This window comes from Spirosoma endbachense (genome assembly GCF_010233585.1).
GTDB lineage: Bacteria > Bacteroidota > Bacteroidia > Cytophagales > Spirosomataceae > Spirosoma > Spirosoma endbachense.
This window is the reverse complement of record NZ_CP045997.1, coordinates 8,578,682-8,636,352: the sequence shown is the minus strand read 5'-3', so window position 1 is coordinate 8,636,352 and position 57,671 is coordinate 8,578,682. Positions and strand designations below refer to the sequence as shown.

At 48.6% G+C, this 57,671-nt stretch carries 37 protein-coding genes (1 of these 37 cut by a window edge); 15 read left to right on the top strand and 22 right to left on the bottom strand.

Going from position 1 to position 57,671, the window contains the following annotated elements; all coding sequences use genetic code 11:
• From GJR95_RS34985 to GJR95_RS34965, 5 genes are all read left to right on the top strand, one after another.
• Positions 1-498 carry the 3' portion of an alginate lyase family protein gene (locus GJR95_RS34985; protein ID WP_162390271.1) on the top strand. Its footprint begins 660 nt before the window's first position, so 498 of the gene's 1,158 nt are visible here — the last part of the coding sequence; its start codon lies beyond the left edge, outside the window; its stop codon occupies positions 496-498.
• Between the two features lie 45 nt (positions 499-543).
• Positions 544-3,018, top strand: coding sequence for a glycoside hydrolase family 2 TIM barrel-domain containing protein (locus GJR95_RS34980; protein WP_162390270.1), 2,475 nt, complete (start codon positions 544-546; stop codon positions 3,016-3,018).
• Between the two features lie 70 nt (positions 3,019-3,088).
• Positions 3,089-4,261 carry an alginate lyase family protein gene (locus GJR95_RS34975; protein WP_162390269.1) on the top strand — a complete coding sequence of 391 codons (1,173 nt, stop codon included), beginning with the start codon at positions 3,089-3,091 and terminating at the stop codon, positions 4,259-4,261.
• Between the two features lie 42 nt (positions 4,262-4,303).
• Positions 4,304-5,485, top strand: a complete 1,182-nt coding sequence (locus tag GJR95_RS34970) for an alginate lyase family protein (RefSeq protein WP_162390268.1) — start codon at positions 4,304-4,306, stop codon at positions 5,483-5,485.
• Positions 5,486-5,565: 80 nt separating this feature from the next.
• Positions 5,566-6,771 carry a glycoside hydrolase family 88 protein gene (locus tag GJR95_RS34965; protein WP_162390267.1) on the top strand — a complete coding sequence of 402 codons (1,206 nt, stop codon included), beginning with the start codon at positions 5,566-5,568 and terminating at the stop codon, positions 6,769-6,771.
• A 22-nt stretch (positions 6,772-6,793) separates the two neighbouring features.
• On the opposite strand, the gene GJR95_RS34960 is transcribed toward GJR95_RS34965, so the two are convergent.
• From GJR95_RS34960 to GJR95_RS34895, 14 genes are all read right to left on the bottom strand, one after another.
• Positions 6,794-10,978, bottom strand: a complete 4,185-nt coding sequence (locus tag GJR95_RS34960) for a hybrid sensor histidine kinase/response regulator transcription factor (RefSeq protein ID WP_162390266.1) — start codon at positions 10,976-10,978, stop codon at positions 6,794-6,796.
• 143 nt (positions 10,979-11,121) lie between these two features.
• A complete protein-coding gene (locus tag GJR95_RS34955; protein WP_162390265.1) occupies positions 11,122-12,426 on the bottom strand; it encodes an MFS transporter in 1,305 nt (434 codons plus the stop codon).
• A gap of 52 nt (positions 12,427-12,478) precedes the next feature.
• Positions 12,479-13,141, bottom strand: a complete 663-nt coding sequence (locus GJR95_RS34950) for a bifunctional 4-hydroxy-2-oxoglutarate aldolase/2-dehydro-3-deoxy-phosphogluconate aldolase (RefSeq protein ID WP_162390264.1) — start codon at positions 13,139-13,141, stop codon at positions 12,479-12,481.
• Complete coding sequence (locus tag GJR95_RS34945; RefSeq protein ID WP_162390263.1) at positions 13,138-14,145, bottom strand: 2-dehydro-3-deoxygalactonokinase; 1,008 nt, start codon at positions 14,143-14,145, stop codon at positions 13,138-13,140. Before GJR95_RS34945 ends, GJR95_RS34950 begins: the two co-directional genes overlap by 4 nt.
• Before the next feature lie 23 nt (positions 14,146-14,168).
• Positions 14,169-16,397, bottom strand: coding sequence for an outer membrane protein assembly factor BamB family protein (locus GJR95_RS34940; protein ID WP_162390262.1), 2,229 nt, complete (start codon positions 16,395-16,397; stop codon positions 14,169-14,171).
• 84 nt (positions 16,398-16,481) lie between these two features.
• Positions 16,482-17,456 (bottom strand): hypothetical protein, encoded by a 975-nt coding sequence (locus tag GJR95_RS34935; RefSeq protein ID WP_162390261.1) that lies wholly within the window; start codon positions 17,454-17,456, stop codon positions 16,482-16,484.
• Positions 17,457-17,584: 128 nt separating this feature from the next.
• Positions 17,585-19,057, bottom strand: coding sequence for a RagB/SusD family nutrient uptake outer membrane protein (locus GJR95_RS34930; RefSeq protein ID WP_162390260.1), 1,473 nt, complete (start codon positions 19,055-19,057; stop codon positions 17,585-17,587).
• A gap of 15 nt (positions 19,058-19,072) precedes the next feature.
• On the bottom strand, positions 19,073-22,063 hold the full coding sequence (locus GJR95_RS34925; protein WP_162390259.1) for a SusC/RagA family TonB-linked outer membrane protein: 2,991 nt from the start codon (positions 22,061-22,063) through the stop codon (positions 19,073-19,075).
• 94 nt (positions 22,064-22,157) lie between these two features.
• Positions 22,158-23,405, bottom strand: coding sequence for a galactonate dehydratase (gene dgoD, locus GJR95_RS34920; RefSeq protein ID WP_162390258.1), 1,248 nt, complete (start codon positions 23,403-23,405; stop codon positions 22,158-22,160).
• A gap of 130 nt (positions 23,406-23,535) precedes the next feature.
• Positions 23,536-24,891: an enolase C-terminal domain-like protein gene (locus tag GJR95_RS34915; protein ID WP_162390257.1), complete on the bottom strand. Its 1,356-nt coding sequence runs from the start codon at positions 24,889-24,891 to the stop codon at positions 23,536-23,538.
• Between the two features lie 161 nt (positions 24,892-25,052).
• Entirely contained in the window at positions 25,053-26,588 is a 1,536-nt protein-coding gene (locus tag GJR95_RS34910; RefSeq protein WP_162390256.1) for a SusD/RagB family nutrient-binding outer membrane lipoprotein, read from the bottom strand.
• A gap of 96 nt (positions 26,589-26,684) precedes the next feature.
• Positions 26,685-29,831, bottom strand: coding sequence for a SusC/RagA family TonB-linked outer membrane protein (locus tag GJR95_RS34905; RefSeq protein ID WP_162390255.1), 3,147 nt, complete (start codon positions 29,829-29,831; stop codon positions 26,685-26,687).
• A gap of 181 nt (positions 29,832-30,012) precedes the next feature.
• Positions 30,013-31,254, bottom strand: a complete 1,242-nt coding sequence (locus GJR95_RS34900) for a mandelate racemase/muconate lactonizing enzyme family protein (protein ID WP_162390254.1) — start codon at positions 31,252-31,254, stop codon at positions 30,013-30,015.
• 56 nt (positions 31,255-31,310) lie between these two features.
• Positions 31,311-32,351 carry a LacI family DNA-binding transcriptional regulator gene (locus GJR95_RS34895; RefSeq protein WP_162390253.1) on the bottom strand — a complete coding sequence of 347 codons (1,041 nt, stop codon included), beginning with the start codon at positions 32,349-32,351 and terminating at the stop codon, positions 31,311-31,313.
• Positions 32,352-32,645: 294 nt separating this feature from the next.
• Here GJR95_RS34895 and GJR95_RS34890 point away from each other — a divergent pair, with 294 nt between their 5' ends.
• Complete coding sequence (locus GJR95_RS34890) at positions 32,646-33,521, top strand: SDR family oxidoreductase (RefSeq protein WP_162390252.1); 876 nt, start codon at positions 32,646-32,648, stop codon at positions 33,519-33,521.
• 138 nt (positions 33,522-33,659) lie between these two features.
• On the opposite strand, the gene GJR95_RS34885 is transcribed toward GJR95_RS34890, so the two are convergent.
• Positions 33,660-35,360 (bottom strand): DUF6909 family protein, encoded by a 1,701-nt coding sequence (locus tag GJR95_RS34885; RefSeq protein WP_162390251.1) that lies wholly within the window; start codon positions 35,358-35,360, stop codon positions 33,660-33,662.
• Between the two features lie 710 nt (positions 35,361-36,070).
• Between GJR95_RS34885 and mtgA the strand changes: the two genes are divergently transcribed.
• Positions 36,071-36,904: a monofunctional biosynthetic peptidoglycan transglycosylase gene (gene mtgA, locus GJR95_RS34880; protein WP_174260249.1), complete on the top strand. Its 834-nt coding sequence runs from the start codon at positions 36,071-36,073 to the stop codon at positions 36,902-36,904.
• 92 nt (positions 36,905-36,996) lie between these two features.
• Here mtgA and GJR95_RS34875 read toward each other — a convergent pair whose 3' ends face one another.
• Both GJR95_RS34875 and GJR95_RS34870 read right to left on the bottom strand, forming a co-directional pair.
• Positions 36,997-37,932, bottom strand: coding sequence for a carbohydrate kinase family protein (locus GJR95_RS34875; protein ID WP_162390250.1), 936 nt, complete (start codon positions 37,930-37,932; stop codon positions 36,997-36,999).
• A gap of 95 nt (positions 37,933-38,027) precedes the next feature.
• Positions 38,028-39,404, bottom strand: a complete 1,377-nt coding sequence (locus GJR95_RS34870; protein ID WP_162390249.1) for an MFS transporter — start codon at positions 39,402-39,404, stop codon at positions 38,028-38,030.
• A gap of 119 nt (positions 39,405-39,523) precedes the next feature.
• Here GJR95_RS34870 and GJR95_RS34865 point away from each other — a divergent pair, with 119 nt between their 5' ends.
• Complete coding sequence (locus GJR95_RS34865) at positions 39,524-40,960, top strand: BamA/TamA family outer membrane protein (RefSeq protein WP_162390248.1); 1,437 nt, start codon at positions 39,524-39,526, stop codon at positions 40,958-40,960.
• 265 nt (positions 40,961-41,225) lie between these two features.
• A complete protein-coding gene (locus GJR95_RS34860; RefSeq protein ID WP_162390247.1) occupies positions 41,226-43,175 on the top strand; it encodes an SPFH domain-containing protein in 1,950 nt (649 codons plus the stop codon).
• Between the two features lie 71 nt (positions 43,176-43,246).
• On the opposite strand, the gene GJR95_RS34855 is transcribed toward GJR95_RS34860, so the two are convergent.
• Positions 43,247-44,566 (bottom strand): MFS transporter, encoded by a 1,320-nt coding sequence (locus GJR95_RS34855; RefSeq protein WP_162390246.1) that lies wholly within the window; start codon positions 44,564-44,566, stop codon positions 43,247-43,249.
• Positions 44,567-45,095: 529 nt separating this feature from the next.
• Between GJR95_RS34855 and GJR95_RS34850 the strand changes: the two genes are divergently transcribed.
• Both GJR95_RS34850 and GJR95_RS34845 read left to right on the top strand, forming a co-directional pair.
• A complete protein-coding gene (locus GJR95_RS34850) occupies positions 45,096-46,850 on the top strand; it encodes an ABC transporter ATP-binding protein (RefSeq protein ID WP_162390245.1) in 1,755 nt (584 codons plus the stop codon).
• Entirely contained in the window at positions 46,834-48,597 is a 1,764-nt protein-coding gene (locus GJR95_RS34845; RefSeq protein ID WP_162390244.1) for an ABC transporter ATP-binding protein, read from the top strand. Before GJR95_RS34850 ends, GJR95_RS34845 begins: the two co-directional genes overlap by 17 nt.
• 26 nt (positions 48,598-48,623) lie before the next feature.
• Here the strand turns inward: GJR95_RS34845 and GJR95_RS34840 are convergent, their stop codons facing one another.
• Complete coding sequence (locus tag GJR95_RS34840) at positions 48,624-49,556, bottom strand: sterol desaturase family protein (RefSeq protein ID WP_162390243.1); 933 nt, start codon at positions 49,554-49,556, stop codon at positions 48,624-48,626.
• Positions 49,557-49,772: 216 nt separating this feature from the next.
• Here GJR95_RS34840 and GJR95_RS34835 point away from each other — a divergent pair, with 216 nt between their 5' ends.
• Positions 49,773-50,357 (top strand): hypothetical protein, encoded by a 585-nt coding sequence (locus tag GJR95_RS34835; RefSeq protein ID WP_162390242.1) that lies wholly within the window; start codon positions 49,773-49,775, stop codon positions 50,355-50,357.
• A 20-nt stretch (positions 50,358-50,377) separates the two neighbouring features.
• Here the strand turns inward: GJR95_RS34835 and GJR95_RS34830 are convergent, their stop codons facing one another.
• The 3 genes from GJR95_RS34830 to GJR95_RS34820 form a co-directional block, all read right to left on the bottom strand.
• Complete coding sequence (locus tag GJR95_RS34830) at positions 50,378-51,526, bottom strand: hypothetical protein (protein WP_162390241.1); 1,149 nt, start codon at positions 51,524-51,526, stop codon at positions 50,378-50,380.
• A gap of 251 nt (positions 51,527-51,777) precedes the next feature.
• Complete coding sequence (locus GJR95_RS34825) at positions 51,778-52,848, bottom strand: branched-chain amino acid aminotransferase (protein ID WP_162390240.1); 1,071 nt, start codon at positions 52,846-52,848, stop codon at positions 51,778-51,780.
• A gap of 116 nt (positions 52,849-52,964) precedes the next feature.
• A complete protein-coding gene (locus tag GJR95_RS34820) occupies positions 52,965-53,516 on the bottom strand; it encodes a cob(I)yrinic acid a,c-diamide adenosyltransferase (RefSeq protein WP_162390239.1) in 552 nt (183 codons plus the stop codon).
• Between the two features lie 227 nt (positions 53,517-53,743).
• Between GJR95_RS34820 and GJR95_RS34815 the strand changes: the two genes are divergently transcribed.
• From GJR95_RS34815 to tyrS, 3 genes are all read left to right on the top strand, one after another.
• Positions 53,744-54,253, top strand: a complete 510-nt coding sequence (locus tag GJR95_RS34815; RefSeq protein ID WP_162390238.1) for a hypothetical protein — start codon at positions 53,744-53,746, stop codon at positions 54,251-54,253.
• Positions 54,246-55,475, top strand: a complete 1,230-nt coding sequence (locus tag GJR95_RS34810) for an S-adenosylmethionine:tRNA ribosyltransferase-isomerase (protein WP_162390237.1) — start codon at positions 54,246-54,248, stop codon at positions 55,473-55,475. The genes GJR95_RS34815 and GJR95_RS34810 overlap by 8 nt, the downstream gene beginning before the upstream one ends.
• Positions 55,476-55,591: 116 nt before the next feature.
• Positions 55,592-56,893 carry a tyrosine--tRNA ligase gene (tyrS, locus tag GJR95_RS34805; protein ID WP_162390236.1) on the top strand — a complete coding sequence of 434 codons (1,302 nt, stop codon included), beginning with the start codon at positions 55,592-55,594 and terminating at the stop codon, positions 56,891-56,893.
• The last annotated feature ends 778 nt before the right edge of the window (positions 56,894-57,671 follow it).

Genomic DNA, 57,671 nt, shown 5'->3' with positions numbered 1-57,671 from the left:
AATGAAGTCAATTACGACAATAACTGGGAAGTGTCAGCAGGTTACGCGAAAATGGCCGTTGGTGTTTTTCTGAATAGCAGCACTGTCTACAATGGCGGTTATGATTATCTGATGCAGAACATTCCGGTGATTATCAGTTCGTCTGGTGAAGTAAAAGAACATTGTTCGCGCGATTGCTGGCACCCGCAATATAGCCTGACGGGCTTCGCCTATGCTGCCGAAATTGCCCGGATTCAGGGCGATAATACCGTGTTTCCAGCCTATTCCAGTCGGATCGCCAAAGGCTTTGAGTACATGGAAGACGCGTTTGTGGGTGCTATTGGCTGCCGGAGTTGCGCGGGACAGGCCGTTTTTCCGGGTGCAGAAGTTGCGTCGAACTACTACAATACATCCGCCAAAATTACCAGTCTGCGAAACCGTCAGGACCCCTACGGAGCCACTGGTGACAAAACATTTCTGGGCTTTACAACATACACGCACCGAGCTATCGGGCGATAGTCTACTCCTTGCTTTTACTTGCCAATTTTTACCGTTTGCTGACTCATGCTTCGACTAGTCATTGCCTTTTTTATTGTTCCATTTTTAGCCAGCCCCGCGCTGTTCGCCCAGAAAACTACCCGACTGCTGGCGAACTGGCAGTATCTGCAAAGTGATTTGGGTGGAAGTTGGGAAGCCGTTCGGCCAGTCGGAGAGGGTAGCCCGGAAAGCGTTCCGGTCTGGCAGGATATAACCCTGCCACACTGCTTTAACGCCCGCGATGCCGTTGATCCAGCGGGTAATTATTATCGGGGGCCGGGCTGGTATCGTACCCAGTTGACTATCCAGAATCCGTATCGTCAGGGACGAACACTACTGCACTTCGAAGGAGCGGGTCAGAAAACTGACGTATACGTATATACGACGAAGGTTGGCTCTCACGTTGGGGGCTATGATGAGTGGACGATAGATATTACCGAGGCTGTAGAAGACTTCAAAAAGTCGGATGTTTTCGCGAAACAGTTTAAAGGCAACGTACCAATCGTTATTCGGTGCGACAATTCGCGTGATCTGGAAATGATTCCTTCCGGTATGTCTGATTTCAACGTTTACGGAGGTTTGTATCGCTACGTGAATCTGACTTATGCGCCAACGGTTTCGCTCGATAAAATCTTTGCCACCGCCGATGTTGATCCGGCAGGGCAGGCCGGGAAATTAACCGTCGGTGGTCGATTTCGTAAACCCGCTGAACAATCGGCGGCTGCCGTTTCTATTCGCCTGCTTGATCCGCAGGGCAAAACGGTTGATCAGACGATAAAATCTCTGAACGATCTGACAGGTGATGTCTCCTTATGGCAGACTACTCTTCGGAAGCCGCAGTTGTGGTCGCCAGATTCTCCCGATCGATACACCGTCGCCATAAAGCTGATGACCGCGACTGACACGACAACCTATACCGAAAAAGTAGGTTTTCGGAGTTTTGAATTTGTAGAAAAAGGGCCGTTTAAGTTCAATAGCAAGCGATTACTGCTCAAAGGAACGCACCGCCATGAAGACCATGCGGGCGTTGGTGCAGCCATGACGGAAGATATGATTCGCACGGAGATGATCATGATGAAAGAAATGGGCGTCAATTTCATTCGGCTTGGGCATTACCAGCAGTCGAGGATTGTACTGGATTTGTGCGACAGTCTGGGTATTCTTGTCTGGGAAGAAATTCCCTGGTGCCGGGGTGGTCTGGGCGGGGATCTTTACAAAGAACAGGCCCGCCGGATGTTGACCAGCATGATCGAACAGCATTTCAACCATCCGGCAGTTATTATCTGGGGGTTGGGTAATGAAAACGACTGGCCCGGTGATTTCCCGGAGTTCGACAAAGAAAAGATCCGGTTGTTCATGCGCGAATTAAATGACCTGTCGCACCGGCTTGACCCCCGGCGCAGAACGGCCATCCGCCGGTGCGATTTCTGCAAAGATATTGTCGATGTGTATTCGCCGTCGATCTGGGCGGGTTGGTATCGGGGACGCTATACCGAATATAAATCCGTCAGTGAACAGGAGTTTGGCAAAGTAAACCACTTTCTGCATGTAGAGTGGGGGGGCGACAGCCATGCCCGTCGTCATGCCGAGGAGCCTGATCAGGCCGTGGCAACTGTCACAACCGGAAAAGGCGTCGATGAACGAACCGGGGATGCGTCCCTCCACGGTGGTTCGACCCGTATGTCGAAAGACGGCGACTGGAGCGAATCCTATATCGTAAACCTAATCGACTGGCATTTGAAAGAGCAGGAAACAATGCCGTGGCTCACGGGAACGGCTTATTGGCCTTTTAAAGATTTTTCGACGCCCCTTCGCCCCGAAAACCCGGTTCCTTTCGTCAACCAGAAAGGTGTAGTCGAGCGTGATTTTACGCCCAAAGAATCATACTACGTTTTTCAGTCGTATTGGACCGACAAACCGATGGTACACATTTATGGGCATTCCTGGCCGGTTCGGTGGGGAACTGCGGGAGCGCAGAAACTTGTGAAAGTGTATTCCAACTGTGCTGAAGCGGAGTTGTTTGTCAATGGCAAAAGCCAGGGCGTTCGTAAGCGGAATAGCCAGGATTTTCCGGCCGCCGGATTGCGATGGCAGGTACCGTTCAATGCCGGTAGCAATCAGATCCGGGTGGTTGCCCGGCAGGGAAACAAGACGGTTGAGGACGAAGTAACGATGCAGTACCAAACCGAAAAATGGGACAAACCTGCCCAACTCATTCTGGAAAAAATTGGGGAAGAGAATGGCGTCTCTACGCTTCAGGCCCGACTGGTCGACGATCGGGGTATTGCCTGCCTCGATGCTGCCAATTACATCAGTTTCAGCCTGGCTGGCGATGGTCGTTTGCTGAATAATCTGGGCACATCGACCGGATCGCGTACGGTTCAGGCTTATAATGGCAGGGCAATCATTCGGGTCGAATCAGGAGCTGGGAAAGCCGTTGTGGGTGTGCAGTCGCCCGGTTTGCCAACGGCATTATTGACCATTCTGCCCCTGAAGCAATGAGTTCTGGTGTGACGCGACAAATGGCACCGATCTTCACACAAATCATAAAGGCAATTCAGTTTTTATACGTATGCAAAGACAAGTAGTGTTCATTGTAGCGATAGTAGGCCAATTTTTAGCCGGGATTTCCTACGGACAGTCGGCTGAGCGGGCCACCGTTATCGCTACGTTAAGGCCACACATTCTGTCTGAAGCCCGCTGGGCTATGCAACAGAAGCCGATTACCGTTACGGCACAGACATCACCCCGAAGTACAGGAAACAAACACGATTTCTTTTCAGAAGGTGATTACTGGTGGCCAGATTCGGCTAACCTGCAGGGACCATACATTCAGCGGGATGGAATGACCAACCCCGACAATTTTGTCGCACATCGACAGGCGATGATCCGTTTCAGCCGGATTGTCGGTGCCTTAGCTTCGGCTTATGTATTGACCCAGGATGAGACGTACGTTCGGCAGGCATTCCGGCATCTCCATGCGTGGTTCGTGGATTCGGATACCCGAATGAATCCATCGCTGTTGTATGCCCAGGCAATCAAAGGACGCGCAACGGGACGGGGTATCGGTATAATCGATACCATTCACTTGATGGAGGTTGCTCAGGGACTGCGTGTTATGGATAGAGCGAAAAGCGCCGATAAGCAGGCCGTAGCGGCCATTCGACGCTGGTTTGCGGATTACCTCAACTGGCTGACGACGCATTCATATGGTACCGATGAGATGAATGCCAAAAACAATCATGGCACCTGCTGGGTGATGCAGGTTGCCGCTTTTTCCAGGCTTACCAACAACGACTCGCTGATGAATGCCTGTCGGAACCGCTACAAAACAGTGTTGCTGCCCGATCAGATGGCTACCGATGGCAGTTTCCCCCAGGAACTTCGCCGAACCAAACCCTACGGTTATTCGCTGTTCAATCTGGATGCAATGGCGACCATTTGCCAGATTTTATCCACGCCTGCCAACAACCTGTGGTCCTATCAAACGGCGGATGGTCGGAGTATTCGGCAGGGTATTGCGTATCTGTACCCGTTTGTTGCGAACAAATCGAGCTGGCCTTTGAAACCTGACGTGATGTACTGGAACGACTGGCCTGTTGCCCAGCCTTTTCTGGTATTTGGAGCCCTACAATTTAACCAGAAGGAGTGGCTCGAAACCTGGAAAAAACGGGACCACGACCCACAGGTGGAGGAGGTGCTGCGCAATTTGCCAATCCGAAATCCGGTCATCTGGCTGGACTGATTTCCGACGAGGATCAAACACTTTTTTAAGCTAATTACTGCAATGCCAACCAAACTATTGACAGTAGTCATACTATTTTTCGCCCTGGGACGACCAGCCGTATACGGTCAGTCTATGCCAGAAAGCCAGGGAGTTGCGGTTGTGAAAAGCACATTAAAGTCGCACATTCTGTCCGAAGCCAGTTGGGCTATGCAGCAGCAGCCAATTACAATAACGGCGCAAACATCACCCCGTAGCGCGGGCGGGAAGCACGATTTTTTCTCGGAGAGTGATTATTTCTGGCCAAATCCGGAAAACCTAACGGGGCCTTATAAGGAGATCGACGGCAAGACGAATCCCGAAAACTTTCTGGCCCATCGAAAGGCCATGATTCGGTTCAGTCGAATTATGGGTGCATTGGGCTCAGCCTATAAATTAACAGGTGATGGTAAGTACGTAAAGCAGGCATTGGCTCATTGTAAGGCATGGTTTTCGGATACGGCTACCCGCATGAATCCACACTTACAATATGCTCAGGCTGTGCGAAATGGTGTAACTGGCCGATCCTGGGGAATTATCGATACGATTCATTTTATGGAAGTGGTGCAGGCACTGGTGGTCATGGAAAAATCAAAGGCTGCGGATCGGCAAACGCTGGCTGCTACCCGCCACTGGTTTACGCAGTATATCAACTGGCTCACAACGCACGAAAATGGCAGAAAGGAGATGGAAGCGACCAACAATCATGCAACGTGCTGGGTAATGCAGGTAGCTGCTTTCGCCCGTTTTACCGGCGATACGGCCATGCTCAACCTTTGCCGGGAACGCTATAAAACGATATTACTTGGCCAAATGGCAGATGATGGGAGTTTCCCTCGGGAAATGAAACGCACCAAGCCCTACGGCTATGCCATTTTTAACCTCGATGCGATGACAATGATCTGCCAGATCGCATCTGACAGGAAGGATGATCTGTGGAGTTATCAAACTGCCGACGGGAAAGGCATCAAAAAAGGGATTTCTTTTTTATACCCATACCTGGCTGATAAGTCGAGCTGGCCTTTGAAACCCGATGTGATGTACTGGAACGACTGGCCTGTAGCCCAGCCTTTTCTGGTGTTTGGAGCCCTAGAATTTAACCAGAAGGAGTGGCTCGAAACCTGGAAAAAACTGGACCACGACCCACAGGTGGAAGAGGTGCTGCGCAATTTGCCAGTTCGAAATCCGGTCATCTGGCTGGACTGATTGATGGTACTTTTTCGCGCCAATTGAATGGCAATACTTGACGATGTCTACTGACAAATTTGACCTGCATAAACAAACAAATGCAAACAACTAAACTGCTTACTGCATCGTTGGCGACCGCTGTACTTCTGACAGCCTTTGTTCCCGATACGCTTATCAAAACGGCATTCAAACAGGCGGAACAACAGGCGCAACGGATGCTTACCGACGTTGCCCTTGCCGCCACCAAACCGACAGGCAACAAACCCGCATTAGTGTCGCCACGTACGCTCGATAAGACGGGCGACTTACAACTGGTGCCTGCCCGCGACTGGACCAGCGGCTTTTTCCCCGGCGAACTTTGGTATCTCTTTGAATACACCGGCAAGAACGAGTGGAAAAAACAGGCGCAACTGTTGACCGCCAAGCTGGAAAGTGAAAAGATGAATGCCGGAACGCACGATATGGGCTTCAAGCTCTATTGCAGCTTCGGGAACGGCTATCGGCTGACGCGTGATCCGGTCTATCGTGACGTGCTTATTCAGGGAGCCCGGACCTTAACGAAACGATTTAAACCAACTGCGGGAATCATTCGGTCGTGGGATCACCATAAGGAGGTTTGGCAATGTCCGGTTATTATCGACAACATGATGAACCTGGAATTGCTGTTTGCCGCTACCCGGCTGACGGGTGATTCGACTTTCTACAAAATTGCCGTTACACACGCCCGCACGACGATGAAAAACCATTATCGGCCCGATTACAGTTCGTACCATGTGGTTGATTATGATACACTGACGGGAAACGTGCTGAAGAAAAATACACATCAGGGATTCAGTGACGAATCGGCTTGGGCGCGCGGACAAGCGTGGGGTTTGTATGGCTATACCTTATGCTATCGCGAAACGAAAGATCCCCAGTTTTTGACGCAGGCTGAAGCAATAGCCAATTATATGCTCAACCACCCACACATGCCTGCTGATCTGGTGCCGTATTATGACTTCGATGCACCAGGCATCCCAAATGAACCCCGCGATGTTTCGGCAGCTGCGGTCATGGCGTCGGCTCTGTATGAACTAAGCACTTACAAGTCGGATTCGCCATACCGCGCCAAAGCCGACCGTATACTTGCTAGTCTGGCTAAACAATATGCATCGCCAGTTGGGAAAAACCACGGATTTCTCCTGCTGCACAGTACTGGGGCAAAAACCACTGAAATCGATACGCCCCTTATTTATGCTGACTATTATTATATGGAAGCCCTGCTCCGGGCGAAAAAGCTGAATGAGAAGAAACCATTGTTTTAAATGATAGTATTTGCTTTCTCGTTCAGGACATAAGTTCTGCTGCATGTTCGTCGGGCTGATTGCTGTATTCAGTTGGAGTCAGGCCAAACTGGGCCCGGAAGGCGCGGCTGAAATACTTCGGATCACTGAAGCCGACAGCAAATGCAACTTCTGAGACACTTGCCTTTTTCTGCTTGAGCAATAGTTCGGCTTTTTTTAAACGAGTGGTTCGCAGTAGATCGATGACGGATAAACCTGTCAGCATTTTCACCTTGCGGAACAAGACCGGGCGACTCATGCCTATTTCGTTGACCAGACTGGTTACGTTAAAGTCGGCTTCGCCAAGGTGCGTATCCAGTACCGTCATGAGGTGATTGAGGAATTTAGCGTCGGGGTGGTCAAGTTCCTGAGCCTGTGGCTGAAGCGTAACGATTCGGTGGTATTTCGTTTTCAATTGATCCCGTAGCAGGAGCAGATTACGAACGCGTGTCTGAAGCAGCAGCGGGTGAAAAGGTTTGGTCAGATAATCGTCGGCACCGGTCTGTAGCCCTGTCAGCTGATAGTCCATTGTATCTTTGGCCGTGAGCATAATGACCGGAATGTGGTTGGTTCGCAAATCCGATTTGACACGGTGCGTGAGGGCAAACCCATCCATAACCGGCATCGCCACATCCGTTATGATCAGATCGGGCAATAGATGAGCTGCTTTCTCCCAGGCAACTGAGCCATTAGCGGCTTCGATCACCTGATGGGTGGCTGCAAACAAATCCCGAATGTATTCCCGAATATCGTCCTGATCTTCGACAACCAGAATAAGCGGTTTCCCTGAATTTGACAGTTCTTCTTCACTGATCGACATGTCAGCCGAATTGGTCAATTCGATTGGTTCCAGCCGAAGTGATGTAAAATCCTGTTTAGGAGAACGATCGTCCGAAATCAGTTCCGCCGATTCGGGAACGTTCAAGGGCAAAGTGATCGTAAACCGGGTGAAGCCAGCATGATGAGGCTCCGTTTCCCGACTTTCGACGGAGATTTGTCCATTGTGCTGATCGATAATGCTTTTACTGAGTGCTAAACCCAGTCCAAATCCAGAATCGCGCGTTTTAAATTGACCCGCCTGATAAAACCGGTTGAAAATATGGTCCAGGTCGCTGGCAGGAATACCGCTGCCTGTATCCTCGACAATAATAACCGCATTATCGGTGGCTACATTTGTCGTGAAATCACGTTGTAGACGGACAAAAATGGAGCCACCTGCCGGAGTAAACTTAAATGCATTCAGCAAGAGGTTATAAACCACTTTCTCGATTTCTCCGGCGTCGATCCAGGCTGGCAGCGCGTCTACTTCCGACTCGTTAATCAGCGTTACCTGACACGACCGGGCATGTTCCAGAAACGAGTCGGTTACAGTATGTAAAAACGTCACCAGGTCTGTTTCGCGTAATTCAAGTTGAATATTGCCGGTTTCGTGCTTCCTGAAATCCAACAGCTGGTTAAGCAATCGCAGTAGCCGGTCCGTACTGCCCCGCATAATGGATAGCTGTTTGCGGATAAACGGATCCTCTACATAGTGATTGGTTAAGACTTCGATTGGGCCAATTACCAGTGTGAGCGGGGTTCTGATCTCATGGGCAATCTCGGTAAAGAAATTCAATTTTGTCTGGTGAAGCTCCTGTTGCCTGGTTTTTTCGAGATGCTCTACCCGTAGGTCATGAGCGAGTTGCAGCCGATTGCGATTGAACCGCGACCAAAGCCGCAGCAAGCCAAGAAAAACCAGCGCATAGAACACGTAAGCCCAGTATGTTTTCCAGAAAGGAGGCAATACGGTGATGGTCAACGCAAGCGGTTTCAGATTCCAGACATCGTCGTTGTTCGTGCCTTTCACCTGGAGCACATAATCGCCCGGATCGAGATTTGTATACATCGCACGGGGTTCATCGACGTATGTCCAGGTATCATCGAACCCCAGCAACTTATAGGCATACCGATTTTTCGCGGAGTTGATGTAATTAAAAGCCGCAAAATCGACCGAAAAAACATTCTGCCGATGAGTGAATATAAGCCCTTTTGAGTAATCGATACCCTGATCGTCGTTGGGCGAAAGTCTCGTTACAGGATGATTAAACAGACGTAACTGCGTGAAAGCCAGTTGCGGGGGTATGTTGTTCTGGCGAATACTGTCTGGGTGAAACCGAACAATGCCGTTGTAGCCGCCAAAGTATAAATATCCATGCGAATCCTGATAGGTGGCATTGGGCGTAAATTCCTTGCAAACCAGACCGTCGTGCCGGTTGTAGGAAATAAACGTCTGTCGGCCCGGTTCAAGCTGTGCCAGACCCTTGTCGGTGCTAATCCACAAACGGCCCCGGTTGTCTTCCTGAATGCCAAAAATCGTGTTGCTGGGTAAGCCCTGTGCCGTTGTAAAATGGCGGAATGAGTGCTGATCGGGGAGCAACAGATTGACCCCGCCGTCGCGTGTGCCAATCCAGAGCCGATGCTGTCGGTCTTCCAGAAGGCAGTTAATGTGATTGCTGCTGATCGACGCTGAGTCCGTTGCATTGCGGAAAAAGTGGGCGAACGTATCCTTATCGGCCAACTTTTGGTTTAAGCCGCTCGTTGTACCGACCCATAATTGCCCTTGTGTATCGAAAAGTAAACAAGTGGCATTGTTGGTGCTTAAGGTCGCTTCGTTGTCAGGGTCATGACTTACCCGTTCGAATGAATTCGTCTTTGGTATAAACCGACAAAGGCCCCCCAGATTCGTTACAATCCAGAGTGTTCCCTGCCGGTCGCGTTTGAGATCGTAAATGCGATCATTAGGCAGCGAATGAGGATTGTTTGGCTCGTGCAGATAACGGGTAATGGTTTGTCGACGCAAATCCAGATAATTCAGCCCCTTGATGGTTCCGACCCAAAGTCCATTGGTTCCATCAGCCAGCAGGCATTTTACTTTATCGTTGGAAAGCGACTGGCTGTTTTTAGAGTCATGAGCAAAATGCCGGGCAATGGTATTGTCTGGATTGAGCAGAAATAAGCCCCGGTCTTCAGTGCCCAGCCAGAGCTGGTGTGATGCGCTGGCCGGTAGCATCGGTCCCGCAATTTTAAAGGGAACCCCGCCCCGATGGTCGAGCGGCCGGAAGGAGCCAAATTGCCGGGCCAGTGGGCTATACATGTCCACTCCTCCGTAGAACGTACCTACCCAGACCGATCCATCCCGGTCGCTAAAGATAGATCGTACCGAGTTATCACTCAGTGAGCCGGGGTCGGTTGGCTGATTAACCAACGCTCTGAATCGGCTGCCATCCTGCGCAACAATATACAGCCCCGACATGGTGCCAATCCAGAAATTACCTTTGCTATCGGGTTGAATTGTTCGGATTATCTGCGTACTCAAATCAAGGTGAGGCACGGCATTCCATGAAACAACCTTACCCTGCCCTTTGTCGAACAGGGCAATCCCGTTTCGTTCGGTACCGAGCCAGAGGTGCCCTGCCTGATCTTCGGCAATGGTATTGATGCCGTTAGACGAATTGTGGTAGACCGAATCCGTCGGCTCCAGAAAATAATTGGTCAGTTGAAACTTGCCCGATTTCGTTGGTCGAAGCCGCGCCAGGCCGCCTGAGGTACCAATCCAGAGGTTCCGGTCGTGGTCTTCATAGATTGCCCTGATATAGTCATTGCTTAGCTTGGCTTGGCTTTGAAGCAGATCGGTTAATCGCTCATATCGATGAGGTTTCGTCGTTTTCAGTCGATATAAGCCGTGCAGTGTACCAACCCAAATTGCTTGCCGACTATCCTGAAACAGGCTGATGATGGTAGAATCCGGGGCATTTCCCGACGATGATTTGTCGAATGAAAATCGTCGGAAATCGCCCTGTTGCGGCTGGTGGAGGGCTAACCCTTTGGTTGTGCCAACCCATAACCGTCCCTGCCTGTCCATCAGCAGGCTATTGATGGTGTTCGACGCGAGGCTATTTTTGTTACCACTCTGGTTCTGATAAACAACCATATGGCGGGAATCATAGCGGTTCAGACCATCGCGGGTACCGAACCACATGAATCCTTTCGTATCCTGCGTGATGGCATAAACACTGCTCTGCGACAGACCCTCCTCAACGCTTATATGGCTAAACGTTTGCCCATCGGGCTGACAAATAGCATTTGGCAGGAGCCTGAAACAGTAGAATATGACCAGCCATAGACGGTAACAATGTTTGCGATGAATCATTTTAGCCCCATGATCAACCCGCTAATGGATTGGTCAGATACGGGACTTGAAAATACTACATTATTGGTTTTTTACTCGAAAATACTCGATTTATTCCAGATTGTTCTGCAAAATGAAGTATAAATAATTGCTTTTGTACAACATTATAGCAAACGCTCGATCTCAATTTTGGGCGCTTTTCTGGTGAGAAGATGGATGATTGTCCAGGCAATCAGGTAGGTAAATGCGCAAATAGTGAACAGGAGGTTATAACCTCCGGCCAGATTTCCGGCCGCTTTATACTCGTCGAGCAAACTACCGACCAGAATTGGGAATAGTATGCCGCCAATAGCGCCCGCCGTCCCGGCAATGCCGACCACTGAGCTGACAGCCTGTTTGGGGAAGAGGTCTGAGGCAAGGGTAAATACGTTTGTAGCCCACGCCTGATGCACCGCCACGGCCACGCTTAACAAGCCGACCGCTACCCAAACATCGGTAACAAATTGGGCCAGCATAATTGAAACTTCAATGACGGCAAACGCAAACAGCACCGTTTTTCGGGCTTTTACAGTTGCCCAGCCTCGTTTTATCAGGCTGGAGGACAAATACCCGCCACCAATACTACCAAGCGTGGTGGCCGTATAAATCAGCATGAGTTCAAGGCTTGGTTTCTTCAAATCCAGGTTAAATGTAGACGAAAAATAGGAGGGGAGCCAGAAGAGGAAAAACCAGTAAATCGGGTCGATCAGCCCTTTGCCCGTAATCATGGCCCAGGTTTGGGGAAAGGTGAACAACTTGAACCATTTGATCGAACTCTTGTCGGCGGCCTCATCCGTAACGGCTTCCTGCCCACTGGCAATGTATTGATATTCTTCCGTGGTTAACCGCGACTGTTTTGTCGGTATGTCGTAGAAAATAAGCCAGAAAATAAGCCAGACGAATCCCAGCGCTCCCGTAATCCAGAAGACCTCATGCCAGCCGTAGTTGTTTAATATCCACGGAACTACCAAAACGGCAACGACAACGCCAATGCTGGTACCCGCATTGAATAACCCCGTTGCGAGTCCACGTTCTTTTTGGGGAAACCACTCGGCTACCGTTTTAACGGCCGCCGGATAGTTTCCCGCTTCGCCAATGCCCAGACCAATCCGGGCCAGGCTAAAACCGAAAACACTCCGGGCAATGGCGTGAAGCATACCCGCCACACTCCAGATGATGATGGTAATGGAGTAACCTACTTTGGTGCCGATTTTATCGATAATCCAGCCAAACAGTAACAGACCAACGGCATATGCAGCCGTAAACGCCATGACAATATGGGCAAAATCAGTTTCGCTCCAGCTAAATTCTTTCTCTAAAATTGGCTTTAACAAACCAATAATTTGCCGGTCAAGGTAATTGATTGTTGTGGCCGTGAATAACAGAATAACAATGATCCATCGGTAATTTTTCAGTTTACGGGTTGACATAAAAGTGAGGTTTACTCTGGCTGATTTAGGTAAGGTCAACAGTGGAACAGGATCATTTTCTGATGGAAGAGGCATTTACTTTTTTCGTAAATTGCTGGAAATGATTTTTTAAACCGGTCCAGTTTTTTTGCCTGATAAAAGTTTTATCGAAAAGATGGCCGCCGACTCCCAGACCATCGGCTCCTGCCTGAAAATACGCTGCCATATTCTCTAGATTAATGCCGCCGGTTGGCACTAATTTTAATTGATTTAGGGGGGCTTTCACGTCTTTAATATAATCTGGACCCAACGAGGTTGCCGGATAGACTTTAACCATAGAAGCCCCTAACGACCAGGCCGTATAAATTTCGGATGGTGTGAATGCACCGGGAAAAATGGGAACCCCATGCTTTACACACGCTTTAATGACTTTCTTGTTGATGATGGGAGTTACAATAAATTGCGCCCCTGCGTCCAGCGCTTTGTCCAGATCGTCTTTCGTGCATACGGTTCCTGCTCCAATATTGAAGCCATCGCTATACGTTTCTAAAGCGTACCGGATCATATCCTCTGCACCGGGCGTATTCATGGTGATCTCTATGGTAGTGAGCCCTGCCTCCCGATAAATTGGTAGTATCTGGCTAATTTCCTCAAAGGATAAACCCCGAATGATGCCAATTAACGGCGCTTTTGCGAATAAATCCCAGGAGAAAGTGCTTTGACTTGAACTGTTCATTTGTTTAAGGGTAATAGCTGGTTCTGAACTATTTTTACTTGTCCGGCAATGGTGGCCTTGTCGATCAGATCGGCAGAAATCGTAATGGTCCGTTCGGATAGATGAAGTTCTTCAATAGCAAGTTTATACAACTCATACAGATTTGTGCCACTGCATAGGATCAATTGCCAGTTTTTCTGATCAATCAGCGCTTTTAGTTCAGCCCCAATCAGCAATCCACTTAAATAAAGGGTATTTTGTTTTTTTGTTAATTGCTCAAATAGCTGATTCGTTCGTACCCGAAATAAGCTATTTAACGTCGATGAAGAATTGGATGCTTTAATACCTGCTTTGAAACCCTCCAATTCAATTTCAGAGAACGTAATTAGCTCTATTGCTTCTACTGAGTCTTTTAAAATACTATACTGCGACATGAGATTGAATACTTCTCCTGTCATAAAGGTTTGAAAATCAATTACCTGCTGATTCTGGATGTAGATATGTTTGGAGTGTGTACCGGGAAAGATAAGAATAGCATCGTTGACGGTATGGTGTAACGTGTCCAGTAAAGCCAGAAGGCCAATGAGCTGCGTTTCTTCGCCCCGCATCACATCATGGGTAGTTCGAACACCGGAAATCAGCACAATGTCGTGCGGAAAATCGGGTTGCGCATCGATGCGCCTGATACTGGCCAGACTACCATCGACGGGAAAGGGCAACGTGGCATATGGCACCTCATCCATACCAATGGATGAAGACGCCATTCCTGAAATTACAACCGAAATCGTGTTCAGATTCAGGGCCACTTTTCTAGCCAGAATATCAATCTGTCGTTTAAGTTGCTGTCGAAAAAAATGCTCTCGTGATACGCGATTCGTTTCTATATGGGTCTTCCAGGCAGTAAATGTACTGGCAACACCTTCCTGCGAAGTAATCTCGCCAATAACTTGAAGTTCAGGTACATTTATTAGCCGTAGCCGGAAAGAAGACGTTCCCCAGTCACAACCTAATAGATAGTTTCTCATAAATTCTAGGTTTTTGGTATTATTTACGGCAACGCAAATGCGACATACGACCCGCCTGGTTTTAACCCATATCGAGTGCCACCCGCGGCAATAGCGATGTACTGTTTTCCATTGACCATGTACGTGATTGGCGTAGCAAAACCGCCCGCTGGTAACTTATATTCCCACACGATTTTACCGGTCTTTTTGTCGAAAGCGCGCAACTTTTCGTCGTATGTCGCAGCAATGAACACCAGGCCACCCGCCGTTACAATGGGGCCACCGTGATTTTCCGTACCCGTGGGCGGAACACCTTTCTTGCTTAATTCAGGGAATTCGCCCAGCGGAACCTGCCAGAGGTACTCTCCCGTATTCAGATCGATGGCGTTGAGCGTTCCCCAGGGTGGTTTGATGGCGGGGTAATTATCCTGATCCCGGAACTGTGTGTTGCCGTTATTCAAATAAGGCGGAATATAGGGGAAATCAGCTCCTTCGGGAACAGGTGTCGTTACAACTGAACTATGCTGATCATTGGTGGCCACACTTGCTGAAGCCGGTTTCGCATCCAGTTTTAGCAAATAATTGACCAGCGCATCGCGATCATCTTTGGCCAGGTGACCGAATGAGGGCATGCGCCCGCGACCAGTCGATAAAATGCTGATGATCTGCTCTTTAGACAACCGCTTACCCACATCGGTGAGATCTGGATAAGCCTGAGCCGTTTTACTCGCATCGGTGGTTTTGCCGCTTGTTGCATGACAAACCGCACAGTTGGCCGCAAATAATGTGCCTCCCCGCGTAAGAGCAGCTCCGTTTGCCTGTGCACGGAGGTCACGCATTTTCAGCCACCAGAGCATTGTGTTGGCATTCTGATACAAAATGCCATCCGGATCGGCAGCATTGCCTCCCCATTCGGCTCCTCCACCAAAGCCAAAAAACAACGATCCTTCTTCGCTAGGCGGCATATATTTGCTTCCATGCCGACTGTTTTTAAATCGATCCAGCACAAAGGCGTGCGCTTCGGGCGTGCGGACCGTGATCTCATCCTCGGTTAATTCCTGCCGCACAAACGGAGCCGGTTTTGTCGGGATGGGTTGCGTAGGCCAAGGCTGTTCTCCCGGCAGTGCGGGTGAGGTTGGAACGGGTACTTCATTGACTGGGAAAAGGGGTTTTCCGGTATCCCGATCGAACACAAAAACGTACCCGTCTTTAGTGGCCTGCGCTACGGCGTCGATTAGTTTACCGTTATGCTTAACCGTGATGAGGTTGGGCGGGCAGGGGAGGTCCCGATCCCACAAATCATGATGTACGGTCTGATAATGCCAGATGCGTTTTCCTGTTTGGGCATTGATGGCAATGACGCAGTTGGCAAACAGGTTTTGACCCGGCCGTGCTCCTCCGTAAAAATCGACCGATGGCGAACCAGTCCCCGCATACACAACACCTCGTTTTTCGTCGATGACCATACCGGCCCAGCAGTTAGCGCCACCTAGCTTTTTGTATGAATCTTTCCCCCATGTTTCGTAGCCATATTCGCCGGGTAAGGGAATTGTTCGGAACACCCAGGCCAGTTTGCCCGTACGTACATTGAACGCACGAATGTAGCCCGGAGGAGCGTCGCCCCCTTCCGAAACAGCCGATCCTGTTATGAGTAAGTCTTTGTAAATGACGCCAGGTGTTGTGGATCGGATGGAAAAATTTGCCACATCATAGCCCAGCGTTTCCTTATCGCCAAGCCCTTCGTGCAGATCGACAGCGCCGTTCTGGCCGAAGCTGTCAATCAACTTGCCGGTTGTTGCGTTAACGGCATACAGAAAGGCACCAACGGAATATAAAATCCGTTTATCCGATCCGTCGGCCCAATACACAACACCACGAACCGGATGGAACCGGGGCTTCTTGTCGGGGTCAGCAAAGGGATTAAATTGCCAGAGCTGCTTACCCGTTGCGGCATCAACTGCAAACAGTTTTAGCCGTGGAGACGTACCATACAATACGCCATCCACCACAATCGGCTGACACTGGATATCCATGCCTCGCTGACTGGCATTGGTGTTATCGCCGGTTTCGTACGACCAGGCCAGTCGCAGATTTTTTACATTTTCTTTATTGATCTGGGTTAACGGGGAATATCGGTTGCCTGCATTATTCCCGCCGTAGGTTGGCCAGTCGTCACTTGAAGGCTGTAGGCTCTCTGCCTGTTTTTCCCAGCACAAGGGTAACGTACCTCCCAGAATCAGCATTCCGAAGAAGGACTTAAGCACTAAATTCATTGGTTGGTTGAGTCGGTTAAAGAGTAGTTATTTTTAGTCTACTGCAGGCAGTTTACAGTGGGCAGTCTGCAGTAGACTAAAAACCTATTTCGTTTTTTCGTAGAATTCGTACGCAATTTTCCACTTTATTTCCTGACCGGGAGCCGCTTCGAGCCGGATATATGGCTCTGGGCAGGAAGTGGTGGCGCAGGCCCAATAGACTAGTTTTTCCATTGGCTGATCGCTGGTAATGTGCACACCTGCTCCTGTTTTCAAGTTCTCGATCCGAATATCATACGCACTGGAAGTAGAAGCAAAGCCTTGCAAACCAGCACTGTAGACTTGTTCCTTTTTCTCCAGATCGCGGGCATAATTCAGTTGTTTACCCTGGGCCAGAATAACGCTCCCGAATCCCTTTCCCTCCGCTTTTACATCAAATGGAAACTGAACCTGGATTTCGGGACCTGTAGGTTGCTTATCCATCACAAAAAAGTTGTGGTCATATACGCTCGTCTTTATCGGGTTTTTACCCGTGTTTCTGAGACTATGCTCCAGCACCAGTTCCGGCTTTCCCTGAACGAGCCTGACCGTTTTTCGGTAGACATAACCGTAGCCTGTCGGATCCGTCAGTTCATGTGTAAACTCAACCCGATCTTTCTGCTTATTGACCTTCCAGTTCCCATAATCGGCTATGTCATAATACCTGGCAAAGGCATAGGGTTTCTCGTCGGCTTTTCGGAGCAGTCCCACGCCTATTTTTACAAACGTTTCGCCGGGTTTGGCTTCGGCGTAATTCAGGGGAGTAAATTCCTCAACGGGCCCGTTTATGGCATCATGCAGTTTGGGGTCGTAGGTTTCAAACCACTGATCAACGAAACTATGGCCTTTGTAGGTGAGCGTTTTGAAGGCCCCTGACCAATCGAATCGAGTGCCCTGATAATAGCCCTGTTGTTTATCGGGTAGGTACAGAGTCGTTTGAATGACGCCATTCGACAGCTCAGCCTGTGGCCATTCTGCCAGTGGTAGAGTGCTACCACACAAACTGAAAAATACAAGCGAAGCGATAGCTACCTTTTTCAACGTCGTACGCGTTTTGAAGACCTATAAGGTTTTTTAGAATCTTATAGGTCTAGTTTACAGACTATTAAAGGTTCGGATTTGAAGACCTATAAGGTTTTTAAAACCTTATAGGTCTAATTTACAGACTATTAAAGGTTCGGATTGATCGATGTATCTGTATAAGGCAGCGTGAACCAGTAATTTGCCTTGGTGATTGGCTTGATCGGTTGCAAATCGTCGGGGCTTTTGGCAGCATTGGCTTCCTCCACTTTTTCTAGCCGGATCAGGTCAAACCAACGGGTACGCTCGCAGGCAAATTCCCAGGCACGTTCCTGTACTACCGCATCGGCAAATTGAGCGGCAGTAAGCCCATCGCCGGGGGAGAGTGCTTTGGCTCCTGCTGGTAAACCCCGCAGACGAACCTGATTCAGTACATCATAGGCCGCCTGGTCAGGTCCACCCGTACCACGCGCTTTGGCTTCAGCATAGATGGTCAACACATGAGGGTAGCGCATCATGACGGATGGCAGCGAGATACTTGAGGTAACGACATTGCCTTTGATATACCACTTTTTGTAGTACGGATGTTTCGTCAGGCTTTGCTCCCAGGGAATTGTGGTGGCACCCAAACCGAACGCGGTACGGAACGTGGCATCTTTGCGTGGACCTGCCGGGAAGTTCTTGAAGAAATTAAGCTCGGCAAACATATCGTCCCAGCCACCTTCTTCTCCTGGCATTGTGGTGTTGCCATATGTAGCATTGGCGGTACCGCTGCCACCCGTAAATCCATTGATCTGAAACACTGATTCCGGAATAATGGCCACCGCCGGATCATTGTCGAAAACAGCCGCGAACGTCGGCATCAACTGAAACCCGTATTTAGTCCGATTGTCGATCACCTCTTTGGCTTTAGCCGCAGCCAGATCGTATTTATCAGCTTGTTTGAGTGGCCAGCCCGCCATGGTCAGATACACATCGGCCAGAAACGCCTTGGCAGCTCCAGCATTGGGCCGACCTGGATCGCGACGAGTATCGGGCAGCATGGCTTCGGCTTTCTTCAAATCCTCAACGATTAAGGCGTACACCTCGGCTGGCGTCGATTTTTTGATGGTGAGCAGATCAGCCGAATATTCACCCGCCAGAACCAGCGGAATGTTGCCATAAAAGCGGGTTAACCAGTAGTAGGAAAACCCACGAATGAAAAAGGCTTCGCCCGCAATAATGTCAATTGTTGCTTTAGTGCCGACCGTTTTTGCGTAGTTATTGATTACGTTGTTGGACCCCTGAATGGCTTTGTAACAGCCAGTGTATACGGCCCCGGAGCGCTGGTTTGTGGTTGATACGTTAAACTGGTCGAATTCACGCCAGTCAGCTTTGTTACTGGCTGGGTGCGTCGTTACGTCGTCGCTGCCAATGGTAGCCGCATTGGCCGATGGGTGAAGGAACCCGTATGTCCATTGATTCCCCAGGCCCCGATAGGCTCCGGTCAGCGCCGATTCCAGTCCGTCCTGGGTCGAAAGAACGTTCCCGCCGTATAATAGCCCCGTTGTATCTTCTTCGAGGTAACCCTTACAGCCTGCCGTGAGCATGGCCGCCATTCCTATTATTAATAATTTTTTCATGATTCATCAAAGAGTTTAGAAGCCCAGGTTGATTCCGAGTGTATACTGTTTGGCGTTTGGATAAGAACCATAGTCAATACCGATGGCGGTATCGGTGCTCGAACCAACACGCGCCGATTCTGGATCTGGACCTTTGTATTTCGTGATCGTAAACAGGTTTGTGGCGCTGGCAAATACCCGGATGTTTGCTTTGTTTTTAAGGAAACCCGTTGGTAAGTTGTACGACAGACTTACGTTTTTCAGGCGAACAAAGCTACCATCTTCCAGGAAGCGGCTCGACTGCGTGAAGGGCTGATACGTTTTCGTAAACGCTGGTACGTTCGACGTTTCATTGCCTGGCCGGTAGTAATCCCGGATTTCCGACAGAATGAATTGCCGTGCATCGCCCGAACCCGACAGGGCAGCCGCCCGGGTGTAGTTAAGCTTATCGACACCAAATACGCCGTTGAAGAATACGTTCAACGTCAGTCCTTTGTACGTAAACGTGTTGTTCCAGCCCCCCGTTGCTTTCGGGAAAGCCCGGCCTATGATCTGAAAGTCATCCGTTGTGATTGCGTTGTCGCCGTTGAGATCCTGGTAATGCGGATCACCCGGTACGCGCCCCTGCTTGGCGGCTGCATCGGCTTCGTTTGGTTTCCAGGTTCCCAGATAATTCAAGCCCCAATAGGAACCCAGCGGCTCACCCGGTATCAGCATAAACTCATTGGTCGTCGACATACCCGCGCCGACGCCCGTACCCTGACCTAGTCGGGGCAGACCACCTAAACTGATCACCTGATTTTTTAAAGTAGAAAAATTCAGATTCGTCTCCCAACGGAAGCTACCAGCTGCCAGTGGCGTGCCACCGATAGAAAATTCAAATCCCTGGTTTTCAACTTCACCTACGTTCCGGGCTTGCGTACCGCCACCGGCATAGCTTGGAATCGCTACGTTCAGGAGCAGATCGGTTGTGTTCTTCTTGAAGTAATCGGCTTCAACACGTAGTCGACCATTCAGGAATTCCATTTCCAGACCTACGTCGACCTGCTTGGTTGTTTCCCATTTGAGATCCGGGTTACCGGGATTGCCCAGCAGCACTCCGGCCGTAGCCGCTGAATTGTTAAATGCTGAAACGGCTGTACCATACGTTGAAATAGTAGCGTAGGGGTTAATGGCCTGGCTACCCGTCATACCCCAGCTTCCCCGTAGTTTCAGGTTATTGAATACATTAAGTTTTTTGATAAACTCCTCTTCCGATAACCGCCATCCCAAGGCTACAGATGGGAAAACACTGTACTTGTTATTAGGGCCAAACTTGGACGATCCATCCCGACGGACGGCCGCTGATACCAGGTATTTGTCTTTGTAACCGTAGTTTACACGTCCCAACAATGACATCAGCGTCCATTTCTGATAACTTGAAGCCACGGTAGCGGCTGTATTGCCGCCGATGTTATCATAGCCCAATTGCGGAAACCGAAGCCCTGAAGCACTGGCGGTAAAGTCTCTGTTTGTGAATTGCTGGGTCTCCAGAACGGCAACGGCATTAATCGAGTGATTGCCTATTTTGACATCGTAATTCAAATTATTCGTGTTTTGCAGCGTCACTTGCTCGGCCGAATACCGGCTTGCCGTCGGTACGTTGTTGGAGAGTCGCTTACCGTTTAAATTCAGGTTTTGCGCATTCAGGTAATTGACGGCATACTGCAAATCGATCGTCAGCCCTTTGATGGGAAGTTTATAGTTTAACCCACCATTGATGTTGATACCGCTCCGGTTCGCATCGACCGATTGATCGTACAGGTAATCCAGCGGGTTACGATAAACAGAACCAATTGGGTCCGTAAACGTCGGCTGACCATCGGCACCGTAGGCGGGTGTTGTCGGAGCCCAGGCCAGTGCCTGAACGATGGCACCACCGTCGAGCGTGTTGTGATTTTGCGACCGCGTACCCCACAAATTCAAGCGAAACGAAAGCTTATCGTTGATCTGCGTATTTATGTTGGTCCGCAGGTTATACCGCTTAAACCCACTGTTATTGACGATACCATTTTGATTCAAATAGTTTCCCGATACCAGAAAGGTCGTTTTGTCGCTACCACCCGACAGTGTAATCTGGTGTTGCTGGCCACCACCGTTCCGGAATACCAGGCTCTGCCAGTCAGTACCGCCATTTTGTTTAAACTGTGCGATCTGATCGCTTGTGAATGGCAGATTGGAACCCGTAGCCGTGGCACGGGCATTAACGATTTCGGCAAATTCGCCAGCGGGTAATACGTCGTATTTTTTGATGACCTCCGACGTACTGAACTGACCTTCGTAGTTGACTTTAAGTCCTTTAGATCCTTTTTTGGTCGTAATGATCACGACGCCATTCGCCCCGCGACTACCGTAAATGGACGTCGAAGCGGCATCTTTCAAAATCTGGATGGTCTCAATGTCACTGGGGTTGACGAAGTTAAAATCGGCACCAACGAACCCATCCACGACATACAGCGGGTTGTTATTCCCCAGTACCGAGTTGGCTCCTCTGATTCTGATTCGGGCATCGCCACCCGGTGCCCCATTGGTCTGGCTGACCTGCACACCCGCAGCCCGCCCCTGCAATACCTGATCCAGACGATTAACGGGTTGCTGGGCAAATTCTTTGGTTGAAATGGCCGTCAGAGCGCCCGTTACATCGGTTTTGCGCTGTGTACCATAGCCAACGACAACCACTTCGTTGAGCGTTTTCAAATCTTCGGCCAACTGGACATTAATGGCAGTGCGACCGTTTACCGGAATAGTTTGACTCACATAGCCAATGTTTGAAAAGACCAGGGAGGCATTCCCCGCTGCATTCAGCGAAAAGTTGCCCGAGGCATCGGTGGCGGTACCAAGTGATGTACCACTAACCTGCACGTTTACACCCGGTAGCCCCTGATTGTCGGGGCCGGTGACTTTGCCAGTCACTCTGGTATTCTGGGCAAAAGCATAGCTCTGGCTCAGAAGCAGCAGAAAAACGAAAACTTTTAGAGTTCTTTCCATGGTAAGGAATTCATTGAATACTGGGAAATAAAGGTTTAACTGTGTTTAAAAAAAGAATAGGTTTTATGGTAAGAGGCTTGTAATCAAGGTAATATTACCAGTCCACGACTGATCCGTCGAGGGCATTGTATGATTCGGGATTTTTCCAGTCGTGGCCGATTTTGTCTTTCATTAGGGCTTCATCCAGTTCGACGCCCAGACCTGGTCCTTTCGGAATGAGAACCGTACCGTCGCTTTGTAATTTGAAGGGATTCTTGAGATAGCCTTCGCCCAGGGAGACCTGCTCCTGCACCAGGAAATTGGGGACGCAGGCCGCCAGGTTCAACCCCACTGCGAGAGAGATTGGCCCCATCGGATTATGCGGAGCAATGGGAACATAGTAGGCTTCAGCCATGCCCGCTATCAGGCGCCCTTCCGTAATGCCACCGGCATGGCAGAGGTCAGGTTGTACGATGCTGGCGGCTCCTTTTTCCAGAATTTCGCGGAATCCCCATTTCGTGAAAATCCGTTCGCCAGTGGCAATTGGCAAATGTGTTCCTCTGGCAATGTCAACCATTGTATCCACGTTTTGGGCCTGGCACGGTTCCTCAATGAACATGGGTTGGAAGGGCTCCAGCTGCTTGATCAGCACCTTAGCCGTTTGTGGCGAAATATTGCCGTGGAAGTCGATAGCAATATCCATTTCAGGGCCACCCGCTTCCCGTAGCGACGCAAAATTGTCGACGGCGTATTTAATGAATTGTGGATTTTCGACAATATTGGCCGGGTTCTTATGGGCAACGCCCGTTTTGATAACCGTGAACCCTTCGGCCTTCCGCTTCTTCATGTCTTCAGCATTACTGGCCCGGCCATACACCCGAACCCGGTCGCGGGTAGGACCACCGAGCAGTTCATAAACCGGCACGTTCAACAGTTTGCCTTTAATGTCCCAGAGCGCATGATCGATACCACTCAGGGCACTCGTTAAAATCGGCCCTCCACGGTAAAATGCATGACGATAAATGGCTTGCCAATGATGAACAACCTGACGAGGGTCTTTACCAATCAGATAAGGCTCTACTTCTTTAATGGCGGTTTGGATGGTTAGCGCCCGGCCTTCGAGAAGCGGTTCACCTAAACCATATACACCAACATCGGTATGAATTTTCAGGAAAATCCACCGTGGCTTGACCAGAAAGGTTTCGAGTTTCGTAATCTTCACTTTGCTGTAATCGGCAAAGTGTCCGGGACTGGCGGCATACGACGTTTGAGGGAGTACTATCGAGCCCATGCCTGCTACACCCAGTACCGATTGTATGGCCGAACGACGGGTTATGCCTGATTTCTTGGTTGATGATTTCATCTTTTTAAGTAAAGGCGTAGGTTATTTAATCGTTTAAGCAAGTTCTCAAAACTGAAGGGTTAGTAGAGGTACTATTTCCAGGATTCGATTTGGGCTGTGATTTCAGCCCAAATCGAATCCTGGAAATAAGTTACGGTCTGATAATGGTGCCATCCATCTTGCGCACCTGCCAGTTCGACTTGGTGCTGATGGGATACTTGGCGGCCTCCTTCTCGTTGATATCAACCCCCAAACCCGGTACCTCGTTGACCGACATATACCCCTTGTTCATCGTCGGACAGCCACTGAACACCGACTGCGTCTTCTCCGAAAACTGCACCGCTTCCTGAATCCCAAAATTCCACACCGCCAGATCGATGTGCGCATGGGCCGCATGGCCCACCGGCGAAACATCACCCGGTCCATGCCAGGCCGTGCGGATGTTGAACCATTCCCCCAACCGGGCTACCTTCATGGCGGGGGTGATGCCCCCGATCTGGGAGACGTGAATCCGGATGAAATCGAACCACTGATTCACCATCGGCTCCTTGAACTCGTTGATGTTGTTGAACAATTCACCCATCGCAATGGGCACCGAGGTGGCCTGCCGCAACTGGGCAAACCACTTCATGTTCTCGGGCGAGAAGGGATCTTCGATGAAGAAAGGCCGGTACTCCTCCACCCGCTTGATCATGTTGATGGCATCGATGGGCTGCACCCGCTCGTGGATGTCATGCAACAGTTCGATCTCATCGCCACACTCCTTACGAACCACCTCAAACATCTTGGGCACCGACTTCAGATAGAGCCGCTCATTCATGTAGTTGTCGGTCTCTCCTCCGAAGTTGGCTACTTTGAAGTCGGGTTTATCGGCCGTAGCGCCCACAGCACCATAGCCACCCTGCTGGATGCGGATGTATTTGAAGCCATCGGCCATGAATTTTTTGACGCTGTCGGCGGCTGCTTCGGGGGTATTGCCCCCGGCATGGGTGTAGCAGGGGATAGCGAATCGGACTTTACCGCCCAGGAGCTGGTAGACGGGCATGCCAGCTCGTTTTCCTTTGATGTCCCACAGGGCCTGATCGAGTCCGGAGAGGGCATTGTTGAGGACGGGTCCGTTTCGCCAGTAGGAGCTGACATAGGCGGCCTGCCACATATCCTCGATGTTATCGACGTCTTTACCGACGCAGAATTCGTTGAGGTAGGTGTTGATGGCGACGATGACGGTGGCCGCCCGCTGGGTGAAGGTAGCGCAGCCGAGTCCATAGAGTCCGGGTTCAGAGGTTTCGACCTTAACGACGATGAGGTTGGAGCCTTGTGGGGCGGTGGCGATGGCTTTGACGGATTTGATTTTAACGGGTGCTGCCCCTAGGGCGTATCGGGGGGTAGTTTGTTGTTCTCTGGCCTGGGCGGTAGAGAGTCCGCCGAACAGGCTGAGGAGTCCGGCGGAGGAGCCCATACCCAGCATTTTCAGCGTATCCCGGCGACTTTGATCAAGTTGATTCATAAAGAGAAAAGTAAGAGTTAAAGAATGTATTCTTGCCGTAGAATTCCGCCCGGAGATACGCCGACGACAAAGGTTCTCTACAGAATTAGTTATCGGTGGGTGTCTACGATGTGTAAGCGCACCCCCAGGCAGCCTTCTGCGGCAAGAAAATAAAGAGCTGTTTATTTTTTATCCCACCAAACGCGTGTATCGAGTGTGTTGGGTCCCTGCCGTGTAATCGCTTCGTTCAGGCTGCCCGAGTTGACGACAATCTCACTGTCTGGATAAGGCATACGTCGAATGAAATCACCTTTCACTTCAGAACCGGGATAGGGGTTTTTCTTCAACGCGGGAAATCCACTGCGCCGGAAATTGGCAAAGGCTTCGTTGCCATCTAAGAAACTGGCCACCCAGTATTGAGTATTGATCAGGTCAAGGGCTTTGGCAGTATCCAGCGGGTGAGCATCTAAATACGCTTTTATCGTTGCTTCCGGTATAGTTGATCCATAGGATGCCATTTGCTCAAGATTGGCTCTAACGCCCTTCGCAAAATAGTCGGCAGCGGTTCCCGACACCCATCCCCGTACAGCCGCTTCTGCCAGCAACAGTTGAACCTGTGCGTAGGTGATGTGGAATTCGGGAGCATCTAACTTCAGTACTGTAGTGAGGTTAACCTGCGAGAAATCCCAGAGACTAGCCACGCCATTCTGGGCCAGTACCGTTGTAATCGATACATCGTTATAGCCCATTGGCATACCGATCTGTTGCTTCGGATCGGAGGTAGCGCGTGCGTCGACTTGTTCCTGACCCCCTTTGGCACCTACATAGCGTACGGCAAAAATGGGCAGGCGGGGGTCGTTGTTCTCTTTCAGGTAATTCACAAAGGGAGCTGCGAGGTAGAAATTGGTTTTTTCGCGGGCGGCCAAGTGGTTGGCAATGTAGTTGTTATAGATCGCTGTATGCCGAAGGGTCGAATTGTCGGCGTTGGATTGCAACACACCACCTGCCACGGCTTTCTTTACGTAACTTTCTGCCGTTGCCGGATCGACTTTCGTCAGGCGCATGCCTGCCCGTAGCATAAAGGAATAGCCTAGTTTTTTCCACTTGGCTACGTCGCCACCGTACAGAATATCGGTAACTACCGGAGTTTGTGTGGTGGTCAGAGCCGCCGAAGCCTCATCGAGTTCCTTCAGGATGTCTTTATAAATATCCTGCTGAGCGTCGTATTTAGGCGTGATAATCTCTGTTGTGTAACCCTGTCCTGCCTGAAAGTACGGGATATCCCCATAGGTATCGGTCAGAATCATGAACACGTAGGCTTTCCAGATGCGAGCCGCGTTGTAGGTATTCGACTGGAGCGGTTCACCCTTGGTTTGCTCCAGTACAGCTACTAATTGCTTAAGCACATTGCGGTAAAAATTGGTCCATACAAGGGGTGTATTACTACCGTTTATCTGATCGTAATTGGCACCTGACAGCGAGCTGCCATAGGGCGTAATGATCTGCTGAACAATGCCGAAGTTGTAGGTCAGCATACCCAGCGTACCAAACCCATCGAGGTAGTTGGTATTAATAATGGCCTTATTGAGAACCATAGACGGGGCCAGGAATGTAGGGTCTACCTTATTGGTATTTACCTCATCAAAGCCATTATCGCAGCCTGTAAGCAGGCTCAACGAGAAGACCAGTGCGAGTGTATATTTCAGATATGGTTTCATGATTTGTATCGTTTTTTGTTTTTGTCATTCCGATATCGGAGAACTATTGAGGGTTGTACTGCTTTAAGATTCCTCCCTGAACGGACTGATAAAAAATTAAAATCTGACATTTAAGTTAAAACCAATGCTGCGGGTAGGTGGCAGACCCGGCCAGAAGTCCAGTCCTACGGCATTGTCTGACGAAACCAGTGCTTCTTCGGGGTCCATGTTTTCGGTCCATTTCTTGATAACCAGGACATTGTTTGCCACCGCATTGAGCTTCAGTCCTTTGATGAAAAGGCGCTGGGGAAGCAGTTTGCTGAAATCATAGCCCAGCGAAATCTGCCGCAGTTTCCAGAATCCGGCATTGAACACAAAATCTTCATTGATACCCAGTGGGTTAATGGATTCGTAGAAGGGCTGTACGGCTGCTCTGGTCTGATTAATTTCCCCGTTCGGATTGACCCCATTGCCAATTACATAACCCACATCCCGGCCTGGCAGCGTCCTTTTCGACAAACCATGACGCATGTAGTTAATGTTACGACCGGCAATCATTTTATGACCCAGCTTGAAGTCGATCAGGGCCGATAGTGACAGCCCACGAAAGGTGAACGTATTGGTTATACCGCCAAAGTAGGTTGGGAGGGCATTCCCTACGTTTACCAGGGTGTTATTACGAAGTGGCATACCGCTATTTTGGTCAAACACCTGCCGTCCCTGCGCATCCCGCAGGTAAGTGAAAGTGTAGAGTTGACCGATAGGTTTGCCAACTACCTGATTCAGCGTTCGGCCACCACCGCTGCTTACCGTAATGACGGTATCATTGGGCGACAGACCTAAGCGCAGAACTTTCGAGGTATTGTAGGAAACGTTGGCGCTCACGTCCCACCGAAAAGCAGGTGTGTTTACGGGCGAAAACGTCAGCAACATCTCAAGGCCCTGATTCATACTGCGGCCTACGTTGATCAGCTTGCTGGTATACGAGGAGGCATCTGAAATCTGAGCGGCCAGAATCTGGTCGTCTGTCGTTTTGTGGTAATACGTAAAATCAAAGCCTACCTTGTTGTCAAACAGCTTCAACTCCAGGCCAACCTCGGCTTCCTGAATGCGAAGCGGGCGCAGGTTTTTGTTCGGAACGACCGTTGCATTGATGCCACCCACCGGCACGAGTTGTCCTGCTGGGTTGGGGAATGAATTGTTATCGACAGCGTAGTAGAGCGCATTGGAATAAGGATCAACGTTATCGGAACCCACCTGTGCGTAGGCTGCCCGTAACTTTCCAAACGACAGCCAGGCGGGTAATTTTTCAAACGCCTGCGAGAACACGAAACTACCCGTTACGGATGGGTACAGAATGCTGCGGTTAGAGGGGGCCAGCGTCGAAAACCAGTCGTTGCGGGCTGTTACGTTCAGGAACAGATAATCCCGGTAGGAGAAGGTTGCGGCTCCAAACAGGGAATTGATTTTTTTCTCGGAAAGGGCATAGATCGGATTTTTGATCCGGCCATTAGCAACCGTATACAGACCCGGATTTACGAAATCCTGCACCGTTACGCTGTTGTAGTCATTACGGGCATAACGAGCGTTGCCTCCTAAGGTTATATCTACGCCAAACTTTCCAAACGTTTTATTGCCACCTAGAATGAAATCTAGATTTCGTTCAGTGTTCTGGCGTACATCCTGTGTGTATGAGCCATTTACGAAGCCAACCGGGGCTTTGGCAATAGGAGCGTATCCATTGGGGATATTATAGTCCTGATTGCGAATGAAAAAATCCTGGGCAATCCTTGCCTGTAGATACAGCCAGTCGGTAAACTGGTATTTCAGGGCCACATTGCCGAACAGTCGATCGCGTCGGATGTTCTCAAAGTGGCGACTCATGGAATAGTACGGGTTGTTCCGAACCAGAAAGCGCGAAAACACAAACTCGTCGCCGTTGGCCTCGGTCTGATTATCCCGCAGGGCCTGGAAAGGCATGGAGTTGGCCAGTGTGAAAACCACCGTCGATACCGAAAAGTCCTGCGTGTTCAGTTGGGGCGGATTGATGTTATTCTCCTTTGAGTAATTGATGTTTCCAGAAGCGGTCAGTTTGCTCGTGATATTCTGGGTGAAGCCCAGATTGATCACTTTGCGGTTAAAGGTATTGTTCTCCATAATCCCCCGGTTGTCGGTGTTACCAAACGACAGGCTGAAACCACCGTTTTGACCGTTATTTGCCACGGTAACGGTGTTGGTGAAGTTGGTGCCTACACGGTAGAACTGCTTCACCCGATTGTATACCGGCTCGTAGGGATAGGTTTTGTTGTCGAACAGAACCTGGGTCATACCCGGTTGAAACTTCTCACCAAAACTCCACACGCCCGATGTCGGTCTGGTGGTGGTTGGCCGTTTACCCCCTTCGCCCTGACCGTATTCGTACTGAAAATCAGTGAAATCCAATGGTGTATCAGTGGTGAAGTTGGTGTTGTACGTTACGCCAAATCCTTTACCAGCCCCCCGGCTTTTGGTCGTAATCATGACAACGCCGTCTTTGGCGCGTGATCCATACAGAGCTGCGGCTGTGGCTCCTTTCAGCACGGTCATGGTTTCAATATCGTCGGGATTAATGCTGGAAAGGCCATCGCCCCCATCGGAACTGTTGTTGGGGAGGCCAGTCGTGGTACGGGGGCCAAAATCACCCCCAAGGGAAGAGTTGGAATTGTCGATTGGTACGCCGTTCACGACGATAAGTGGGTTGTTCTGTCCGCTAAAGGACGACTGACCACGAATCCGGATTTTGGCCGTTCCGGCGGGCCCCGTTCCCATGGTAGTGATGTTTACACCCGCCATTTTCCCCTGTAGACCGCTCACGAAATTGGGTGTTCGGTTGACAGAAATCTGTTCGGCATTGACGGTGGCTGTTGCATAACCCAGCGTTTTGGCCTCTCTCTTGATACCTAATGCGGTAACGACTACTTCGTCGATGGCTTTTGAATCTTCCGCCAGTTGCACATTGACAATTGATCGGTTATTGATCGGAATGGTCTGCGTTACGTAGCTGATGTACGAAAAAACCAGCGAGCCAGTAGCTGGGGCATTGATTGAATAACTTCCTGTTGCATCTGTTGCCGTACCTACAGCCGTACCTTCAACCAGGACGTTAACACCTGGTAGCCCCTGACTGTCGGGGCCTGTCACCTTACCGGTTATTCTGTTTGCCTGAGCCAGGGCAATGCCACTGCTCAGAAGCAGAAAAAAAAGAAATACTAGAGCTTTGTTCATGTGTAGTAGAGATTGAGGTTAATGGAAAAGGGTAAAAATCATCCACTTATATCAATGATAAATATTGATATAGTTCAAAATTTTGAAGGCTCTAAAAACAGCTACCTGGCCCAACTAAAGCGTTGGGTTTCAGTAGCTATAAACTTTTCTTTTTCAGGTTGTCGTTAAGCGTACCAGGCGGTTACCAATTGTGGATGGCTCCGTCGGGGCTTTTTAGCACAGGATGAGGGAACTGAGTTTTGGCAGTAACCTCCATAACAAACGTTGCTTTCTTGGGGTCGAACTTGACACCCAGTCCTGGTTCTGGATTCAGGTATAATTTGCCGTTTTTGAAGTTGACGAAATCCTCGTTGAAGTAGGCAGGACGTTCTGGTTCTCCACCACCCAGTTCCATCAGACAGCGGGTTGGGCTGCTGGAACCAAGTACGTGCACCAGCGTGGCCGTTGAGAGCGGGCCCGTAAAGTGCGGAATCATACCAACGTAGTGCGTTTCGCACATAGACGCCAGTTTCTTGAATTCAGATATACCACCCGTATTGGGAATCGTGAAACGTGTATAATCGATTAAGCGTTGCTCAATGAAGGTATTACTGTCCCAGCGATCGCCGAATTGCTCACCAACAGCAATGGGTACTGTGGTCATCTGCCGGACGGTTTTGTAGACGTCCGGATTTTCGGAGCGTACAATGTCTTCTACGAAATAAGGCTCCAGATTCTCCAGGGCTTTGCAGATTTTTATGCCTTCGGTGGTGTCAAACCGGGTGTGCAGATCAATGGCCCATTTACCACCTCCCCCAACGGCGGCATCGATTCGTTTACATAACTCAATGGTCTTTTTAGCATTGTCATAGAAATCGAACGGGGTTTCGCCGTTACCTCCCGTTGGCCCGATCCGGTAGGCCCGCAGCCCTGCTTCTATACAATCTCTGGCCCGTTCTTCTTCTGTTTTTGCTTTCGATGCCCGAAAACCAGTCGCGTAGCATTCGATATATTCGCGCGTGGCTCCCCCCAGTAGTTCATAGACCGGAACACCTAACGCCTTGCCTTTAATATCCCACAATGCCATTTCAAGCGCGCCGAGCGCATGTAATTTCTCTCGGCCTGGCGGATAAAACATACCCCGATAGACACTCTGCCAGATGTGCTCGATGCGGAATGGATCTTCACCAATAATCATTTGAGCGCACTGCTCGATCATATCTTTAGAACCACCTTCGCCAATTCCGATGATGCCGCCATCGGTTTGAATCTCAACAATGCCACGCGCCTGATTGAAAAGCGGTTTATTATAACCCGGTGCACTGTAGTACCGAATTTTGGTGATTTTTAATTTGGGTGCGCTCTGAGCCAAACTTGCTGGCAGCCCAGCCCATACGGCGGTTGAGCCTACTAAAGCAGATTTAAGAAAAGATCTTCGTTGCATAGGAGGGATTAGGAATTTATTGTCAACAGCTTAATCGTTTAAGCAAATGGGTAAATTTAAGTCGGAACAACAGGTTTAGCCGTTGAAGACGCGCGTTCTACTAATTCGGCTTTCATTAGTATTTGTGCGGGTTCGTTTAGGTTATTTTTCAATTTTTTGACTAATAGTTCAACAGCTGTCTGGCCCAGCAAGACTATCGGCTGTTTGAGGTAAGTGATCGGGCAATAGTATAATTCAAATACTTCTGCCTGCCCAAAACTGACAATAGCCAAATCGGCTGGTACGTTCAAGCGTAATTCGTTAATATATTTTAATCCATTGATTGCCAGGCTATAAGTTGCGAACAGGATCGCATCGACTGGGCGATCTGCTGCCAGCATTTCATCAATGGCTGCTTTTACTCCATTTTCAATTGTATTGATTCGAACTTCCTTTAACCAGGACTTTTGAAAGTGTCGGTTATTGTCTCTCAGCGAATCCTTATAACCCCGTATCCGTTCCTGCATGTGAAACATCTGCGAGTCATAGGCAATCATTCCGATGCGTTGATAGCCATTCCGAATCAAGTGGGAACACGCTTCATACGACGCTTTATAATGATCCGTAGATACAAAATCAGTGGGTATCTCCGGAAAATATCGATCTAAAAGAACAAATGGTATATTCTTTTCTTTGAGGTAATGAATCTGTTCTTCAGAGTTTTCGGCGGAAACGATAATAAAGCCATCAACCTGTCTATTGATCAACACATTTAATAAATCCCGCGATTTACCCGCGTTTTCGTCGGAACTGCCAATAATGACCGTATAGCCATTGTGCTTCGCTTCATCTTCAACTACCCTGGCTATGTTGGCGAAGAAGGGGTTCGATATATCGGCGATAATGAGGCCGATGGTATGCGTTTTCCCGCTTCGTAAACTTTTGGCAAGGTGATTGGGCTGGTAATTCAATTCGGCCGCGATCTGCTTGATCTTCTGCGCAATCTCATGACCAACCCGGCTCTCTTTTTCCTTTCCATTCAGAACATAGGACACTAGAGCGGTAGAAACCCCTGCTTTTTGTGCTATATCCTTTAACGAAGTTTTTTTAGTACTCATTTAGTTTTTACGGCTTTCAAATCTATGCTTAATCCTTTAAACAAAAAAGAAATGAGTGGAAATTTTTAATATATATTTAATAAATAGCACTATTAGTATTCGCCTAACTATGAACCTGAGGACTAGATAAAGTCAAATGTTACTGAATTGTGGAGCATAACGTTTCACGCGTTGTTCCTGACACTTCCCGATTGTTTTTAGCGGCCTCATAATTTCTATCCTTTCGAACAGGGATAGTAGCACCTCAATTTTGGCCTGTTGAACCAAAAATCTTTTTAATCAGGAACAGTCTGTATGAAAACTTTAGTAATTGGAGGAACGGGAACCGTAGGGAGCCAGGTAGTAGCTGAACTAGTACGTAAACAGGTATCTGTGCGGGTATTAATTACTTCACCCGAAAAAGCAGCCTTATTGCCGGAAGGTGTTGAATTCGTGGTTGGGAACATGGATGAGCCCGGTACGTTACCTAAAGCGTTTGCTGACATTGAAACCGTATTTTTATTGAACCGCCAGAGCCATACAGAAGCCGCTCAGGGCCAATTTGCTATAGCCTCGGCCAAGCGGGCAGGGGTGCGTAAGATCGTTTATCAGAGTATCCACGATGTTCGTAGAGCACCGCATGTGCCTCATTTTCAGCCTAAAATAACCATCGAAAATGTGCTGAAGCAATCGGGGTTACAGTATGTGTTCGTCAGTCCCAATAATTTTTATCAGAACGATTTTTGGTTTAGTAAAGCCATTGCCGACTACGGAATCTATCCGCAACCCATCGGTGAGCGGGGGTTGAGCCGGGTCGATGTACGTGACATCGCCGAAGCTGCAGCAACCGTTTTATTGACTGATGAATATAACGGACTAACCATTCCGCTGGTGGGGCCAACAGTGTTGACAAGTGCTGAAACCGTCAATATCCTAAGCGAGCAGCTTGGTTATGAAGTTCACTATGCCGGTAATGATCTTGACAGCTGGGCAGCGGAAGCCAGGAAGTCTTTGCCAGCCTGGATAGTTGAAGACTGGAAAAAGATGTATCAGTTCTTTCAGGATGAAGGCTTGGCCGCTTCTGCTGAAGATATTGCTCTAATTACCCGTGTTTTAGGCAGATCACCGCGTAGTTACGCTGATTTTATTACCGAACACGCCAGTGTGTTCGCGCAACAGGTTGTTGCCTGACCGTGAAGAATATCGCATCTCCGGTCAGTGAGGTAAGTTGTATCGTTTCCAACTTATTCTACTGACCGGAGCACTTTTTTTTAGAAGCCCAAGGTATTGTCACGTCAGCGTGCTAATCTCCACAAAAGTTCGCTTAGGCTATGTCAGCACTTTTTCCAGACATTTCACCGTGATGAGGTAGGTGGGCTTTACGCCTAAGGTGCCCAGACTGCCAGATGCCAGCGTCGCCCCAGTAAGTAACGGATTATCAGATGCATAGTAAGCGTAGCGAACTTTAACGTTCGTCGGGACACTATCCCGTATTTTTGACTGTGCCTGAATGGCTTTCTGATAATGAGCGCCTTCCATTTCGAGGCCGATTGCTTTCCAGGAGGAGTTTTTAAAGTAGCTAAGCACGTCTTTATTCTGCAGCGATGTGCCCAGTACGGTAATCATTGCCCCCTCATACACGCCCAAGCCGTGACCTTCAAAGTCCTCTTTGCAAAAATCATTTTCTAACGGATAGTTGTCGGCGGTGCCTTCAAAAATGTGCGAGGTTGGAATCATCAGATCTCCTTTTTCGCCAGTCAGAATTCCGGCTTTCCCGATAATGGAAATCGAGGCTACATTTAACGGAAACGTTTCATCTCCTCGCTCAAAGGGTTTTAGTAATTCGTCCATTGTTTCAAACGCCTGCTCGCCGAAGGCATAATCCATAACCAACAGCAATGGCTGCGTCTTCCGGATGTGCTCCGGGTCATGGGTAAGTTCCGATGAAAGCGTTGAAGTATTCAGCTGTGCTGTGTCAATGATCTGTACCAACAGGCTGGTTCCGGCAATGTCTTCCAGCAAATGCATACCATGTTCGGCGGCATAGCTAACAACCTGTTTTCGCAGTTCCCGTTGGGTTGGCTGACTTAATTTCAGCGCCAGATCGTAGAGATTATCCCAGGTGGTAACATCAGCCAATGCGCCGGGGGCATACAGGCAATTCATGACACTGTGTGGATTGGCGCTTATGATATGAATGGGGCGATCCTGAAGATTATGTTCCCAGATGTATTGTTTAATGCGCGTTGCCCACCGTTCGCCATAGAGGTGCTGGCCAATCCGCTCGCGGAGCATAGGCGTAAAGTTGATCTCACGGGCTGTATTCGACTCGCGAATTTCCCGTACCGACACACTGCCCAATCCATAGACGATCTGAAACAGACCATTGTTGGTTCCGCTGTTTTCGGCAAACCGCTGATAGGCATGCTGTGTTTCCTCAAACGTTCTGCCCAGAATGGAGCTGAGGTACATTAAGGCCAGCTCGCGCTCATCGTCATTAACTGTTCCACCCGACTGTATAATGGCTTCCAGTTTCTCCCACTCCCGGGTTCGGCTTCCCCGTTCCTGAAAGGCATTCCGCCTGATTTTATCGGCTTCCATGAACATAAACGTCAGGTGCGTCAGAATGTCGTAGATTTCGCTACGGCCATTGGTAACTTCAATCACCATTTGTTCACTATCGATCCGGTAACAATTGCGACGACGCTTGGCGGGAACCAGCACCGGGAAATGAGAATGTTCAAATCCCTCTCTGGAGGCTAGTGAAATAACCCGGCAGGATTCAATGCCTTTGGGGAGCCGATCCATAACATAAACAAGGCCGTCTAATTCAACCCGTTGCGGGTCGCCAACCAATCCATAAATTTCGGGTTGAAGGATCAGTAAAGCCCGACGGATTTCTTCGCCGGATACACCCGATGGCTTATAAAACCCCCGGTTAAACAAATGACGCATGGTAATGTACAACCGCTCAATGGCAACGCGCGACTCCTGAGCGCGGGTAAGTGGGGGGGAAGGAATTAGATCCATGAAAATGTGGCTAACGTAAGATGGTTGCAAGTTACAGCTACTGTTTGGGTCATCCTGCATTGTAGTTGAGAGGAGTAACAGGATTGACCGGATTTAAGTTGGCCGGTTAATCATTCCGTTTAAATTTGGCCGTTTGCCAGAATGCTTTTATCGATGTTGGATCACTGCCTTCACAAATCTAGACTTAATAGTCATCAACGATGCACCGACTTCGTCTCTCACTAGCTGTACCCGTTTATGCATACATTTTACATTGTATGCTTACCAAAAGTGGTTGAAAGTTACTTTGTTCTGGATTTTTAAATTCGTCAGTTAAGCAGTGGATGTGGTGATGTGGTGTCGGTTTCTCAAAACAGACACAGGGAGGTTTTGAGAAACCTCGCCGTTCATGCCAAATGCGGTTTTGAGAAACCGCATTTGGCCAGGTTGAAGAACCTGACCACACGCCAGTACCCGATCAAAGGTGTCAAAATTGTTGGCATCTCGGCAACTTTACGAACTAAACCATCCACGAGTTGCTACCGTATTAAAACAATTAGTAAAGTGAGTGTCAATTAATAAAATGTCAAAGGCCTATTTCTCGTTAAACCGGAGCAGGGCAGCGGAGTCTAAACAAGGCTTGATGAATTAAGGGGCTTGATGAATAAAAGCACAATAATTCATCCACGCTACTGGAAAAATCTTCATTTTCGCGTAATAGACTCGCTTTTATGAATCCTCCTCAGCGCCCTGCTAATACATTCAGGACGGCTACTCAGCAACCCCGGCCAAAATTGGGCCATTCATCGGTACAACGTCTACAGAAAAGTGGACGCTGGCAGCAGGCGCGTCGTTTTATTCGTGAACGACCCTTGTTGGAACGTGCTTACCTGTTCTGTATCAAGGCTTTCCTCTGGCTATTTTTCGGTTCACTTGGCTACGTGATCGCGCTGAAATACGTGCCTGTTTTGATCACCCCTTTAGTTATTTCGCGCTGGATGGATACGATCGGAACGGACGAAAGTAGCCACGTTTATAAAAAATGGCGGTCTTACGATGAGATCAACAAAGAGGTTGCGCTTGCTGTCGTTTCGTCCGAAGACCAGGCTTTTCCAACGCATTGGGGATTTGACTTCGACGAAATCCAGGATGCGATCAAAGAAAACCAGACTCGAAAACGACCGCGCGGAGCCAGTACTATTTCGCAGCAGGTTGCCAAAAACGTATTTCTATGGAACGGTCGCAGCTACATTCGGAAAGGGCTGGAAGTGTATTTTACGGCGCTTATTGAGTTGATCTGGGGCAAAAAACGCATACTGGAGGTTTATCTGAACGTGGCTGAAACGGGCCCGATGACCTTTGGCGTAGAAGCTGCATCAGAACGATTTTATGGGCACTCAGCCGCAACACTCTCGCGCAATGAAGCCGCCCGAATTGCTGCGGTACTACCGAATCCGCTACTTTTCTCCATAAAAAATCCGTCGAATTACGTCCAGCGCCGAACACGGCAGATTGCCCGGCAGATGCGTTATCTGGGCGGTCAGAAGTATATTCGAAACTTGTAGCTGGATTAGGGTAGTCGGTTCGCTACCATGTGAAGGGTGGTTGAAACAGAAAAAGTCAGCCACTCAACCGGAAATCGAACACCATAAACTGCCTATCGGTATAGCAACTTTCGATCAACCTGACCGGGGAGTGGTCCCTGGCGGGTAAGTTTCATCTGGGCCAACGCGGCTCCCGATCGGGCGCACTGCTCAGGATCGAGACCATCGACAAAAGCCGTCAGAAAGCCCGCCCAGTAAGCATCTCCAGCCCCCGTAACATCAACAACATCGACTTTTTTGCCCGGCACTCTGGCCTGTTGTGTACCGTTATCATAAGATACCAGACTACCATTTGGTCCCATTGTAAAACAGATGGTCAATGCGCCCATTTTATGGAAATCGCTCAGAATACGTTCCGTTGGCTGTGTTTCACCATACAGCCGGACTGCATCATCTTCACTGAGTTTAACTAAAGCACCAGCCGAGCAGTAATCCGTTAGTACCCGCCACGCCTGTTCACGATCTGGCCAGATGCTGGGGGCATAGTTCGCATCGATACTAACCTGACAACCGGCAGCCTGAGCGCGTTTAGCCGCATCTACGATGGCATCCTGTGCCGGTTGCCGGCTTAAAGCGAAGCAGGTTGTATGAAACAGCTGTACCTGTTCCAGGAGAGAGTCGGGTATCTGGCCGGGGGTAATCTGGCAATCGGCATGCCGATAGGCAACGAAGTCGGGTGTACCCGCCGTTCTTGAAACCAATACGATGGTTGTTGGTTCCAGCGGATCTCGTGTAATGAATTGAACGTCAACTCCGGCTTCGGCAACCTCGCGGGTGAGGTATAGTCCTATATTATCATTACCAACGCAGGCGACCATGGCCGTTTTATTACCTAGCCGGGCCATGTTGGCGGCCATGTTTGCCGGACTTCCACCCTGATACCGCCTAAAGTCAAGGGAGTCGAGAAGACTGGATGAAACATGATGGCCGATAAAATCGGCTAACAATTCGCCAACGGCGAGGAGCGTATAGGGGCGGGGAGTCGTCATAACGTGTTCTTAGTAGGCGGTAGGCAGCCAATCCAGGATATAGTGGCACAAAAAGTCAACTGCCTACTGAAGACTGCACACGGCCTAGTATTGACTTAATTTCCCCCTGGATGAATTGGTAGAGCAGCTTCCTCACTCGGCTTATTCTCTTTAACCAGAAAACAGGCACCAGCTGCCAGAATCAGGCAAATGCCGCACAGAATCAGTGCATTGAGTGGATCACTACCCAGTAAATTTTTGTATAGAAATGGAATCGTGATCATGTTGATGATCTGGGGCACTACGATAAAGCCGTTGAAAATGCCCATATACACACCCATCCGTTCTTTCGGAACCGATGACGACAGCAGCACATAAGGCATCGATAGAATTGATCCCCAGGCCAGACCGACCATTGTCATGCCAATCAGAAAAGCACTTTTATCGCTCGAAATCAGCATGGACAGAAAACCCAGTCCGCCGATTGTCAGGAATGTAGCATGCGTAGCCCGACGACCGATGCGGGCGGCAATAGCAGGTAGAAAAAACGAAATGCCAAAACAACCCACATTGAAGAGCGCAAAGCAATCATTACCTACTTCGATTCCTTTTTCGAATCCCGGCGATTCGGGTGATGGGGCATTAAAGGCATGTCGCGCAATGGCAAGAGAAAGATACTGCCACATGAGGGGCAAGCCGTACCATGTGAAAAATTTGACCCACCAAAGCTGGCGCATGGTAGTCGGCATTTCGCGTAGTGCCACGCCTACTTCAGTGAAAATATGAAGCAGTCCACCACCCTCGCGTTTTTCACGCTCAAACGCGACCATGTCTTCGGGCGGGTATTCTTTGGTTGTGTAAACAGTCCATAGTACGGCAGCCAGTACGGCCACCGCACCAACGTAAAAAGCATACTTTACAAAGTCAGGAATACCGTTGGCTCCGGCGGCTACCATCGTTATACCAAACAGCGGCAATATACGGGGCATCAGGTTCGCTAGTGTTTGCCCAAAACCCACGAAGAAGCTTTGTACGGCAAACCCCAGATCGCGTTGTTTATCATTTAATTTATCGCCAATGAAAGCGCGAAATGGCTCCATCGATACATTAAGCCCCGCATCCAGCATCCACATCAGACTGGCGGCCATCCAGAGCGACGTAGAATTGGGCATCAGTACCAGGGCAATGCTGGTAATAAGGGCACCGATCAGGAAAAAGGGTTTCCGACGCCCCCACCGTTCTGACCATGTACGGTCGCTCATGGCCCCAATAATGGGTTGCACCAGCAAACCTGTCATCGGGCCGGCCAGCCACAACGCTGGAATAGCTGATTCATCAGCGTGCAGATACCGAAAAATGGGACTCATGTTGGCCTGTTGCAGACCAAATCCGTACTGAATGCCCAGAAAGCCGAAACTCATATTCCAGATTTGCCAGAAACTCAACTGAGGTTTTGGTAAGGTTGTTGGTTTCTGAATTTTTTCGGTCTGCATGTACTGTATATTTTAAAGAGTAGCCGTAGCTTTATAGAATGCACAACAATAATACACAGACGTTTGCAGGATACAGAGAAAAAGTTGTCTTATTTTTCTGAAAAGCCGTATTTTTAAGCATGATTCCGAACTGTCGGCTGTCCGTCGCTCTACTGCTCACGGCTTTTTTAGTAACCCTTCAAACCGCATGGGCGAATACGCCTGTCGACTCATCGCGGTCGGTTATTGTGCGCTCGGTTACACTCAAAGGAAATTATCGTACCCGCGACCGGATCATTCTGCGCGAAATGACGCTGCATGTCGGTGATACGGTTCGGCTGGGCGATCTGGCCGGTCGGGTTGCCTGGGACCAGCGGAATATCAATAATACCAACCTGTTTGTCACGGTTGATGTCTCCTCAGCGCAGGTTACACCTAATGACTCTACGGAACTTGGCTTGTTTGACCTAACTGTTACCATGAAAGAGCGGTGGTATCTGATCGCTTACCCTGTGTTCGATCTGGCCGACCGGAATTTCAATGAATGGTGGTATGATCGGGGCCGTGATCTCCGACGGGTAATTTATGGCGGTAGACTCAGTTATAAGAATGTGACGGGCAATAACGACCAGCTTCAGGTCATTTTTGAACGGGGTTTTTCGCAGCGAACCGTTGTGTCGTATGCAATGCCGTATATTGATAAAGCGCAGCGAATCGGGCTTCGGCTGGACCTGGCTTATATCACAAACAAAGAAATTCCGTATCGAACCCAGGCCGACAAGTGGGTTTATGTTAAAGACGAGCAAGTTTTACGGGAGCGCGCTTATGCTGGCCTGATACTGACACATCGGCGTGGACTTTATCACTACCACGTTCTCGAAACCCGGTACACCCGAAATACCATTGCCGATACCATTGCCCGACTAAATCCGGATTATTTTCTTGACGGACGAACCCGTCAACAATACGTGGCCATGAACTACAGCTACCGATACGATCGGCGGGATAACGTGTCCTATCCACTTCGTGGAACCGTATTGACCGGATTCGTTGGCGTGTCGGGCCTGTTGCCGAAAGATGATTTTCATTATCTGGAATTATCGGCCTCTATGACCCGCTACTGGTCGTTAGGTGGTCGTTTTTATGCTGCCAGCAGTGTGCGTGGTCGTTCCAGCTGGCCAACGCGCCAGCCTTATTTCAATCTGCGTGGGCTGGGTAGCTCCAGCGAAATGGTCCGAGGGTATGAGCTTTATGTAATCGACGGGCAACGATCGGCGATCTGGCGAAATAGTTTTCGTTATCAACTCTTTAACACCCGCAAACAATTGAACTGGCTTCATGTCCGGCAGTTTAATACAGTACCGATTTCAGCTTATATTACAGTGTATGGCGATGCGGGTTATGTGAGAAGTACCGTGGCTGAGCAATACCAAAGCCGACTGGCGAACCGCTTACTCATGGGAACAGGTATGAGCCTGGACGTGGTAACGTTCTATAATTTTGTGGTGCGATTGAGTGGTTCCATCAACCGGGAAGGCAAGGGTGGCTTTTTCTTTAACCTCGCTCAGGAATTTTAAGTAGTCGTCCACTCATCAACACCCCTGCACATTCTGACCATCGGGTAACCAATCATCCAAATTTGGGACCCTGTGATTTGCTCGTACCCTACATTTGACGCGTCAATCTGACCAATTAGTATCTACCCCAATGTAGGCACACTGTTTCCTTCGCTACCTCTTTCTCCGACTTCAATAGCTCGTGAGATGAGTAAGAATGTGCATTCCCATTCATTTATTCGCATATCAATTTATTGTCTCTTAACCAGTTAAACCTTGTTTATTCATGGAACTACTTCCACTTATTTCGACCTGGAGTTGGGCGATCCTACTCTTTCTTGCCGTTGTGCTCTATAAATGGGTGCTTCGTTTTTTGTTCGGGATGGTCATTGTACCCGAAGACCGAATTGGTCTGGTGACCAAAAAATATGTGCTGGTTGGTAATGACCGGGGCCTGCCCGATGGCCGGATTATTGCAACAAAAGGGGAGGCCGGTTATCAGGCTCAGACGCTCGCACCGGGTCTTTACTGGTGGTTATGGCCCTGGCAGTATGGTATTACCATGCAACCCTTTACAGTTGTGCCAGAAGGAAAAATCGGTCTGGTACTTTCTAACGATGGGGCCGAACTTCCAACCGGTAACATTCTGGCCCGTCGGGTAGACTCCGATAATTTTCAGGATACTGAACGCTTCTTGTCGAGTGGAGGGCAAAAAGGGCGCCAGACGGCTATGCTTACTCCTGGAACTTACCGTATCAATACGTTCGCCTTTACGATTACCATTGCCGATATGACCGTTATCAAGGAGAATATGGTTGGTATCATAACGACACTGGATGGTGCTCCCTTGCAGTCTGGTCAGATTGCCGGTAGAAATATAGAAGGCCATAATAACTTTCAGGATGCCGATTCTTTCCTCAAAAATGGCGGTAATCGGGGTCTCCAGCCACAGGTTGTGCTGGCCGGTTCCTATTACATAAATCCCTGGGCAGTGCAGATCGAAGAGATTCCGATGACTGAAGTACCGATCGGTCACGTTGGTGTCGTCATCTCCTACATTGGCGAAGACGGTGAAGATCTAACGGGCGAAGCCTTCAAACACGGCAACATTGTTCGACGGGGCTTCAGGGGTGTCTGGATGGAACCACTGGGGCCGGGTAAATACCCGATTAACACCTTTACAATGAAGGTTGAAGGAGTACCGACAACGAACCTCGTGCTGAACTGGGCCAACGCCCGCACTGAAGCCCACGCGCTCGACCGTAATCTTTCGACCATTACGGTGCGTTCGAAAGACGGTTTCCCGTTTAATCTGGACGTAGCACAGATTATTCACATTCCATCGGCAGAAGCGCCAAAAGTGATTGCGCGCTTCGGGAGTATGACTAACCTTGTTTCGCAGGTGCTGGAACCAACCATTGGTAACTATTTCCGGAACTCGGCGCAGGATTCTGATGTCATAGCCTTTCTGAGTACCCGTAAAGAACGGCAGGAAGCCGCTCGGGAACACATCAGGGCCGTATTGGAGGTTTATAATGTGAACGCCGTCGACACACTCATCGGTGATATCGTACCACCAGACAGTCTGATGAAAACGTTGACCGATCGGAAAATAGCGCAGGAAGAAGAGAAGACCTACGAAACCCAGCGAATGGCGCAGGAAAAACGGCAGGGTATGGAACGCGAAACGGCTTTGGCCGATATTCAGCGGGAGGTTGTAAAAGCACAGCAAAGCGTAGAAATTGCTCAGCGCACTGCCGATGCCGCCGTTAAAAAGTCGGAAGGGGAAGCTCGTAGCCTGAAGCTTCAGGTTGGGGCCGAATCAGAAGCGACCAAAGTTCGCGCCGAGGCCAATGCGGAAGCTCGTCGTCGGCAGGCGGCTGCTGATGCCGAAGCCACCAAGCTGACTGCCGATGCTGAAGCCGAGCGGATTGCCAAAACGGGAGCTGCTGAAGCCGAGAAGATACTGGCCATTGGCCGCTCGACGGCTGAAGCCTACGAACTACAGGTCAAGGCCATGGGTGATGAGAACTTTACGCGCTTCAAGATCACGGAAGAAATTGGTAAAGGCCATATTCGCGTCATCCCCGATATTGTCATTAATGGCACCGGCAATGGATCTGACGGTTCGCTGAACGGGTTGATGGGCCTAAAACTTCTGGAGCAGATCGAAGAACGAAAAAGCGGTCAGGCTACCAAAATTGTAGATGTGACCTTGCCGATTGATGGCAAATAGAGTTTAATCAAACAAGAAGGCCGACGCGCATACGTCGGCCTTCTTGTTTGATTAAACTCTAAGGAATGCAATTACGAAACCACTTCGGGTTTTGGGGATTCTGTTGGCTCATCTAGATTTACCATCTCCATGCGTGGCGTAAAGAAGTGCATAATTGCCCACGCGATCAGATACGCACTGCCACAAATAATGAAGATCAGGTTATAACCGCCATTCAAATTGCCAGCTGCTTTGTACGTGTCTAATAACCAGCCAACAAGCAGCGGAAATAAGATGCCGCCCACTGAGCCAGCCATACCCCCGATACCAATTACCGAGCTCAATGCTTTCTTCGGAAAAACATCGGATGCCGTTGTATAAATATTTGCGCTCCATGCCTGGTGCGCGGCTGCTGCCAGACTAATCAGCGCTACAGCCTGCCAGATATCAGTAGCATAGCGGGCTGCCATAATCGGTACAACCGCCACCGCAAATAAGAGCATAGCCGTCTTCCGGGCTCTGAATACACCCCAGCCGCGCCGAATTAAATAGGATGATAGGTAACCCCCGCCAATACTACCAATAGTTGTGGCGGTGTAGACGATCACAAGAGGCAGACTTGGTTTTTTGAGATCCAGATTAAAGGTTGTCGAGAAATAGGAGGGAAGCCAGAATAAGAAAAACCACCAGATCGGGTCGGTCAGCATTTTGCCAAAGACGAATGCCCAGGTTTGCCGGATACCAAATAGCTTGCCCCACTGAACGGGTTTTGCATTTACAGATTCTACCTCATTATCACTGTGGATATAAGCTAGTTCAGCCTGTGTTACACGTTTTTGACGGGCAGGCACTTCGTAATAAATGATCCAGAAAATTAACCAGATAAAACCGATGGCACCCGTAATGATAAAGGCTTCTTCCCAGCCATAAGCTCCCAGAATCCAGGGAACCATAACGGGAGCGACTACAGCGCCGATGTTGGCTCCTGAGTTAAAAATACCCGTTGCGAAGGCTCGCTCTTTTTTGGGAAACCATTCGGCAATGGCTTTGATCGCTGCCGGGAAGTTACCCGATTCGCCCAGACCGAGTGCCGCCCTCGCAACACCAAACCCGAATGTGCTGGTGGCAAAGGCGTGAGCAATGGCGGCAAAACTCCAGGCAATTAACGAAATGGTGTACCCTAATTTTGTGCCGATGCGGTCAATGACCCGGCCAAACAGTAGTAACCCAATGGCATAGGCCGTTGCAAAGGCCATTACGATCCGGCTATAATCGGTTTCGGTCCAACTGAATTCGCTTTCAAGCGAAGGCTTAAGCAGACCAATCACCTGCCGGTCGAGGTAATTAATGGTGGTGGCAAAAAACAGTAGAGTAACTACCGTCCAGCGAAAGTTTCCGGGCTTGTTTTCCATCAGTCGTATTATGTAAGTGGGGCGATGAAGGCGATTACGTTAGTCAAATCGGGAAATAATTACGGTCAAACGCTCTATCCTCAAAAGGTATTTTTGCTGATTAGCTTAGGTTATCTGGTCAGCCTGACCCTTCAGCATTCCAATGCTGGTTCTAGAGAAAGCTATTCTTACCCGAAACCTACTTTAGTTTCAGTTAATTCTAATCAATTGTTAAGCACAAAAAAGGAGTTCAAGATGGCAAAATCGACGGGTTTATTCGCTTAGAACTGCTGAATTGTCTTTTATGATATTGATTGTCAGTAATTTATGTCCAAATAAATTAGCTTAAATAATATAGATACGTAATTGGTAGTGGAATCAAAAAATCGTTGTTGACTACTCGTTTGCCTTAAGCCAGTTATTTATTTGTATCTGAAACCTGGCTAACTAAAAACGACCGGCTTTAATCCACAAACTAGTTTATCTGACTACCTTTGGGCGGTCGTTGATTCGCAGCCAACGACTCCTATTTTCGGAGAATACAACCATCATGGACAAAGCTACCCCAAAACCGGAAGCGCCTAAAAAGGCTCCTTCTCCTTTGCTGAGCCTGCTAAAGCCGTATTCCAGAATGATCATTTTGTTGATCCTGTTTGCGCTGATCAGCAACGGGGTGAACCTCTTATTGCCAATGATCATCTCGCACGGTATTGATGAGTACACAGCCGGGAAATTTGTGCTGAAAACCATAGTTATTGAGTTTCTGGCGGCTGCTCTATTCATTTTCGTTTTTACCTACCTGCAAAGCATCATTCAAACCTACGCGTCTGAGCGGGTGGCGAAGGATTTACGAACGCAACTGGCCGATAAAATTTCGCGCCAGAGCTTTGCGTATATCCAGCAGGCTAACCCATCCCGTTTACTGACGAACCTGACCTCCGACATTGACTCGGTCAAGACATTTGTTTCACAAGCCGTTGTCTCGATCGTATCCTCATTATGCATTATCATCGGAGCAAGTATTCTGCTGCTGAGCATCAATTGGAAACTGGGTTTAACCGTGCTGGCTATCGTGCCTATTGTGGGCATTACATTTTACGTATTGATGCGTAAAGTGCGAACGCTGTTTAAACGGAGCCGCGAGGTTGTCGACTGGCTGAATAAAGTCATCAATGAAAGCGTTCTGGGCTCAGCCCTGATCCGGGTTATCAATTCGCAACAGCTTGAATACGATAAATTTCTGGCGGCTAATACAGATGCCAAAGATCTGGGATTAGCCATTTTACGCCTGTTTGCGGCCCTGATTCCTGTCATTAGTTTCACGGCTAACATGGCCGCGCTGAGCATTCTGGTGCTGGGTGGACACTTTGTTATTACAGGCAGTATGTCACTGGGTGATTTTGCTGCGTTCAGTAGCTATCTGTCACTGCTGATTTTCCCGATCATCATGCTCGGCTTTATGAGCAACGTCATTGCACAGGCGTCGGCTTCGTATGAGCGGGTCAATCAGGTTCTGCAAGCACCTGAAACAGTGAAATCTGGGACAATTGATCGCGCACTTGCCGGTGATATTGATGTACGAGACGTTGCGGTTAACTATGACGGGAAACCTGCTCTAAAAGACGTTTCGTTTTCGGTGAAAGCAGGCACCCAGACGGCTATTGTTGGTCCAACAGCAGCTGGCAAAAGTCAACTACTGTATCTATTAACGGGCCTTATTAACACCTCCGAGGGTAGCGTTGAGTACGATGGTCAGCCGATTGATCAGTATAATGAAGACACATTTCACCAGCAAGTCGGCTTCGTCTTTCAGGATAGTATTATCTTCAATATGAGCCTTCGCGAAAACATTGCGTTTAGCGATACCGTCACTGATGAGTTGCTGGATAAAGCAATTGATACGGCCGAACTACGCGGGTTTATCGACTCGTTGCCCCAGAAACTACAAACTGTTGTTTCTGAGCGGGGAGCCAGCCTTTCGGGTGGTCAGAAACAACGGATTATGCTGGCACGTGCTTTGGCACTTAATCCTAAAGTACTGCTGCTCGACGATTTTACTGCTCGTGTCGATACGAATACGGAACAGAAAATTGTGCAGAATATTCAGAAGAACTACCCCGGTTTAACGCTGATTTCAGTAACGCAAAAGATCGCTTCCATTGAAGATTATGAGCAGATTATTTTACTGATGGAAGGCGAAATCATCGCCAAAGGCACTCATCCTGAATTGATGAGTAGTAGTCCCGAATACGTTCAGATTTACCAGTCGCAACGCAGTACAAGTCAGTATGAACTACGATCTTAATCAGTTTGTCGGACAGAAAGAAGAAAAAAACGCCACTTACAAAGCTCTTCGGAAACTACTGGCGCTCATTGACGATGAACAGCGGACGTTAATTCTGGCGTTTGGTGCGATTCTGATCAATTCGAGCCTGATCCTGCTTGGGCCTGTAATCATTGGACGAACCATTGATCAATATATTGTGACTAAACAATATGATGGTGTTCTGACGAATGCGGCCATTCTGCTTGGGATTTATATAATCGCATTCGGGACAGGGTATATGCAAACCCGGTTAATGGGCGGAGTAGGGCAGCGAACGTTATTTAAGCTTCGGAATGCTGTATTTACAAAATTGCAGGAGCTTCCCGTTGCTTTTTTTAATCAGAATAAAGCAGGCGACCTGATTTCACGCGTCAACAACGACACCGACAAACTGAATCTGTTTTTTTCGCAGGCACTCATGCAGTTTGTCAGCAGTATTTTCCTGATGACGGGGGCTGGATTGTTTTTGTTGTTTATCAATTTACCGCTCGGAGCCGCAGCCTTATCGCCTGCATTGTTGCTGTGGGTATTTACAAAGGCAACTTCGGCCTGGGTGAAGCGGAAGAACGCACTCAATTTGAAAAGCGTTGGCGACATGAGCGCTGAGATTCAGGAAAGCCTGAATAATTTCAAAGTGATCATTGCTTTTAATCGACGCGACTACTTCCGGAAACGGTTTGATGAGGCCAATCAGACTAATTACAAAACGGCGGTTGGGGCGGGTTTAGCCAACAATGTTTACATGCCGATTTATGGAATTTCGGCAAACCTCGGCCAACTCGTTGTGCTTACGTTCGGTATCTACCTGATTGCAACCGGCTACTTTACGATCGGTTTGTTGATCAGCTTTCTGGGCTACATCACTAATTTCTATAATCCGCTTCGGCAATTGGCTACCTTATGGGCAAGCTTTCAGGTTGCATTAGCTGGTTGGGACCGTATTGCTCACCTTCTGTCGCTACAAACGAATCTAACAACGGTTGAGAATCCATTAACGGTACCGACCTCTTCCTTATTATCATTTCAGGGCGTTTCATTCAGTTATCCGAATGGCCAGGAAGTACTTCATAATATCAGTTTTGATCTGGAACGTGGGAAAACCTACGCCCTGGTTGGCCCGACTGGTGGCGGTAAAACCACTACCGCATCGTTGATTGCCCGGCTCTATGACCCAACTACCGGAACCGTGCTGCTCGACGGAAAGGATATTCGGGCCTACAGTGCTAAAATGCGGACTCAGAAGATCGGCTTTATTTTGCAGGAGCCCTTTTTGTTTACGGGTACGGTTCGTGACAATATACTGTATGGCAACGAGCAGTATCAGCAGTATTCAAATACGCAGCTGACCGAGGCCATTCATAACGCAAATCTGGAAGAACTGCTGGAACGCTTTGATGAAGGACTTGAGACAAAAGTCCAGACGAGTGGTGATGCCATTAGTCTGGGGCAGAAACAGCTCATTGCGTTCATGCGGGCCGTGTTACGTAACCCTGATTTGCTCATTCTGGATGAAGCAACGGCGAATATCGACACGATTACCGAAAAGCTTTTAGATGAAATCCTGCAGAAATTGCCCGAAAAAACAACCCGCATCATTATCGCCCACCGCCTGAATACCATTGAAAGCGCCGATGAAATATTTTTCATCAATGCAGGTCAGGTCACTAAAGCGGGGTCACTCAACGACGCGGTCGATATGCTTCTTCACGGAAAGCGAGTGAGTTGAGTAACGGAGAATCAGTAGCCTGCTTATCAGGCTACCATGCGTTCTTCGGCTAATTCCTGTTCCGTCAACCGTTTTTTCTCTTCTGCAATTTTTACGGGGCTACCGAAAATATAGAATAGTTTCTTGCGCAATCCTCGGGCATTCCGAACATCGTTAACCATATCGGTAAGCTCGTGAAAATTGATGAAGAACGGATTGGCCTTGTTCGGAATATTCGTTGTAATGCCGTAGATAACGGGTTCTTCTTCGGGTTGAAAAGTGCCGAAAATCCGATCCCAGAAAATAAATGTGGCGCCGAAGTTTTTGTCAATGTATTTCTCCTGCGAGCCATGATGAACCCGATGGTTTGACGGCGTCGCGAAAATGTACTCGACCCAGGCTGGCATACGCCGGATGTATTCAGTATGCACCCAAAACTGAAACAAGACAGCAAGCTGGTTCGTGACAAAGAAAATAACAGGATGAAATCCCATGAACGCGACTGGTAAAAAGAAGATAATTTTCAGGTGCTGAATCCAGCTCAACCGGTAGGAAACCGTCAGATTATAATGCTCACTGGAATGATGAACCACATGGGTAGCCCACCAGAATCGTTGCTCATGCGAAACGCGATGAGCCCAATAGCTGAAAAAATCATAGATGATGTAGCAGGGAAGAAGAGTCCACCATTGCAACTCCATACGCCACGGCAACAGGTTGTAAACCCAGATACACAAATACAACAGCCCCAACTTGAGGGCTGCACTAACAACTAAATTGCCAAGACCGACCAGAATGGAGCCGATGGTTTCTTTCTTTTCGTAAAAATCTCGTTCCTGGTAATAGGTGACCGCCATTTCAATAGCCGTAAAGAGCAACATGACCGGCACTGCCCATACGATTATATTCGGTATATTTTTTTCTAGATTATGTATGCTGTCAAATGGGATTTTATCTGCACCAAACAAAGAAAAAGGCATAACGATAAGTATTTATTAAAATCAGGGATACTGATAAGAACCCATTTTAAGTTTTTGAGTTCGATTTTTGGGTCGATTGCCCGGATTAGTAAAATATAAAATTGATATAATACTGTTTCAGTCAGACTCGGTCCAACAGGATAAAATCACCTCTGAAAAGACAGCCTTCAACATGTTGAGCCAATGCGCTAACTTTGTGAAATCAATCTCAATAGCATGAATAAATATTTTACTGTCGTTGTCTCTTTCGTTCTACTATTTTCTTTCGATAACTGCCAAAATCGGCAAAAAACTGACAGTCAGGAAGGTGATTCTACTACTGTTACTTCCTCCGTTACCGAAACGGCAATAGATGTCGTAACAACAGGTCGTTTGGCCGATCTTGGCCTCACAACCAGTAGCCATTGGCGAGGTATTAACCTCGGCGATGATTTTGGTAAGGTAAAGGCCACCGAAAAAGGAGAAGCATTCGAAAGTGATGCAACACACAGCGGCTACACCATTGAATTTAAAAACCTCGAATCGGCCGATATGCTCTATTATCAGGCAAATCAGAAAGTGTCGGCTATCGATGTCGACCTGTTTCTAAATAGTCGTCAGTCGGTCACTGATTATCAGAAGGATTTAGCTCCTTATTTTTCGGCCAGGTATGGTGCCTCGAAGCCGGGCAATGGCGGAACAGTCTGGACTGGTCCAAAAGGAGAAACAATTACCTTGAAAGATGTCTCAAAAGGCAAAGATTTTGGCTTGAAAATAAAGATACTTCCTGCGGGTGGGGTAATAACGGCTTCGGCTAGATAAAGGTTATAACGCGCTGATTTTTACCTGTAATAGCCCCAAACTTCTTTGCCGGTAATGCCTTTTTTTGAAACAACATAAGGGACAACAAATTCCTCTAAAACAATACGATCGCCAACTCGGTCGGCAGACAATCGATTAATAGGAATATGTGGACCTGCCTGTTCGTAGGAATTGGTGAAGGTGAACGTAACGGGGAGCACATAGTTCCCGATATAGGTTGGATCGAGATTGGGCAGTTTTTCAAGTGCATTTTGCACGAGTTGGGCAAATCCAAATCCGGCATTGTCTGGGCTAAGGATGGCAACACGGCTAACTTTGCCCAGTGAATCGATTTCGAATCCCGCATAAACGCGCCCATAAATTCCCTGATTACCAACCCAGTTTGGATAACTGATCTTGGAATGGAGTAGTTGATTAAATAAAGGATTCTGACTCAATGGATACGTTGCTGTCCGGGCTACGGCCATCAGGGAATCGTAATAGTTAATGATTTCGACTACCTCGAATAAAGTCAGGTTCTTATCAGGAATTTTTGCCGCTATTTTTTCCGATTGCTCATAGAACACATCGAGAAGCGATTTTTTGGATAAGCTAATCAGGTCGGGCCGGGCGGCTGCTTTCTGAATGTAATAGTTAGTTTGAGTTCGATAAATGCTGGAGTTAAGAATATCCTTATTGTGTTTATTGTTTATAATTTCGGAATTATTCATCGGCTCAAGCCGCTTCGTTAAGCTTTTAAGTAATTTCGTCGGCCCGTTGTGAACGATCGATGCATACTGGTAATAATTGATCCCCGCCAGACTACTCTGCTGGCGAACAAACTCAATTCCTTTGATTGTGAATAGTTCCGGCGTAATAATCTTGACCGTCGAATCTCCGGCAAACTGACACAAAATTTCACTGGTTACCAGATTATAAGCTAACCGGCAATTAATTTCTTTCCCCGACCGGTCCAGTTGGACTTTACCTTCCTGCCAAACGGGATAAGTCAGGAAGGGACTTCCCAGAACCGTTACTTTATTATAAGCCGTTGAATTTATTCTTGCGGAGCCATATACATCCATCGTTGTCATAACCTGGCCTTTATCGTCTTGATAAACAGCATATTGGCCATACGTTTTAAGAGAAAAGACTGATAAGAGGCCGAAAAGGAAGGTAAGCCGGATCATACAAATTGAGCGAATGCAACTGTGTGAATAGATATAGACGTGCTAAATAGGAGTTTTGTGATAAAAATATAAAATATAGTAAGAAAATTATAGTGTATGGTATTGCTCCCAAGACTTTCGCTTCGAGCCGTGCCACGGTTATTTTAGATCATCACGAGTAACCGTGGCACGGCTCAAAGCGAAAGTCTTGCCTACAACGCCGAAGCCCCGACCAACTGATCGGGGCTTCGACGTTGTAGGGAACTCAGGAATTATACTGTGTGCATCCAGTTGAAAGTGTCTTCAACTTTACCAGTACGAAGGTCGGCCAGATAGTTTCTGACGCGAACGGCAAACGATTCTTCCGGGGCAAATTCTGGTAGCATGTAATCCTTGCCATTATAGCCAATCAGGGAATAGGGCGACGAACCCACCGCTGTTCCGGCACCGAAGGCTTCGGTTAACCGACCAGTTTCAATACCGCTGATCACTTCTTCGATCGATACCAAGCGCTCTTCCACGTCAATACCCCAACCGCGGGCAATCTGCAAAATCGAATCGCGGGTAACACCTTTCAAGATGGAATCAGATGTGGCCGGGGTCACTAATTTACCGTCAAGCATGAACATGATGTTCATCGTGCCTGATTCTTCAATGTATTTGTGCTCACGAGCGTCGGTCCAGATCAACTGATCATAACCCTGTTGTTGAGCCAGCAAAGTTGGGTACATCGATCCGGCGTAGTTGCCCGCGCATTTCGCATACCCTACACCCCCCGGAGCCGAGCGAATGTACTCCGTTTCTACTTTCAATTTCGGTGGATTCGAATAATAAGCACCAACCGGACAGGTGAAAATGCAGAAACGATAGGTCTTCGATGGAGCAACACCCAGGTAGGTATCCGTTGCGAACATATACGGGCGAACATACAGCGAGCTGTCAGGCGTGGTAGGAACCCAGTCCGCATCGACGCGCAGCAAAGCCTCCAGGCCGCCCATAAACACTTCTTCGGGCAAGGTGGCCATGCACATACGCTTGGCTGACTCGTTCATGCGCTCAAAATTCATGTAAGGCCGAAACATCATTACCTCACCTGATTCATTTTTGAAAGCCTTCATGCCTTCAAAAATAGACTGACCGTAATGGAGCGACGATAGAGCCGGACTTAGCGTGAAATTGTCGAATGGGACAATCATTTGATTCTGCCATTGACCATCAATAAAATCGGCCACAAACATGTGGTCCGAGAAATGTTTTCCGAAAGGCAGATGATTAAAATCTACCTCTTGAATCCGGGAGCGTTCCGCTTTCCGCAATTCAATTTGCAAGACGTCCGTCGTCATAATCAGGGTATTGGTTAATGAGTTAGGCGGGATAAGCACCACCTGAGGCAAAGCTAAAAAAATAGATTGAGTTAATTTAGTTGTCAAGACAACTTTTTTTTAGTGGTCTTAAACAATCATGTTCTGGGTTTCCAGACTACCTCTTCAGCCTCCAATTCCTGCGCCATTTTGCGACTGAGGACAAACAGATAGTCAGATAGTCGGTTAAGGTATTGCAATACCAAATCATCTACTGGTGATTCATCATTTAGCCCAATAACCAATCGTTCGGCCCGACGGCAAACGGTTCGGGCCAGGTGACAGAACGACACCGATTCGTGCCCGCCCGGTAAAACGAACGCCCGTAGTTCCGGCAATTCAGCATCCATCGAATCCATTGCCTGCTCGAGTGCAGCAACATCTTCAGCAATAATGGCAGGCATGGCTCGCTTTATTGCTTTTTCCGGATCTGTCGCCAGTTCGGCTCCAACCGTAAAAAGCCGATCCTGAATTTCTTTCAATAAATCTTTTTGGCTGGTATTGATGGGCTGATCGCGTACCAGGCCAATCCAGGAGTTCAGTTCATCGACTGTGCCGTATGCATCAATGCGTAAATCGGCCTTGCTCACCCGACGCCCTCCAATCAGGCCAGTCTGACCTTTATCGCCCGTTTTTGTGTAAATCTTCATCTTGACATAACGAATGCCACAACGAACGTTGAACGAGCAACGCTGCCACTGGAGCAGGGATCGTGTTCAATAAGCGCATTGTGTAATTCATATAATATACTGAGTGAGGTAGCTAAACTAACAGATTTTCCCATTCGGGCCGTACCTTTGCGCCCTGATTTTAACGAGCTGATTGCAGGGAATGAGTTATGGGCTTGTTCATTCGTCCGCTCTATTACTCTTTTTAGATGAAAGCAAGTATCTTTTTTGTCCGGACCTGGCGTATTATGTCCATTCTCGGATTATTGTTCGCACTTTTTAACAGCTATATCTCGTATCCCGGCGAAGTTGTCGTTCGTTTCGACGATTCAAACCAGCCTCTTCAAACCATTGATCGTGAAACGATCTTTTACATTGCCGTTGCCATCTTTCTGATCAACAACACAATGATTAGAGCTATTTCCCGATTGTTTCTTCGTCTTCCAACAGCTAGTATCCCTGTTCCCAATCAAGCAGTTTGGGCCACACATCGTTCGCAATTAAACGAAGTTTTCAGCAATTGGTTCTACGCACTCATGGCGGCCATCAATACGGTCCTGGCCTTGGAGCTGATCGTTCTGTCGCTGGTTAATCGCTCTGACCGCGCCATTAAAGCCGTTGATTATGCCTGGCTTTTGCCACTCAGTACGGCTATTCTGGTTATTGTATTGGTCGCCTTACCGATTCGTTTGTTCATGAAACCGGGTGACGATGACTGAACAAAAAGAATTATTGCTGAGTCAGTTTCAGTACGATCTCCCCGACGACCGTATTGCTCGTTTTCCGTTACCTCAGCGCGATGCATCGAAACTACTCGTTTATCGAAAGGGGCAGATCAGTCATGACCGGTTTGCCAACCTGCCTGATTTACTACCTGCCGATAGCTTTCTTGTATTCAATAATACAAAGGTCATTCCGGCACGGCTGCATTTTACGAAACCCACTGGTGCGCTCATCGAGCTTTTTTTGCTGAATCCATTCTCCGGAAATTCCGAAACGGGGGCACTACCCCTTACTCTGGCAATGGAAGCGACTGGCGAGGCTATCTGGCAGGGAATGGTCGGCAACCGGAAACGCTGGCGACCTACCGAAATACTCGAAATGACGCTTGAAACGCCAAGCGGAAGTGTAGTACTTTCGGCCAGTTGGTATGATTACGAGCAGTCGGCTGTTCAATTACTCTGGCAACCAGCCGAATTTACATTTGCTCAGATCATTCAGTACGCGGGTGAAATTCCGTTACCGCCCTATCTGAAACGCGACGCGACCGATACTGATCGGGATACGTATCAAACCGTATACTCAAAGCAGGAGGGAGCTGTCGCTGCGCCAACCGCCGGATTGCATTTCACGACTGACGTATTCGACCAACTCGCCAAACGCCGTATTGAGCATGACTACCTGACATTGCACGTGGGTGCGGGCACCTTCCAGCCAATAAAAACAGTTAATGTTCTTCAGCATCACATGCATACGGAGCAGGTTGTATATACCCAGACGAATCTACGAAATCTGTTAGGTCATCTCGATTCGGTGATTGCTGTCGGTACGACCTCAATGAGAGCCCTGGAGAGTTTATACTGGATGGGCGCAAAATTGTTGGCAAACAATCCCGAACCGTTTTCCCTCGACCAGCATTATGCTTACCAACTTACGCCAGATCAGCAACCAATCGTTGAGGAAGCGCTTCAGGCTGTTCTGAGCTACCTGATGGTTACAAATCAGGAAACGATTGTTGCCCATACCGGCATCTACATCACCCCTGGTTACAGGTTCAAACTGTGTAAAGGAATTGTGACGAATTTCCACCAGCCTGGCTCGACACTGATTCTGCTTATAGCCGCACTGATTGGGAACGACTGGAAACAAGTATATAAGGAAGCACTCGACAACGATTATCGCTTCCTGAGTTATGGCGACTCGTCATTGCTTTTGCCGTAAAACACTAATTTTGCAACCTTTAAAGAACGAAAGTGCGCCAGTGCGAACAATTGACGCCTTCTCAAACCGCTCTTTCACTCTTGCACACCGCTTCGGCGGTACGATTTCACTCTCTTATGAACTTTATCGAAGAACTCCGCTGGCGGGGTATGTTGAACGACATGACCCCTGGCACTGAAGAACAACTCCAGAAAGAAATGACGGCGGGCTATATTGGCTTTGACCCAACAGCCGCATCGCTCCATATCGGGAATCTTGCTACCGTGATGTTGCTCGTCCATCTTCAGCGGGCCGGTCACAAACCCTTTGCGCTGGTTGGCGGAGCCACCGGTATGATTGGCGATCCATCGGGTAAAGCTGCCGAACGCGAGTTTTTATCTGAAGAGACGTTACGCCGAAATCAGGAAGGAATACGGGCGCAATTGAGCAAATTTCTTGATTTCGAAAGCGGAACCAATTCGGCTGAAATGGTTAACAATTACGACTGGTTCAAGGAAATTTCGTTTTTGGGATTCCTCCGCGAAGCAGGAAAACACATTACCGTCAATTACATGATGGCGAAGGATTCGGTGAAGAAGCGACTCGAAACGGGTATTTCATTCACCGAATTCTCATACCAGTTATTGCAGGGTTACGACTTTTACTGGTTATATAAAAATAAGAATGTTCGCCTACAGATGGGAGGCTCTGACCAATGGGGAAATATAACCACGGGTACAGAACTAATCCGTAGAAAAGAGGGTGGTGCGGCAGGCCATTCGGAGGAGCATCTGGCGTATGCCTTGACCACCCCCCTGGTGACCAAAGCCGATGGCACTAAATTCGGGAAGTCAGAAAGCGGTAATGTCTGGCTTGACCCAGCTTTAACATCACCTTACCAGTTCTACCAGTTTTGGCTGAATACGACTGATGCCGATTGTCCGCGTCTGATTCGCGTCTTTACGCTTCTATCGCGCGAAGAAATTGAAGAGCTGGAACGTCAGCATGCAGAAGCACCGCATCTACGAATCCTGCAAAAAGCGATTGCAAAGGACGTAACCATCCGTATTCATTCGCAGGCGGGATATGATTTGGCCGTAAAGGCTTCCGAAGTGTTGTATGGAAAGGCAACGCTCGACATGCTTCGATCCATCCAGGCCGACGAGTTCGACGTTATTTTTGAAGGTGTTCCTCAAACTGAAATAACTTCCGATGAATTGGCCAATAGTAAAGACATTACGGATTTACTTTCAGTTGCCAGTAGAGGTGAAGTATATGCATCAAAAGGTGAAGCCAGGCGGGCGATTACACAAAATGCAGTCAGTATAAATAAAACGAAAGTGTCTGATCCGGCGGCTTCGGTTGCGTTAGAATGGCTCCAGGACCGCTATGTTTTGGTTTCAAAAGGGAAAAAGAATCACCTTCTGAAAAAAGTTTAAAATAGTTCAGTGGTGTAAGTGGCTGAAAAGGGGGGAGTTACCAACGATTCGTTGGTGACTCCCCCGCTATTTTCAACCCAGGCCTTGACAAACCCCCTAAAGTGGCCTACCTTTGCAGTCCCAAATCAGGGAAATCAGTTGAAAGCAAACGCGAAAGCTGCTGACAATCAATCGATTAGGTGTAAGGGTCTGACAATCAACGATAAAATTTATTTTCAGATTTACTTGACAAACTCAAAACAGTCAATTACCTTTGCACTCCCAAACAACGGGAACACACTGAAAAATAAAGCTAATCACTTGTCGATCAGTGCATTACGGGTAAAAAGAACGAAAACAAAACAAAAATTTATTTTCACTTTTTACTTGACAATCGGGAAAACGCAGCGTACCTTTGCACTCCCAAACACGACGAGATCAACTGCCCACGGGTAATCGCTTCTCGACAACGCTTCGACCAACGGGTCTGGCGCCAAGTTCTTTGACAAACGGTCAGCACACGATAACTCAATCATACGACTTCGGTCGTCGGTTGAACAAGACAGTCTCACGCAAGTGAGACACATAATATTTACGATGGAGAGTTTGATCCTGGCTCAGGATGAACGCTAGCGGCAGGCCTAATACATGCAAGTCGAACGGATCGCAAGATCAGTGGCAAACGGGTGCGTAACGCGTAAGCAACCTGCCTCATACTGGGGGATAGCCCGGCGAAAGCTGGGGTAAACCCGCACGGTCCTATGAAATCACCTGGTTTTATAGGTAAACATTTATGGGT

Excerpts from the sequence above, each read along its gene's own strand:
- GJR95_RS34865 (WP_162390248.1), top strand. The coding sequence starts at position 39,524 with ATGATTCCGAACTGTCGGCTGTCCGTCGCTCTACTGCTCACGGCTTTT.
- GJR95_RS34855 (WP_162390246.1), bottom strand. The coding sequence starts at position 44,566 with ATGGAAAACAAGCCCGGAAACTTTCGCTGGACGGTAGTTACTCTACTG.
- GJR95_RS34815 (WP_162390238.1), top strand. The coding sequence starts at position 53,744 with ATGAAAGCAAGTATCTTTTTTGTCCGGACCTGGCGTATTATGTCCATT.
- GJR95_RS34890 (WP_162390252.1), top strand. The coding sequence starts at position 32,646 with ATGAAAACTTTAGTAATTGGAGGAACGGGAACCGTAGGGAGCCAGGTA.
- GJR95_RS34930 (WP_162390260.1), bottom strand. The coding sequence starts at position 19,057 with ATGAAAAAATTATTAATAATAGGAATGGCGGCCATGCTCACGGCAGGC.
- mtgA (WP_174260249.1), top strand. The coding sequence starts at position 36,071 with ATGAATCCTCCTCAGCGCCCTGCTAATACATTCAGGACGGCTACTCAG.
- GJR95_RS34970 (WP_162390268.1), top strand. The coding sequence starts at position 4,304 with ATGCCAACCAAACTATTGACAGTAGTCATACTATTTTTCGCCCTGGGA.
- GJR95_RS34825 (WP_162390240.1), bottom strand. The coding sequence starts at position 52,848 with ATGACGACGGACGTCTTGCAAATTGAATTGCGGAAAGCGGAACGCTCC.
- GJR95_RS34915 (WP_162390257.1), bottom strand. The coding sequence starts at position 24,891 with ATGAATCAACTTGATCAAAGTCGCCGGGATACGCTGAAAATGCTGGGT.
- GJR95_RS34975 (WP_162390269.1), top strand. The coding sequence starts at position 3,089 with ATGCAAAGACAAGTAGTGTTCATTGTAGCGATAGTAGGCCAATTTTTA.
- GJR95_RS34940 (WP_162390262.1), bottom strand. The coding sequence starts at position 16,397 with ATGAATTTAGTGCTTAAGTCCTTCTTCGGAATGCTGATTCTGGGAGGT.
- GJR95_RS34910 (WP_162390256.1), bottom strand. The coding sequence starts at position 26,588 with ATGAAACCATATCTGAAATATACACTCGCACTGGTCTTCTCGTTGAGC.
- GJR95_RS34925 (WP_162390259.1), bottom strand. The coding sequence starts at position 22,063 with ATGGAAAGAACTCTAAAAGTTTTCGTTTTTCTGCTGCTTCTGAGCCAG.
- GJR95_RS34875 (WP_162390250.1), bottom strand. The coding sequence starts at position 37,932 with ATGACGACTCCCCGCCCCTATACGCTCCTCGCCGTTGGCGAATTGTTA.
- GJR95_RS34895 (WP_162390253.1), bottom strand. The coding sequence starts at position 32,351 with ATGAGTACTAAAAAAACTTCGTTAAAGGATATAGCACAAAAAGCAGGG.
- GJR95_RS34835 (WP_162390242.1), top strand. The coding sequence starts at position 49,773 with ATGAATAAATATTTTACTGTCGTTGTCTCTTTCGTTCTACTATTTTCT.
- GJR95_RS34820 (WP_162390239.1), bottom strand. The coding sequence starts at position 53,516 with ATGAAGATTTACACAAAAACGGGCGATAAAGGTCAGACTGGCCTGATT.
- GJR95_RS34845 (WP_162390244.1), top strand. The coding sequence starts at position 46,834 with ATGAACTACGATCTTAATCAGTTTGTCGGACAGAAAGAAGAAAAAAAC.
- GJR95_RS34870 (WP_162390249.1), bottom strand. The coding sequence starts at position 39,404 with ATGCAGACCGAAAAAATTCAGAAACCAACAACCTTACCAAAACCTCAG.
- GJR95_RS34885 (WP_162390251.1), bottom strand. The coding sequence starts at position 35,360 with ATGGATCTAATTCCTTCCCCCCCACTTACCCGCGCTCAGGAGTCGCGC.
- GJR95_RS34860 (WP_162390247.1), top strand. The coding sequence starts at position 41,226 with ATGGAACTACTTCCACTTATTTCGACCTGGAGTTGGGCGATCCTACTC.
- dgoD (WP_162390258.1), bottom strand. The coding sequence starts at position 23,405 with ATGAAATCATCAACCAAGAAATCAGGCATAACCCGTCGTTCGGCCATA.
- GJR95_RS34955 (WP_162390265.1), bottom strand. The coding sequence starts at position 12,426 with ATGTCAACCCGTAAACTGAAAAATTACCGATGGATCATTGTTATTCTG.
- GJR95_RS34840 (WP_162390243.1), bottom strand. The coding sequence starts at position 49,556 with ATGCCTTTTTCTTTGTTTGGTGCAGATAAAATCCCATTTGACAGCATA.
- GJR95_RS34900 (WP_162390254.1), bottom strand. The coding sequence starts at position 31,254 with ATGCAACGAAGATCTTTTCTTAAATCTGCTTTAGTAGGCTCAACCGCC.
- GJR95_RS34950 (WP_162390264.1), bottom strand. The coding sequence starts at position 13,141 with ATGAACAGTTCAAGTCAAAGCACTTTCTCCTGGGATTTATTCGCAAAA.
- GJR95_RS34830 (WP_162390241.1), bottom strand. The coding sequence starts at position 51,526 with ATGATCCGGCTTACCTTCCTTTTCGGCCTCTTATCAGTCTTTTCTCTT.
- GJR95_RS34960 (WP_162390266.1), bottom strand. The coding sequence starts at position 10,978 with ATGATTCATCGCAAACATTGTTACCGTCTATGGCTGGTCATATTCTAC.
- GJR95_RS34810 (WP_162390237.1), top strand. The coding sequence starts at position 54,246 with ATGACTGAACAAAAAGAATTATTGCTGAGTCAGTTTCAGTACGATCTC.
- GJR95_RS34980 (WP_162390270.1), top strand. The coding sequence starts at position 544 with ATGCTTCGACTAGTCATTGCCTTTTTTATTGTTCCATTTTTAGCCAGC.
- GJR95_RS34965 (WP_162390267.1), top strand. The coding sequence starts at position 5,566 with ATGCAAACAACTAAACTGCTTACTGCATCGTTGGCGACCGCTGTACTT.
- GJR95_RS34905 (WP_162390255.1), bottom strand. The coding sequence starts at position 29,831 with ATGAACAAAGCTCTAGTATTTCTTTTTTTTCTGCTTCTGAGCAGTGGC.
- GJR95_RS34945 (WP_162390263.1), bottom strand. The coding sequence starts at position 14,145 with ATGAGAAACTATCTATTAGGTTGTGACTGGGGAACGTCTTCTTTCCGG.
- tyrS (WP_162390236.1), top strand. The coding sequence starts at position 55,592 with ATGAACTTTATCGAAGAACTCCGCTGGCGGGGTATGTTGAACGACATG.
- GJR95_RS34850 (WP_162390245.1), top strand. The coding sequence starts at position 45,096 with ATGGACAAAGCTACCCCAAAACCGGAAGCGCCTAAAAAGGCTCCTTCT.